Origin of the sequence: Actinosynnema sp. NPDC059335 (assembly GCF_042752395.1) — a bacterium.
GTDB lineage: Bacteria > Actinomycetota > Actinomycetes > Mycobacteriales > Pseudonocardiaceae > Actinosynnema.
In genome coordinates, this window is the sequence record NZ_JBHYXZ010000005.1 from 68,008 (window position 1) to 125,501 (window position 57,494).

Here is a 57,494-nt window from a genome sequence, read left to right on the forward strand (position 1 = left end):
CCCGGACGGACCCCCCCCCCCCCCACCAGACCCGCGGGCGGGCGACCTGGGGGGGTTTTGGGCCCCGCCCAGTCCGGGACCGGGGCGCGCCCCCGCTCCCCTGCTCCTGGCCGTAGTCGAACAGGGAGATCAGCACGAGCTGGTAGATCGGGTAGCCCATCAGCCCGACCAGCACCAGCAGGGCCGGGGCGAGGTAGGCGTACGCGATCCGCCCGTCGCCCTTGCGCGCGGTCATCACGAGCCGAAGGCGGCGTTCATCTGCTCGGCGGCGGCCGCGGCGGCCCGGTCGAGGTCCTCCCCGCCGGCCGCGACCTGCTGCACCAGCGTCGGCAGCACGGCCTGCGCGTCGATCTTGGCCCAGTTCGGGGTGACCGGCACGAACCGCGTGCCCGCCTCCAGGGTCGCGATGAACGGCTCCAGCACCGGGTTGGCCTTCGCCACCTCGGCCTGCACGTCGGCGAACGTCGGCAGGTTGCCCATGGCGTCGAACATCCTGCGCTGGTACTGCTTGCCGCCCAGCAGCCGCACGAAGTCCTCGGCCAGCGTCCTGCGCTCGGTGCCCTTCAGCACGCCGAGCAGGTTGCCGCCCGCGAACGCGGGGGCGATCTCGCCCGCCTTCCTGCCGGGCAGCGGCACGACCGCGTACTTGCCCGCGGCGGCGGAGGCGTCGACCGACTTGCGGTTGAAGTCGCCGCCGACGACCATCGCGGCCTTGCCGGCGCGGAACGCCTCGACGCTCGCGTCGCCGCCGTTGCCCGCGCACTGGGCGGGCGGGCAGATGTCGTCCGCGATCAGCTCGGTGTACTGGCGCAGGCCGGCCTTGGACTCGGGGCTGTCGATGGCCGCGACGTACCGGTCGCCGTCCTTGCGGGCGATGTCGCCGCCGTTGGCCCACACGAACGGCAGCGCGCCGTAGGTGTACTTGCCGCCGGCGGAGATGCCGAGCAGGTCGGGCTTCGCGGCGCGGATCCGCCGGGCGAGCGGCGCGATCTCGTCCAGCGTGGCCGGCGGCTGGAGGTTCAGCTCCCGGAAGACGTCGGTGCGGTAGTAGAGCGCGCGCACGCCGACGAACCACGGCACGCCGTAGACCTTCCCGTCCACCTTGCCGGTGTCCAGGACGGCGGGCAGCAGGTCCTTCGCGTCCGGCCAGTCGCCGAGGTCGAGTTCGGCGAACCCGCCGCCCGCGACGTAGCCGGCCAGGTCGGTGTTGCCGAACTCGGCGACGTCGGGCGCGCTGCTCGGGTCGCTGAAGGCGGCCTTGAACCGCTCGGCGCGGGTCTGCACCTGGATGTACTGCACGTCCACCGTGACGCCCTGGTGCGCCTGCTCGAACTCGGCGACCGCCTCCCGGACGACGGCCTCCTTCGGGCCCCGGTTGACCTCGTCGAACAGCCAGACCCGGAGCTGCCCGGTCTGCTCGTCGCCGCCGGCGGGCGCCGGGACGGACTGGACCGGGGCGCACCCGGCCAGCACGACGGCGCCCACGACCGCTGCTACTGCGAACCGCATCTCGCCCACCTTTCCGGTGTGTCGCACCCCAGCGCGTTGCGTCATCTGCAACGGCTATTTCACGGGAAGCAACGGCGATGCTAATGTCCGGATCGGCAAGCGGTCTAGACCAAGTTCGCCCAGGTCCGGACCGCGTCGGCGGACACCGGGGCGTCCCACCCGCCTGGCCGCACGGCGCTCCCGACGTGGAACCCGGTGACGCCCACGGCCTTCAGCGGGGCGACGTGCCCGGCCTTGAGCCCGCCGCCGACGAGCAGCCGGGCCGCGCCCTGCCGGGCGGCCAGCCGCTCCAGCACGCCGAACCCGTCCGCGACGCCCTTCGCGCTGCCCGCGGCGAGGACCGTGTCGCAGCCCAGCCGCGTGACCACACCCCACGCCGCCTCCGGGTCGGCCGAGTTGTCCAGCGCGCGGTGGAACGTCCACGCGCACCCGTCCAGCTCCGCGACCAGGGCCGCGCACGCCGCCTCGTCCACCCACCCGTCGGCGTCGAGGAAGCCCAGCACGAACTCCGACGCGCCCGCTTCACGCAGCGCCGCGGCGTCGCGCCGCAGGCGGTCCAGGTCGCCGGGCGCGAACCCGGGCGCGTCCCGGAGCATGACGCGGACCGGCAGGTCGGTCGCGGAGAGCACGTCGCGCAGCACGGCGACCGGCGGCGTCAGCCCGTCCGCGGCCATGTCGACGGTGAGTTCCAGCCGGTCCGCGCCACCGGCCTGCGCGGCCTCGGCGTCGGTGGCGTCCAGTGCGATGACCTCGAGCATGGTCTGGACCATAGTGCGCGGTGGGCCGGCCGGGCTGTTCCGTGAACTGTTAAGGCGCGCAGGTGTATCCACCGTAGAACTACTCACTCCTTATCTGATGACCGGTCCTCAACCCCGAATGAGGAGGCCGCATGAGCGCCACTCCGCCTGGCGTCGAAGAGCTGGACCCCGCACGGGCCGTCACCGACGAACTGGAGGAGCAGTTCGCCGGGGAGGGCCCCGCGGACGGGGTGGACCCGACCGAACAGCCGGACGACGACCTGCCGGTCGCGCCGACGGGGCACCACCAGACCCACGGCGTGCCCGCCGACGTGACCGCCACGCCGGTCGCCGGCGACTGAAGCCTCCGGGGGGAGGGGGTGGCGGTCGGTCGGCTTCGAGGGGTGTCGATCGGCGGCCACCGCGCTTGGGGGGAGGCGGTCCGCGGTGCGAGGGGGGCATCGCGGACCGCCGCCGCGCCGGTCACGGGACCGGTGTGTGACGATCAGCTCCGGCTGGGGGGACGCCGAGGAGGAGGTGACGACGTGGGAGAACTGCGCACGGCCGGTGAGCGCCCACCGTGGGAAGGGCTCGACGGGACGGACCGGCACGCGGCCTGCGTCGTCGCCGCGCGCGACGGCGACCGCAGGGCGCTGGACGTGCTGGTCGCCGACCTGACACCGCTGGTGTGGCACGTGGCGCGCGGGCACGGGCTGGACCGCAGCACCGCCGAGGACGTGGTGCAGACGGTCTGGCTCGCGCTGCTGCGGCACCTCGACCGCCTGGTCGAGCCGCGCGCCCTGGCCGGGTGGCTCGTCGTCGCGACGCGCCGCGAGGCCCAACGGACCTGGACACCGGCTCGCCGCGAGGCGGCGCTGAGCGACGAGCTGGCGGAACAACTGGAGAGCGAGTACGGCCTGCCCGAGGACGCCGCCCTGGTCGACGACCGCGACCACCGGCTGTGGCGGGCGTTCGGCCGACTGTCGCAGAGGTGCCAGGAACTCCTGCGACTCACCGTGCTGGCCGGCCGGGCGGAGTACCGCGCGGTCGCCGAGGCACTGTCCATGCCACGCGGCAGCATCGGCCCCACCCGGGGCCGGTGCCTGACCATGTTGCGCACACATCTCGACGCGGAAGGAGGATCGCGGTGAACGACATCGACCCGCGCGATGACCGCAGAGGCCAAGAGGACACCGCTGTCCTCACGGAACTGAACCGCCTGGTGTACGAGTTGGACGCGCCCCCACCGGGGCTCGTCGAACGGATCCAGTTCGCGGTGGCGCTGGAGAACCTGGACGTCGAGGTGGCCCGCTGGGAACGCGCGGGCTCGTTCGCGGGGGTGCGCGGGGGCAGCCCCGGCACGATCACCTTCACGGTGGACAACCTGACGTTGATGGTGAACTTCACCTCGACCGGCGCGCGGCACCGCATCGACGGCTGGCTCGTGCCCGCCGGCGAGCACACCGTCGAGGTACGGGTGGCCGAGCACGAGTCCAGCACCACCAAGGCCGACGACGGCGGCCGGTTCGTGCTGTCCGACGTGCCCGCCGGCACCACGCAGATCGTGGTGCACCTGGTCGACTCGCGGGGCGAGCCCGGCCGGACGGTCGTCACGCCGACGATCATGTTGTAGCGCCCGCCGCGGTGGGTCGACCGGCAGGGCGCTCACGGAGAGTGATCCGTTCGGCTCACGCAGAACCTCCACAAGACGGCTTCTCGGCCACGTTCCGTGTGCTGGCATTAAGGACGTGCCCGTGCCTCGTGCTGCCCCGTCGACCTCCCCGCGCTCGGCGGACGCCCTCGAAGCCGCCAGGGACCTGCACGGACGGGCCTACCGTGCGGCGTCGGCCGGGCGGCCCGCGGAAGCGGTGACCCTGCTGCGGCGCGGCCTGCGGGCACTGCCGGTGATGTCGTCGGACGTCGAAGTGACCACGGTCCGCATCCGGATCCTGATCACCCTCTCGTACGGCGAGGCCGAGACCGACTCGGTCGAGGACGGCCTGGCGCGGCTGCGGACGGCGGACGGGTTGATCGCGACGCTGCCCGAGGGGCGGGACGCGGTCGGCCTGCGGGCGATCGTGAAGGACCAGGAAGCGCTCATCCTGCACCGGGCGGGGCGGACCGCCGAGGCCCTCGCGCTGCACGACGAGTCGGTGCGCGAGCTGGAGGCCGGGTGGGCGGCCGGCGCGGTCGGCGCGACGACGCTGGCGACGGCCCTGATGAACCGCGGGTTGACCACCATCGCGTTCGGCCTGCCGGAGGCCGCGGAGCGCGACCTGGGGCGCACGATCGAGCTGGCCGAGGCCGACGACCTGCCGCTGTTGAAGGCGAAGGCGCTGGGGAACCTCGGCGACGTCGCGCACCTGACCGGTGACGTGCCCCGGTCGCTGGCGCACCACGAGCAGGCGGAGCGGATGTTCCGGGTGCTCGCGCCCGACCTGGTGGCGCGGACCCGGATCGACCGGGCGCGGGTGATGCTCGCCGCCGGGTTGGCGGACGAGGCGGCCGGGCACCTGGACGAGGCGCTGGTCGTGCTGCGGCGGCGGCGCGTGGGGCAGGACCTGGCGGAGGCCGAGCTGGCGCGTGCCGCGGCGGCGCTGCTGCAAGGCGACCCGGCGACCGCGCGTCAGCTGGCGGACCAGGCCCAACGCCGGTTCCGGCGGCGGGGCAGCCGGTCGTGGGCCGAGCTGGCGGCCCTGATGCGGCTGCGCGCCGACTTCGCCGCCACCGCCTCCCCCGACACCACCGCCTCCCCCGACACCGCCGCCACCCCCGACACCGCCTCCCCCGACGCGGAACCCGCCCCACCGCCCGCCGAACCCCCTCCCGCCGAGCCCTCACCCCCTCCTGTCCCGTCTCTGCCCGCTCCCGCGCGACCCGCGCCCCCGTCCGCCGAATCCCCCTTCGCTGCTGCCGAGCCCTCGTCCGCCTCGGCCGGATCCCCGTCCGGGGGAACATTCATCCCTCATCCGGGTATTTCGGCGGCCGCTCACCCCGGCGGTCCGGCGGCCACCCGGCTCGATGGCTCGGCGGTCTCCCGTCCCGGCGGCTCGGCGGTTCCCCGCGCGGATGGCGCGGCGGGCTTCCGTCCCGGCGGCTCGGCGGCTGCCCAACCCGATGGCTCGGCGGCTGCCCGCCCCGGCGGTCCGGCGCTCGCCGCGCGGCGGTCGCGCGGACCCGCCCGCGTCACACCGGCCCGCGCGACCCGGCTGGCCGACCGGCTGACCGCCGCCGGCCTGACCGACGAGGCGGCCGTGGCGCGCCTGCTCGCCGTGCGAACCGCGATCCGCCGGGGCGACCCGGCCACCGCCCGCGCGGTGCTCGACCGGGTGCCGGAGCCGGGTCCGATCACGCCGGTCGACCACCGGATGCTGCTGCGGCTGTGCCGGGCCGAGCTGGCGGTGGCCGTCGGCGAGCCGGGGCGCGCGTTGCGGGAGGCCGAGGAGGGGCTGGCCGAGCTGGGGCGCGTGCGCGACCGAATGGGCGGCCTCGACCTGCTGTGCGGCACCGCCGTGCACGGCCGTGAGCTGGGCGAACTGGCCGTCGGGCTGGTGCTGGAGCACGACGGCGACGCCGAGGCGACCTTCGACTGGCTGGAGCGGACGCGGGCGCAGGTCTACCGGTACGAGCCGCTGCCGGCCATCGACGACCCGGTGCTGGCGCGGCGGGTGGCGCAGTCGCGGTCGTTGTCGCGCGCCGTGCAACAGGCCCGGTTGGACGGCCGGCCGGTCGCCGAGCTGGAGGATCGGCTGGACGAGCTGCACCGCGAGGTGGCGCGACTGGGGTGGCACACGAGCGTGTGGGGCCGACCACGCCCCGTGGCCGGTGTGGCCGCCATCCGTGCCGCATTGGGTGACCGTGCCCTGGTGAGCTTCGTGACCCACCGCGACGTGCTGTCGGCCGTGGTCCTGGTGGCGGGCGGGGCGACGCTCGTACGGCTGGGTCGGGCCGCGGAGCTGTTCGAGGACGTCCGGCAACTGCACGCCGACGTGGACGTGCTCGCCCCCGACCACCTCCCGCCGGCGCTGGCGGGGGCCGTCGCGGCATCCGCCGCGCTGCGCGCCGAGCGGCTGGACGAAGCCCTGATGGGGCCGCTGGCCGGGCTGGTCGGCCGGCGCGAGCTGGTCGTCGTGCCGACCGGTGAGCTGTACGCGGTGCCGTGGCACGCGCTGCCGTCGCTGCGCGGCCGGCCGGTCGTCGTCGCGCCCTCGGCGACCGCGTGGCTGACCTCGGTGTCCACGCCGACGTCCGCGACCCGGGTCGTGCTGGTCGGCGGGCCGGGGCTGCCGGAGGTCGTCGGCGAGGTGAGCGACCTGCGCGCCACCTACCCCGATGCAGTGACACCCGAAGCAGTGAATGACGTCCTGGCGAGCCTGGACGGCGCGCGGCTCGCGCACCTGGCCGCGCACGGCGAGCACGTCACCGACAACGCCCTGTTCTCCCGGTTGGAACTCGTCGACGGTCCCCTGTTCGCCCACGAAACCGCCCGCCTCCGCACCGCGCCCGAGCAGGTCGTGCTGGCCGCGTGCTCGCTGGCGCTGAGCCACATCCGGCCCGGCGACGAGGCGCTGGGCTTCGCCGGCGCGCTGCTGGCGAGCGGGTCGCGCACCGTGGTGGCCGCGGTCAACAAGGTGGGCGACCGGGCCGCCGCGCACACCATGGCAACGTTCCACGCGGCCGTCGCCACCGGCAAACCACTACCCCACGCCCTGGCCGAAGCAACCGCCACCGACCCCCTCCGCCGCCCGTTCGTGTGCTTCGGCGGCTAACCCCACCCCATGCCCTTCCCCCGACCTGCCGCCCACCCCACCCGACCACCGCTCACCCCGCACTCACCCCATCTCCCGCCCGTCCCCGACCAGTCACCCACCCACGCGGTCCGCCGTTCCCCAGGGCTCGCTCGTCACGGGGTCTGCTCGTCACGGGGGCCGCGCGTCACGGGTCTGCTCGCCACGGGGCCGCGCGTCGCGGGTCCGCTCGCCACGGGGCCTGCTCGCCACGGGCGTCGGGCGTCACGGGCCTGCCAGGGCTCAAAACCCGCCGAGCAACGCCCCCGCGTGGCTCACCGCCACGGTGTGCGTGGCGAACCCCGACTCGGTCCCGACGTGCAGCAGGAAACCGGTGGGCTCGGCGAGGTACCCGGTCTGCCGGTCGGCGCGCAGCGTGAGCGACGTCTGCCGGTACGTGCTGGGCGAGACCGACACCTCCGTGCCCGCGAACGGCACGCTGATCGCCCGGTGCACGTGCCCGGCCAGGATCCGGGCCACGTTGCCGTGCCGGGCGAGCACGGCACCCAGCGCCGGCCCGTCCTCCAGCCGCATGCCGTCGAGGAGCGGGATCCCGACCGCCACGGGCGGGTGGTGCAGGCAGACGAACGCCGGCACCTCGGGCCGCTCCCCCAGCACGCCGTCGAGCCAGGCCAACTGCTCGTCACCGAGCCACCCGGCCGGCCCGTCCGGCCGCCACGAGTCCAGCGCGATCACCGTGAAGCCGGGGTGGGCGACCGCGTACCGCGCCGACGTCCCACCGCCGAGCAACGCCGTGCCGCCGAACACCTCCACCAACGCCCGCGGGTCGTCGTGGTTGCCGGTGGTCAGGTGCAGCGGCAGGGGGAAGTCGCCGATCAGGTCGCGCAGCTGCTCGTAGTCGGCGACCTGCCCGTGGTCCGCCAGGTCGCCCGTGATCACCACGCAGTCGGGCCGCGGGTCCAGCGCAAGCACGCGGCCCAGCGCCAGGCGCAGCGAAGCGGCCGGTTCGGCGGCCAGGGCATCGGTCCGCAGGTGCGGGTCGCTCAGGTGCGCGATGAGCACGTGGTCAACTCCAGTCCGGGGGGTCGGGCCTGCGGCATGCCCTGTCGGGCCGGCGGGTCGGCGGGTGGGAGGCGGCGGGTGTCGGGACGGCGGGGCGGCGAGTGTGGGATGGGCGTGGAGTGGGTGGCTGGGTAGCGGTCGACGGGTGGCGGGGCGGGTGGGCGGCTAGGTGGCGGGTGGTGGGAGGCGGGGATCGGGGGTGGATGGGCAGGCCGGGTGGTTCGGGGTTCGGTCTCGTTTTAACCGAGGTGCGGTAACGGTGTTTCCGTACACTTTCCGGCCGATCTCACCCGATCGTGTATCCGAGGCCGTGAGGGGCAGTGCGGGGAGGGCTACGGACCACCATTCCACCCCCGGCACGGCGAAGGGGGCCGGGGGGGGGGCGGGGGGGGCGCGCCCCCCGGGGAGGTACCGCGGCGGGGGCGGGGGGGGCGGCGCGGGGGGGGCGGCTTCCGACCCAACACCCCCCCCCGGGCCGGCCCCGGGCCCGGGTCGCCGGGGGCCAACCGGGCCCCTTCGAGACTTCGGCCGATCGGGACCGGGTCGGGTGACCCGAGGTCCGATCAGAAGTCCATGCCGCCGGCGTCCGGGACGGCCGGGGCGGCGCTGGCCTTCTCCGGCTTGTCGGCCACCACGGCCTCCGTGGTGAGGAACAGGGCGGCGATCGACGCGGCGTTCTGCAGCGCCGAGCGGGTGACCTTCGTCGGGTCCGGCACGCCGGCCGCCAGCAGGTCCTCGTACGCGCCGGTCGCGGCGTTGAGGCCGTGGCCCACGGGCAGGCCCTTGACCTTCTCCACCACGACGCCGCCCTCGAGGCCGGCGTTCACGGCGATCTGCTTCAACGGGGCCTCGACGGCGACCTTGACGATGTTCGCGCCGGTCGCCTCGTCGCCCTCCAGGTTCAGGCCCTGGAACGCGATCTCGGCGGCCTGGAGCAGCGCGACGCCACCACCGGCGACGATGCCCTCCTCGACGGCGGCCTTGGCGTTGCGCACCGCGTCCTCGATGCGGTGCTTGCGCTCCTTCAGCTCCACCTCGGTGGCGGCGCCGGCCTTGATCACCGCGACACCGCCGGCGAGCTTCGCCAGGCGCTCCTGCAGCTTCTCGCGGTCGTAGTCGGAGTCCGACTTCTCGATCTCGGCGCGGATCTGGTTGACGCGGCCCTGGATCTGCTCCGGGTCGCCCGCGCCCTCGACGACGGTGGTCTCGTCCTTGGTCACGACGACCTTGCGGGCCTTGCCCAGCAGCGACAGGTCGGCGTTCTCCAGCTTGAGGCCGACGTCCTCGGTGATGACCTGGCCGCCGGTGAGGATGGCGATGTCCTGGAGGATCGCCTTGCGGCGGTCGCCGAAGCCGGGCGCCTTGACGGCGACGGACTTGAACGTGCCGCGGATCTTGTTGACGACCAGGGTGGCCAGGGCCTCGCCCTCGACGTCCTCGGAGATGATCAGCAGCGGCTTGCCGCCCTGCATGACCTTCTCCAGCAGCGGGAGCAGGTCCTTGACCGACGAGATCTTCGAGCCGTAGAGCAGGATGTACGGGTCCTCGAGGACCGCTTCCTGGCGCTCGGGGTCGGTCACGAAGTAACCGGAGATGTAGCCCTTGTCGAAGCGCATGCCCTCGGTGAGCTCCAGCTCGAGCCCGAGCGCGTTGCTCTCCTCGACGGTGATGACGCCTTCCTTGCCGACCTTGTCCATGGCCTCGGCGATCAGCTCGCCGATGGTCGAGTCGCCCGCGGAGATGGACGCCGTGGCGGCGATCTGCTCCTTGGTCTCGACCTCCTTGGCGGTCTTCAGCAGCTGCTCGGTCACGGCCTCGACGGCCTTCTCGATGCCGCGCTTCAGGCCGAGCGGGTTGGCGCCCGCGGCCACGTTGCGCAGGCCCTCGCGGACCAGGGCCTGGGCCAGCACGGTGGCGGTCGTGGTGCCGTCACCCGCGACGTCGTCGGTCTTCTTCGCCACTTCCTTGACGAGCTCGGCCCCGATCTTCTCCCACGGGTCCTCGAGCTCGATCTCCTTGGCGATGGAGACGCCGTCGTTGGTGATGGTCGGCGCGCCCCACTTCTTCTCGAGCACGACGTTGCGGCCCTTGGGGCCGAGCGTCACCTTGACGGCGTCGGCGAGAGTGTTCATGCCACGCTCGAGACCGCGGCGGGCATCCTCGTCGAACGCGATCATCTTGGCCATTGCGGTGTGTTCCTCCGCCTGATTACGAATGGGGCCACTGCGGACGCGCGCCCGCAGCGGAACACGGTGCTTCGGCCAGGCTCGGTGCCCGCGACGGACGACCAGCCCCCTGGTGGGGACGGGCCTCACCGTCCCAGCCTGCGTGTTGGCACTCAGGTGGTCCGAGTGCCAACACCGTGTTTAGCACTCGACGGAGGAGAGTGCAAGAAGAGCAGGTCAGCGGGAGGTGCGCACGGGCACGCTGGTGGGCAGCGGTTTGTCGCTCGACGTGCCCCCGACCTCGATGGACTGGGTCGTGCCCTCGCTGCCGCCCTGGCGCGGAGGTTCATCCTTCGGCGTGAGGATCACCACGAGGATGACGATCAGCACGATCGCGACCGCGCCCGCGAGCACGGGCGCGAACCACGCGGGCCGGGACTTGGCGGTGCTCGTGAACGCGCTCGCGCCGACCTGCGCGGGCGGGCGCAGCCGGACCGGCTCCTGGAGGAACCCGGGCGGCTGCTGCTGCGGCGGCTGGTGCTGCTGCGGGTAGGGCGGCCGGTACTGCGCGCCCTGCGGCGGCACGGGCACGCCGCCGGTCTGCGGGCCGATCGGCACCGCGCCGGAGTCGGTGCGGCGCGGCGGCGGGGAGCCCTGGGGCGCGCCGGACAGGGCGGCCCGCGCGGCGGCGATCAGCTCGACGCACGAGCCGTACCGCTGGGCCGGGTCCTTGGCGGTGCCCTTGCGCAGCACGTCGTCGATGGCGGGCGGGAGCGCGACCATCGCGGTCAGCGAGGGGATCTCCGCGCCGAGGTGGCCCTGGATGACGTCCTGCACGCTGCCCTGGAACGGCGGCCGGCCGGACAGGCAGGCGAACACCATGCACGCCAGCGCGTACTGGTCGGTGCGGCCGTCGAGGGGTTCGCCGCGCAGGTGCTCGGGCGCGGCGTAGGTCGGCGAGCCGAGGAAGTCGCCGGTGCGGGTGCGGTGGCCGGTGGCGCCGCGCCGGGTGAGGCCGAAGTCGGCGAGGTAGACGTGCTCGCCCGCGGCTTCCTTGGTGGTGACGAGCACGTTGGCGGGTTTCACGTCGAGGTGGACGAGGCCCTTGCCGTGCAGCATGTCGAGCGCTTCGGCGACCTGGCCGAGCAGCGCGAGGGTGCGCGCGGGCGAGAGGGGGCCGTCCTTGATGTGGCTGGCGAGGTCCTGGCCGTCGACCAGCCGCATGGCGATGTAGAGCAGCCCGTCGACCTCGTCGAAGTCGTAGAGCGGCACGATGTTGGCGTGGTCGATCGCCGAGGTGTTGCGGGCCTCGTCGACGAACCGCTCGCGGAACTCGGCGTCCGCGGTGAGGTGCTCGCCGATGACCTTCAGGGCGACCTTGCGACCGAGCCTGACGTCCGTGGCCTTGTAGGTCACGCTCATGCCACCGCGGCCGAGCACCCCGTCGATCCGGTAGTGCCCCAGCCGTCGCCCGCTCAGGTCCTCCGACACGCGACGGAGCCTAACGTCCGCGCACCGGGCTTTGCGCGGGGTTCCCGGCAAACGGACCAGCGGGAGCGCCGAGCGGACGGGGAGCCCGCCGCGCGCGCCGGCCTGGGGGAGGCGGCCCGACCCGCCGCGGGGCGGGTCGGGCGGGAATCACGGCGCCTTCCGCACGTCCGACGCCTGGCTGCGGCCGTCGCGCCCCGCCTGGATCTCGAATTCCACGCGGTCGCCCTCGGCCAGCGTCCGGAAGCCTTCCATCTGGATCGCCGAGTAGTGCACGAACACATCCGGCCCGCCGTCCGCGGCGATGAATCCGTAGCCCTTCTCCGAGTTGAACCACTTGACCGTGCCGACAGCCAAGACGTCCTCCCTTTGAGAAATACCCTGAGCAAACCGCCACGCTAGAGGCAGGAGGGGGTTCGCCGATACCTCCTTATGGAGTCATGAGCGGACGCTGAATCCGTTGTCGCGCAACCAACTGACGAGTCCGCGCGGGCTGCGGGTCCGGGTGAGCACGAGTCCGGGTCCGGCGAAGTCGAGGACCAGCCCTTCGCCATTCCGCACGGATTGGGGCGCGTCGGGCGAAACGGCGCGCAGCCGGCACTGGACGGTGTCGGCGAACGCGACCACGTGGCCGCCGGCGACGGTGACCAGTTCGCCGGGGTCGAGGGTGACCACGTCGAGGGTGCCGTAGCAGCTCAGCACGACGGGGCCCGCGCCGAAGGCGTAGGTGAGGAACCCGTGGTCGCCGCCGTGCAGGGCGCGCACGGGCGGCGCGGTCGGGTCGAGGCGGGCGGTGGCGGCGCAGGCGAGCCAGCTGTCGCGGGCGACGCACCAGCCGGTGGCGCCCTCCAGTTCGAGGACGTGCAGGTCGCCGGGCAGGGCGGGGGCGACGTCCACCCAGCCGCCCTCGGGGCCCGCAGTGCACAGCGCGGCGTTGACGCCGGGCGCCTTGGTGCGCCCGTCGACGGTGACGCCGTAGCTGGTGGCGAGCACGGACGAGCGCTCGACCGCGACCGGCTCACCGGGCGCCAGGACGAGTCGGGCCACCCCGAAGGTCGGGGTGTGGCGGGTCCGGACCTGCAACGTGCCCCCTGTCGTGATCAGCCGGTTGGAGCAGTCTGCCACGGGCGCGGCAGGATGGGACGCGTGTCGAACGCGCTGACCCGAGTCGCTGATCACAAAGCCCGCGTGGCGGGGCTGGTCGGGGTGATGCCCGTGGTGCGGTCGCCGCTCGCGGACTGCCTGGGCCTGGTGCTGGCCGAGGACCTGGTGGCGACGGTGCCGTTGCCGCCGTTCGACAACTCGGCGATGGACGGTTACGCGGTGCGCGCGGCCGACGTGGCGGCGGCTCCGGTGGAGTTGCCGGTGGTGGAGGACATCCCGGCGGGGCGGGCGGCGTCGGGTCCGCTGGCGGCGGGGACGGCGCACCGGATCATGACGGGCGCGCCGGTGCCGGCGGGCGCGGACGCCGTGGTGCAGGTGGAGTGGACCGACGGCGGCACGTCGGTGGTGCGGGTGGACCGGCCGGTGGCGGTCGGCGCGAACGTGCGGCGGCGGGCGGACGACGTGGCCGTGGGCGCGACCGTGCTGCGGGCGGGCGCGGTGCTGGGTCCGGCGCAGTTGGGGTTGGCGGCGGCGTTGGGGTTCGGGTCGCTGCCGGTGCGGCGGCGTCCGAGGGTGCTGGTGCTGTCGACGGGGTCGGAGCTGGTGGGCCCGGGCGAGGAGTTGGCGCCGGGGCGGATCTACGAGTCGAACGGCGTGATGCTGGCCGCGGCGGTGCGGGAGGCGGGCGGCGAGGCGGAGCTGCTGCGGTTCGTGCCGGACGACGTGGAGCGGTTCCACGAGGCGATCGCGCCGCGGTTGGCGTCGGTGGACCTGCTGCTCACGTCGGGCGGGGTGAGCGCGGGGGCGTACGAGGTGGTGAAGGACGCGTTCACCGGGCGCGGGGTGGAGTTCACGAAGGTCGCGATGCAGCCGGGCGGGCCGCAGGGCGCGGGGCGCTACCGGGGGGTGGCGGTGGCGACGCTGCCGGGGAACCCGGTGAGCGCGCAGGTGTCGTTCGAGGTGTTCGTCCGGCCGGCGTTGCGGGCGGCGATGGGGTTCGCGGAGGTGGAGCGGCCGGCGGCGGTGGCGCGGTTGAGCGCGCCGGTGACGTCGCCGGCGGGGCGGACGCAGTTCCGGCGCGGCGCGTACGACCCGGAGTCGGGGCGCGTGGTGACGCCGGTCGGCGGGCCGGGGTCGCACCTGCTGTCGGCGTTGGCGGTGAGCAACTGCCTGATCGAGGTGCCGGAGGACGTGACGGAGCTGGCGGCGGGCGACGAGGTCGTGGTCCGCCTCCTGCACGGAGAGTGACGTCGGGCTGACCGTCGGCGTTGATCAACCGTGTGACCCGGCTTACACTCGGGGTGATCGGAGCGCCGGTCGGTCCGTGCGTTCGTCGGGGGACGCACGGGCGGGCCGGACGCGGGCCGGCGGAGCCGCGTAGCGTGTGGCGGGCCGGAAGCACTGCCCTGACACGGAAGAGCCATGACCGTCGATCGCGACAAGCACAGTGGTGCCGTCTCCCACTTCCTCCAGCTCGCCCGGGGGATCGTCCCCCCGATGCACCCCGCGGGCCGCCCGTTCGTGGCAGGCGCCGCCGTGGCGACACTGCTGCTGCGCCGCTACTCCAAGCGCGCCGGCGTCGTGGGCGCGCTGCTGACCGGGTGGGTCGCGTGGTTCTTCCGCGAACCCCGGCGCACCACGCCCACCCGGCCCGGCGTCGCGGTGGCGCCGGCCGACGGCACGGTGTCGCACGTGGTCGAGGCCGCGCCGCCCGCCGAGCTGGGGCTCGGGTCCGCGCCGATGACCCGGATCAGCGTGTTCCTGTCGGTGTTCGACGTGCACGTGCAGCGCGTGCCGGTGGCCGGTCTGGTGCGGCAGGTGTCGTACCGGCCGGGCAAGTTCCTGTCCGCCGACCTGGACAAGGCAAGCGAGGACAACGAGCGCAACACGGTGTGGTTGAGCACGCCGGCCGGGCACGACGTGGTGGTCGTGCAGATCGCGGGCCTGGTGGCGCGGCGGATCGTGTGCGAGGTCGCCGAGGGCGACAAGGTGGCGGTCGGGCAGACGTACGGGCTGATCCGGTTCGGGTCGCGGGTGGACCTGTACGTGCCGACCGGCAGCCGGGTGCTGGTGGAGGCGGGGCAGCGGACGATCGGCGGCGAGACCGTGCTGGCCGAGCTGCCGTCGGCCGGGTTCCCCGCGCCGGAGGGTTCGGTGGCCGGGTCGCTGCCGGCCGAGGGTTCGACGGGTTCCGGTTCGACGGGTTCCGGTTCGACGGGTTCCGGTTCGGCGGGTTCCGGTTCGGCGGGTTCCGGTTCGGCGGGTTCCGGTTCGGCGGCCGGTGGTTCGGCGGCCCATTCTCCCGCGGAGGGCTGAGCGGATGGCTCCCAGCGGGCCGGGGATCAGGCTGCTGCCGAACGCCATCACGGTCCTCGCGATGTGCGCGGGGTTGTCGGCCGTGCACTTCGCGATCACCGGGATGTACGGGGCGGCGATCGGCTCGATCGCCGCGGCGGCCGTGTTCGACGGGCTGGACGGGCGGATCGCCCGGCTGCTCGACGCGACCAGCAAGATGGGCGCGGAGCTGGACTCGTTGGCCGACGCGATCTCGTTCGGCGTCGCGCCCGCGTTGGTGATCTACGTGTGGAAGTTCGACTCCAGCCGTGAGGGCTGGGTCGTGGCGTTGATCTTCGCGGTGTGCATGGTGCTGCGGTTGGCGCGGTTCAACACGCTGCTGGAGGTCGAGCAGCCGGCGTTCACGAAGGAGTTCTTCGTCGGCGTGCCCGCGCCGGCCGGCGGGTTGTTGCTGCTGCTGCCGCTGATCCTGGACGAGCAGCTCGGCCGGTCCGGGTGGTGGTCCAGCCAGCCGGTCGTCGCCGTGTGGACGGTCGGGATCGCGTTGCTGCTGGTCAGCCGCATCCCGACGTTGTCGGTGAAGACCATCAAGGTGGCGCCGCGCTTCGTCGCGCCGTTGCTGGTGATGGTCGGCCTGCTGGCCGCGGCCGTGATCACGTTCCCGCTGGTGGCGCTGATCGCGGCGATGCTCGTGTACCTCGGGCACCTGCCGTACTCGGTGCGCCGGTACCGGTGGCTGGCGAAGCACCCGGAGGCGTGGTCGGTGCCGGCGGCGGACCGGCGGGCGATCAAGCGTGCGCACGGCGTGGCGGCACGGCGGTTGGGCCTGCGGCAGCCGCTCGGGGGTCGCGTCGCGGGTGCCGCGATGCGTGCCGTGCGGCGGCCGCGGCGGACGGTCGATCCGACGCAGGTGGCGGCGGAGACGAACGGGCAGGCGCGGCCGGGGAAGCGGCGGGGGTGGCGGCAGATCGGCTTGCGGAGGCATGATCGGCCGTAGGCCGGTATGGTGGGGTTGAGCTGCGGTTTTGGTGGTCGACGGCGTTCACGATCGGGTGAATCTCGACGCGGCCATCTTCCAAAACGCCGTTATTGACGGCCTCGAACGTCGGTTGAAACAACGAGGCCGGCAACCCCAACCGTCGCCTCGCCGGGCCGCCGCCGGGTCCCCGACCCCCGCTCCGGGGTCGACCCGCTAAGCCGCTCGCCACGTGCCGGTGAGTCGGGTGCGGCCCCGTCGGACGCATCCGCGAGGAACGCCGCCGGGCCGGGTGAGTCGGTGAGGTGAGCGCGAGCCGGTGCGTCCGTGCGAGTGGGTAGAGCCTGGCCCGGCGAGGTGGGGCTGGCGGAGTCCGGCTCGCGGCGTCGGGGGTGGGTGGACCGTCCCGCCTCGGCCGTCGGCCCCAACTACGCTCACCCCGTGATCACGCTGACCGCCCGCCTGTCCCCGTCGGCCCTGGACACCCGTCGCGGGGTGGTTCGGCTGCACCCCGAGGTGCTGGACGCGCTCGGGCTGCGGGCCTGGGACGCGGTGCGGCTCACCGGGGCCAGGGCGAGTGCCGCCCTCGCCGCCGCGACGGCCGGTGACGGGCCGCCCGGTGTCGTGCTGGTGGACGACGTGACGCTGTCGAACCTCGGCGTGGTGGAAGGCGCGGAGGTGGTGGTGGCTCCCGTGGACGTCGCGGCGGCGCGTTCGGTGACCGTGGCGGGGTCGCGGTTGGCCAGCACGTCGCTCACGCCGGAGACGTTGCGGATGGCGTTGACCGGGAAGGTGTTGACGGTCGGTGACGCGGTGTCCCTGCTGCCGCAGGACCTCGCGCCGCCGCCCGGTGCGGACGTGAGCGCCACGCGGCGGAAGTTGGCGAACGCCATCGGGATGACGTGGACCAACGAGCTGTTGACGATCACCGCGACGGAGCCGGCCGGGGTGCCGGTGGCGGTGCAGCCGTCGACGGTGGTCGGGTGGCGGGACGGGGCGCGCACCGGTGACGTGCCGGCGGTGTCGGGAGGCGCGGCGGGGGCGGGTCGCGGGTCGGGGGACGGCGGGGTGGGCGTCGGGGCGGGCGGGGCTGTGGGGCAGGCGTTGACGCAGGTGGGGGTGTCGTCGGGGGTTGGGGGTGCGGCGGCGGAGGTGGTTGAGGCGGCCGTGCCGGCGGTGCCGGTGGCGGACCTGGTCGGGCAGCAGGAGGCGGCGAAGCGGCTCGCCGAGTGGTTCGACCTGACGTTCAGCCACCCGGATTTGTTGGCGCGGTTGGGGGCGACGCCGCGCCTGGCGGCGCAGGTGAGCGGGCCCGAGGGGGTCGGCAAGGCGACGTTCGTGCGGGCCGTGGCGCAGGCGGCGGGGGCGACGGTGGTCGAGGTGGCGGCGCCGAGCATCGCCGTGTTGGAGGCGAACGCGGCGGCGCAGCGGGTGGTGGACGCGGTGGCGCGGGCGCAGGGGCAGGCGCCGGCGGTGTTGTTGGTGACCGACGTGGAGGCGTTGTTGCCGGCCGCGTCGCCGCCGCCGGTGGCGACGGTCGTGCTGGACGCGTTGCGCCGCCGGCCCGAGGGGGTGGCGCTGGTGGTCACGAGCGCGCACCCGGAGGCGGTGGACCCGCGGTTGCGGGTGCCGGAGCTCGTGGACCGGGAGTTGGTGTTGCCGTTGCCGGACGGCGCGGCGCGCACCGAGTTGCTGAGGGTGTTGTTGCGGGACGTGCCGGTGGAGTCCGATGTGGACCTCGGCGTGGTGGCGGACCGGACGCCGGGGTTCGTGGCGGCGGACCTGGTGGCGTTGCGGCGGGAGGCGGCGTTGCGGGCGGCGTTGCGGCAGCGGGACGCGGACGAGCCGCGGGTGGCGCAGGCGGACCTGGTGGGGGCGTTGGAGATCGTCCGTCCGATTTCGATGTCCACTTCGGACACGTTGCGGACGGGTGGGTTGACGTTGGCCGATGTCGGTGACATGGCCGAGGTGAAGCAGGCGTTGACGGAGTCGGCGTTGTGGCCGTTGCAGTACCCGGATTCGTTCGCGCGCCTCGGGGTGGCGCCGCCGCGCGGTCTGCTGCTGTACGGTCCGCCGGGGTGCGGCAAGACGTTCCTGGTGCGGGCGTTGGCGGGCACGGGGCGGTTGAACGTGCTGTCGGTGAAGGGCGCGGAGCTGATGGACAAGTTCGTCGGCGAGTCGGAGCGGGCGGTGCGGGAGTTGTTCCGGCGGGCGGCCGAGGCGGCGCCGGCGTTGGTGTTCCTGGACGAGGTGGACGCGTTGGCGCCGCGGCGCGGGCAGTCGTCGGATTCCGGGGTGTCGGACCGGGTGGTGGCGGCGTTGTTGACGGAGTTGGACGGGGTCGAGCCGTTGCGGGACGTGGTCGTGCTGGGGGCGACGAACCGGCCGGAGTTGGTGGATCCGGCGTTGTTGCGGCCGGGTCGGTTGGAGCGGTTGGTGTACGTTCCGCCGCCGGACGCGGAGGCGCGGGCGGAGATCCTGCGGGCGTCGGCGCGGAACACGCCGTTGGGGTCGGACGTGGACCTGGGTGCGTTGGCGGCCGAGTTGGACGGGTATTCGGCGGCGGACTGCGCGGCGTTGATCCGGGAGGCGGCGTTGACGGCGATGCGGGAGTCGTTGTCGGCGTCGGAGGTGACGGGCGCGCACCTGGCGTCGGCGCGGGAGCGGGTGCGGCCGTCGTTGGACCCGGCGCAGCTGGCGTCCCTGGCCGCTTACGCGGAGTCGCGGGAGCGGTGAGGCGTCGGGGCGGCGGTGGCCGGGCTGGGCGACGGCACGCCGGTCGGGGGCGGGAGGCCGGGTCGGGACGCCGGGTCAGGATGCCTTCTTGGCGGTCGGGCCCCGGTAGTCGTTGGTGACGATCACGATGATGCCGGGGTGCGCGGCCTGGATGCCGTCGAACCGGGGTTCCACGCGGGCGCCGAGGACGGTGGCGAGTTCGCGGGCGGAGGGTTCCTCGTCGGTGCCGGGGCGGAAGTAGACGGTGGTGGTGGGGATGGTGCCCTGGGAGTAGTTGCCCCTCTCGGCGACCTGCCACCCGGCTTGTTCGACGTCGGCCTGGGCGCGGGCGGCCAGGCCCTGGGTGGTGCTGTTGTTGTAGACGCGCACCGGCGGCTTGGGGACGGTGTCGACGGGCGGCGGGGGGACGTTCGCGGTGGTGCCGCCGGGGGCGGCGGTCGTGGTGGGGGCGGTCGTGGCCGGTGTGGTGTCCGACGGCGGGGTGGTCGGCGCGGGGGTGGTCTCCGAGGGGGCGGTCGGTGAGCCGTCCGGGGTGTCGGAGGTGGCCGAGGGCGGGGTGGTCTGGGCGGCGGGCGGGGTGTCGTCGGGGCCGCCGGTGACGAGGCTGACCAGGCCGATGACCAGGGCGATGACGGCCACGCCGAGCAGGGCGTAGCCCGCGGCGCGGGCCGGGTGGGCGGGGCCCGCCGGCTGTTCGGGGTTCGTCATCGGCGCTCGACGCCCAGCCTCTTGGCCGCGCGGGCGCGTTGCCTGCCGGAGCGGGACCGGCGCAGTCTCTTGATCAACATCGGATCGGCGGCCAACGCCTCTTCTTTCTCGATCAACGCGTTGAGCAGCTGGTAGTAGCGCGTCGCGGACATGTCGAACAGCTCCTTGACGGCCTGTTCCTTCGCACCCGCGTACTTCCACCACTGGCGTTCGAAGGCCAGGATCTCGCGTTCCCGGTCGTTCAAACCGTCGTCCGGCCCCTCCGCCGGCGCCAGTGCCTCTGCGGCGTCCATCTGGCTCCTCAGCCGTGTCCCGTGCGTGGGTGCCATTACATCACGTGATCTTGGTGTGGGTGGGCTCATCGGTCGGCGCGTCCGCCGTGGCGCGCCGTTAGGCTGCACGCCATGGCAGTTCACCCGATCCGGATCGCCGGAGATCCCGTCCTGCACCGCCCGACCCGTCCGGTCGAGGTGTTCGACGAGTCGTTGCGCACGTTGATCGAGGACATGCACGAGACGATGGCGGCGGCGCGGGGTGTGGGGCTCGCGGCGAACCAGATCGGGATCGACCTGCGGTTGTTCGTCTACGACTGCCCGGACGACGAGGGTGTGCGCCATCGCGGTGTGGTGGTGAACCCGACGTTGGAGACGTCGGAGGTGCCGTTGGGGATGCCGGACCCGGACGACGACTTCGAGGGGTGCCTGTCGGCGCCGGGCGAGTCGTACCCGACGGGGCGGGCGCCGTGGGCGAAGGTGACCGGGTTCGACGGGGACGGCAAGCCCGTGGAGGTGGAGGGCACCGGGTTCTTCGCGCGGTGCCTGCAGCACGAGACCGATCACCTGGACGGGGTCATCTACCTGGACCGGCTGGTGGGGCGGCACAAGCGGGCGGCGAAGAGGATGCTGCGCGCGAACGGGTGGGGTGTGCCGGGGTTGTCGTGGGACCCGGCGACGTCGGAGGACCCGTTCGCGGACGACGACGAGGACTAGGGCGACGACGAGGACCAGGGCGGGCCCGGCCTCGTCCCGCCCGCGGGCGCGCGGTGGGACGGGTCGCGCCGGTCGTGGGCGCGGTGCGGCGCGGGGTGGTCGGCGCGGGGCGGTCGTTCGGGGCGTCGCCAGGGCAGCTCGGGGTAGGACGCGAGTTCGCGGTGGGTGGGGCAGCGGGCCAGGTCGGTGTAGGCGCCGGCGAGCACGGCGGCCCGGATGCGGCGCATCTGGCCGGCCGTCGGCAGCTCTCCGACCAGCAGGAACGGCAGGAGGAGCCGCCAGGCGGCGACGGTGGCGGGGCGGCCGCGGTGGGGGGCGCGCAGGGCGGCCCGGGCGACGCGGAGGGCGTGTTCGGCGGCGGTGATCGCGGTCGGGTAGCCGGCGTGGTCCCACGACCAGCGGAGGGCGTCGGCCATGGCGCAGCGGACGCAGTCGGCGGGGCCGGTGGCGAGTTCCTCGCCGCACTGGGAGCAGGTGACGAGGGTCATCGCCCAGTCGGTGCAGGTCCAGGGGTGGCGGCCGACCTCGTCGGCGAGGACCAGCTCGGCGAGTTCGCGCTCGCCGGCGCCGCCTTCGGCGAGTTGTTCGGCGGCGAGCAGCTCCTGCCAGTCGAGCAGCCAGTACTGGTCGACCAGCTCGGCGCAGAAGCGGCAGGCGGGGTAGCCGCGGCCCGCCAGGTCGCCGCAGGACGGGCAGGGCGAGACGGCGGCGGGGCGGGCCACGCGCCGGGCGCCGGGCGGGAACGGCCGGTGATCAGCCACGCGGTGAAAGGTACGCGCAACCGGTGGTCTTCGGCATCCGCACCTTGGCATCGGCACCTGGCCGTGGCTATGGTCGGGCCGACTGCTCGAACGCAGTGCGAAAACTCAACACACGCGGGAGCTCGCGCCACAGCGGGCTGAGAGGGCGGCTGGGGTGTGAGGGCCCCGGCGCCGCCGACCGCCTGAACCTGACCGGGTAATGCCGGCGTAGGGAGGAATGTCGTGACGGCTCTTGACGACCGTTCGGTCAAGCCCAGTGTCACCACGGGACCGATCTCGGGTTCGCGCAAGGTCTACCGCGAGGTGGGCGACGGCGTGCGGGTCCCGTTCCGCAGGGTGGAGCTGACCAACGGCGAGCACGTCGACCTGTACGACACTTCCGGTCCGTATACCGACGAGAGCGCGACCATCGACGTCCACAGTGGACTTCCGAGGGTGCGTGCGGAGTGGATCGCGCGGCGGGAGCCGGTCGACGGGGCGGTGACCCAGCTGGCGTACGCGAAGGCGGGGGTCATCACGCCGGAGATGCGGTTCGTGGCGGCGCGCGAGAACCTGAGCCCGGAGTTCGTCCGGGACGAGGTGGCGATCGGTCGGGCGGTCATCCCGCTCAACCGGAACCACCCGGAGGCCGAGCCGATGATCATCGGGAAGAAGTTCCTGGTGAAGGTCAACGCGAACATCGGGAACTCGGCGGTGACCTCCTCGATCGAGGAGGAGGTGGAGAAGATGGTGTGGGCGTCGCGGTGGGGCGCCGACACGATCATGGATTTGTCGACGGGGAAGCGGATCCACGAGACCCGCGAGTGGATCATGCGGAACTCGCCGGTGCCGGTCGGGACGGTGCCGATCTACCAGGCGTTGGAGAAGGTGGACGGCGACCCGGCGAAGCTGTCGTGGGAGGTGTACCGGGACACCGTCGTCGAGCAGGCCGAGCAGGGCGTGGACTACATGACGGTGCACGCGGGGGTGCTGCTGCGGTACGTGCCGCTGACGGCCAGGCGGGTGACGGGCATCGTGTCGCGGGGCGGGTCGATCATGGCCGCGTGGTGCCTGGCGCACCACAAGGAGAGCTTCCTGTACACGCACTTCGAGGAGCTGTGCGACATCCTGCGGGCGTACGACGTCACGTTCTCGCTGGGTGACGGGCTGCGGCCGGGTTCGATCGCGGACGCGAACGACGAGGCGCAGTTCGCGGAGCTGCGGACGTTGGGCGAGCTGACGCACGTCGCGCGGGCGAAGGACGTGCAGGTGATGATCGAGGGGCCGGGTCACGTGCCGATGCACAAGATCGCGGAGAACGTGCGGCTGGAGGAGGAGTGGTGCGGGGAGGCTCCGTTCTACACCCTCGGGCCGCTGGCCACGGACATCGCGCCCGCGTACGACCACATCACCTCGGCGATCGGGGCGGCGCAGATCGGGTGGCTGGGCACGGCGATGCTGTGCTACGTCACCCCGAAGGAGCACCTGGGGCTGCCCAACCGGGACGACGTGAAGACGGGCGTGATCACGTACAAGATCGCGGCGCACTCGGCGGACCTGGCCAAGGGGCACCCGGGGGCGCAGGAGCGGGACGACGCGTTGTCGAAGGCCCGGTTCGAGTTCCGGTGGGAGGACCAGTTCAACCTGTCGCTGGACCCGGACACGGCGCGGTCGTTCCACGACGAGACGCTGCCCGCGGCGCCGGCGAAGACGGCGCACTTCTGCTCGATGTGCGGGCCGAAGTTCTGCTCGATGAAGATCACCCAGGACGTGCGGCGGTTCGCGGAGGAGCGCGGGCTGTCGACGGTGGAGGCGATCGAGGCGGGCATGGCGGAGAAGTCGCACGAGTTCACCGACCGGGGCGCCAAGGTGTACCTGCCGGTGGTGGACTGATGGGGGTGCGCTGATGGCGGTCGCGCCGCCGAAGGTGCTGACCATCGCCGGGTCGGACTCGGGCGGTGGCGCGGGCCTGCAGGCGGACCTGAGGACGTTGTTCGCGTGCGGGGTGCACGGGATGACGGCGGTGACGGCGGTGACCGTGCAGAACTCGCTGGGCGTCACCGGGTACACGGAGATCCCGCCGGACGTGGTGGCCGCGCAGATCGAGGCGGTGGCGACGGACATCGGGGTGGACGCGGCGAAGACCGGGATGCTGGCGTCGGCGGCGATCATCGAGGCGGTCGCGGCGGCGGTGGACCGGGTCGACGTCGGGCCGTTCGTGGTGGACCCGGTGGCCGCGTCGATGCACGGGCACCAGCTGCTGGCCGACGACGCGCTGGACGCGGTGCGGTCGCTGCTGTTCCCGCGGGCGACGCTGGTGACGCCGAACCTGGACGAGGTGCGGCTGCTGACCGGCATCGACGTGCGCAGCCGCGCCGACCAGCGCAAGGCGGCCGAGGCGCTGCACGCGATGGGCCCGCGGTGGGTGCTGGTCAAGGGCGGGCACCTGTGGGACGACCCGGAGTGCCTGGACGTGCTGTTCGACGGCGAGCGGTTCGTCGAGCTGCTCGGGCCGCGCTACGACGTGAAGGACACCCACGGCAGCGGGGACACGCTGGCGTCGGCGATCGCGTCGCAGCTCGCGCGGGGCGCGGACGTGCCGACGGCGGTGCGGTTCGGCAAGGACTTCGTGGTCCGGTCGGTGGCCGCCGCGTACCCGTTGGGCGGCGGGGTGGGCCCGGTGTCGCCGCTGTGGCGGCTGGAGGGGTGACGCCGGCGGGGCGGGGTGGTCGTCGCCGCCCCGCCCCGTCGCCGCCCCGCCCCGTCGCCGTTCGCGGCCCGGCGGCGGAGGGGGACCGCGTCGCCGTCGCCGGTTGTCGATCGTCGAAGGGTTCGGTGAGCACGTCCGATTCGTCACCCTGTGGTCGGGAATCCGAACACGGGTGGTCGAGGGGGCGGTCCAGTGGAGGTCGACGAACCGGTGGCCGGTGTGGGCCGCGGAGCCGGTCCGATCCGGGTGGCACCGCCCGGTGTGCGCAACACGGTGACGGGCCGGTTGGGCGGCGTGGTGCAGGCCGGTGTGGTGCACGGCGGTGTGCACCTGCACGCCGCGCCGGTACGGCCCGCGGCCGCGACGCCGCGGCAACTGCCGGCCGTGCCCGCGGCGTTCGTCGGTCGGGCGGCGGAGCTGGCCGCGTTGGACGACGCCGCGGGCACCGTGTCGGCGATCGCGGGCGTGGGCGGCATCGGCAAGACGTGCCTGGCGCTGGTGTGGGCGCACCGCAACCTCGACCGGTTCCCGGACGGTCAGCTGTTCGTCGACCTGAACGGGTTCAGCCCGGCGGGGCGGCCGACCGGGCCGGTGGACGCGGTGCGCGGGTTCCTCGGCGCCCTGGGCGTGGACCCCGGCGCGCTCCCGCCCGACCTGGACGCCCTGGCGGCGCTGTACCGGGGTCTGGTCGCGGGCAGGCGGATGCTGGTCGTGCTGGACAACGCGGCCACCGCCGAACAGGTCGTGCCGCTGCTGCCGGGCAGCCCGACGTGCACGGTGCTGGTCACGGGCCGGACCGTGCTGTCGTCGCTGATCGACCGGTGCGGCGCGCGGCACGTGCCGCTGGGTGTGCCGGGCCGGGAGGAGGCCCGTGACCTGTTGACCCGACGTTTGGGCGTGCCGCGGGTCGCGCCCGCCCCGGAGGCGACCGACGACCTGGTCGGGCTGTGCGGTCGCCACCCGCTGGCGCTGGCGATCATGGCCCGGCACGCCGCGGCGCGGCCGGCGGTTCCGCTGGCCGAGTTGGCGGTCGAGCTGCGGGAGCTGGGCCTGGAGATGCTCGACCACCACACCGACCCCGCCGCCAGCCTGCCCGCCGTGCTGTCCTGGTCCCTGCGGCACCTCACCGACCGCCAACGGGAGGCGTTCGCGCTGCTGGGGCTGGCTCCGGGGCCGGACGTGGACCTGCCCGCGGCCGCGTCCCTGACGGGCCTGCCCGCGCGGGAGGCGCGCGCGGTGCTGGGCGCGTTGGCGGAGGCGTCGCTGCTCGACCGGCAGGCGCACGGCCGCTACCGGATGCACGACCTGGTCCGCGCCTACGCCGCGACCACCGCCTGCGCCGACGTCCCCGAACCGGTGCGGCGGGCGGCGCTGGACCGGGTGGTGGACCACTACCGGCACACCGCCCACGCCGCCGACCACCTGCTGTACCCGTACCGGGAGCCGATCCGGGTCGACCCGCCCGCGCCCGGCTGCCAGGTCCGGTCGCTGCCGGACCGCGCCTCCGCGCTGGCCTGGCTGGACGCGCACCACCCGCACCTGCTGGCCGCCCAGCTGCTCTCCGCCGCCCGCCACCGCCACCAGGCCGTCTGGCACCTGGCGTGGGCGCTGCACACGTTCCACTGGCGCCGCGGGCACCGCGTCGACGAGTTGGCCGTGTACCGGGCCGCCGTCCACGCCGCCGACCACCTGCGCGACCCGGCCGCCCGCGCCCTCGCGCACCGGCGCCTCGGACGCGCCCACGCCGCCCTCGGGCGGCACGAGTCGGGTCTCGCGCACCTGCGCCACGCCCTGGCGCTGGCCGAGCACCACCACGACCTCGTCCAGCAGGCCGCGACCCACCACTACCTCGCGTGGGTGTGGGAGCTGCGCGGGGACGACCGGAGGGCCTTGGAGCACGCGTCCCGGGCGTTCGACCTCGACCGGGTCGCGGCCCACCCGGTGTGGCAGGCCCGCGCGCTCAACCAGATGGGCTGGTACCGCGCCCGGCTGGGCGACCACGCCGGCGGGCGCGTCCAGTGCGGGCAGGCCCTCGAGGTGTTCCGACGCCACCACGACCCCGACGGCGAGGCCGCCACCCACGACAGCCTCGGTTACATCGCCCACCGGACCGGGGACCACCACCGGGCCGTCCACCACTACCGGCGGGCCCTCGCGCTGTTCCGCGCCCTCGGCGACCCCGTCGAAGCCGCCGAAACCCTCAACCGCCTCGGCCACCCCCTCGCGGCCCTCGGGCAGCACCACCGGGCCCGCGCGGTCTGGCGGTACGCCGTGGAGCTGTACCGCCGCCTGGGCCGCGCGTCGGAGGCCGAACTCGTCCTGCGGCAGCTCCGCGGGCTCGACGCGTGTCGGGCGCCGGCGACGCGCTGAGCCACCCGCGAGGGGCTCGCGCGTCTTGTAGGGCATGAGCGCTTGGGGACGGGACGCGTACGTGGCCGAGCTGGTGCTGGGCCAACCCGAGGCGGTCGCGGCGTTGTTCGGCGGCTCGGTGCTGCTGGGCGCGGTCGGGCTGGTGGTGGCGCGGTGGCGGGGGTGGCCGGTGGCGCCGTCGGTGCTGGCCGGGTGCGGGTTGGCGCTCGCGCTGGCGGTGACCCTGGCGCGGCCGGGCGGGTCGCTGTCGATCGTCACGACCGACCCGGTCGGGGTGTGCGTGGCGAACGAGTTCTCGCTGGTCGGGTCGCTGGCGCGGCTGAACCTGGTGATGCTCGTGCCGTTCGCGTTCTTCGCCGCGCTGGCCACCCGGCGGCCGTTCACGGTGCTCGCGGTCGCGGCGGCGTTCAGCGGCGCGGTGGAGTTCGTGCAGGCCGTGACGGGGATCGGGGTGTGCGAGGCGCAGGACTTCCTCAACAACACGGTGGGCGCGTTGCTGGCGGTGCTGGTGGCGTGGCCGTTCACGGTCGCCGCGGGCGGTCCCGCGCGACGGCGGCTGACTGTCGGTGGTCGCCTGTAGGGTGCACCGCACGATCTCCGACGCGACCGCCGAAGCCGCCGCCGACCGCCCGCTGCCCGCCGTGCCCCGGCACGCCGACCTGGTGTTCCGGGCCGGGGTGAGGTGGGAGCTGCCCCGGCCGGGGGCCGTGGTCACCGAGGTGCGCGAGGCGGGCGCGGTGCGGCTGGGCAGCGGGCGGCTGGTCGTCGCCGACCCGGGGCACCTCGACTCCGAAGCCGAGCCGTTCACCGTCGGCGTCGAGCCCGGCGAGTACCCCGTGGAGGTGGCGCCGGCGCGGTTCGCGGACGACCCGGAGCACCTGCGGGTGGCGGCGGCGCGCCTGGTCGTCACGCGCGAGCCCGCGGTGTCGTGGGAGTTGGCGGTGGTGGCCGGGCAGGACGTGGCGGACCTGGGCGAGGACGAGTTCTACGGGTTCGGCGTGGACACCGGCACGGCGTGCTTCGTGGACGCCGACGCGGCCGCCGCGCTGGGCGCGTGGCTGGACGACAACCACGACACCGCCTACGACGGCGTGTTCGAGGCCCACGCGGCGCCGATGCGGGACCCGTCCACCGGACACGGGCTGGTCGCGTTCACCAGCGGGTGGGGTGACGGGTCGTACCCGACGTGGATCGGCCGCGCCGCGGACGGCGGGGTGACGTGCTTCGTGGTCGACACGTTCGTGCTGCACGGCGCCACGCCGCGGCCGTGACGGTTCACAGCCGCCGCAGGTAGCCCTCGTACGGGGCGCGCAGGTCGACCGTCTCGGGGTCCAGCAGCCACAGGGTGAGCGCGCCCTCGGGGAACGCGAGCAGTTCGGTCGCCCGGTCGGGGCCCAGGCGCTCGGCGAACGCGTGCCGCAGGGCGCGGTTGCGGGCCACGAACCGGGCGCGGACCTCGCCGTCGCCCGCGAGGTGCTCGGCCTGGAGGACGACGTGCGGCGTGGCCAGGCCGCGGTGCGCCATCGTGTGCTCGGCGTCGGACAGCAGCGCGGCCTTGAGCCCGTCGACGCCCCGGTCGGCGTGCTCGGACACGCGTGCGGCGGAACGGGCGTCGAACTCGTCCAGGACGGCTTTGAGCAGGGCGGCGACCCGGAGCTGTTCTTCGGCAGGCACCGCTGGGAGCCGGCCGGGGACGCCCCCGGCGTGACGCGGCCCCCTGTTCTTCATTCTGCCACCGGGAACCGACAATTCCGCCGCCCCGACGGCGCTCACCTCGTCGAACCCGGCGGCGCCACCCGGACAGGGACGCCCGATCCGCCGGGCGCAGTCGATGACCGTCGTGCCCGACGTCCCCCTCGAACACCGCGCGAGAGCCGCGGGTTCCACGGCCCGATCCGGGTGAGCGGGACGCAGATCGTGCACCCCCGTGCCGGACGGGGAACGGGGGCTGCGGCGGTCCTCCGCCCGCGACCCCGGCGGCCGGGTGGTCGTCGTGCTCGCGCGCCGCCGTCAGGCGGTCTCGCCGACCAGTTCCTCCAACGCCGGCAGGGCGTTCACCAGCGCGTCGCGGTGCTCCGGGGCCAGCTGCTCGATCCGCCTCTGCAACTCCCGCACCCGCGCCGACCGCACGCCCGACACCATCGTCACGCCCTCCGGCGTCGGCGTCGCCAGCCAGGCCCGCCCGTCCTGCGGGTCCGGCTCCCGCCGCACGTACCGCGCCTCCACCAGGGCCGCCACGATCCGCGACAGGGTGGGCGGCGCGACGCCCTCCTTCGCGGCCAGGTCGCCCAGCCGCATGGGGCCGCACCGCGCCAACGTGGCCAATGCCGACACCGCGCCCGGTCCGAGACCGGGCGAGCCGGTGCGCCGCAGCAACCGGGATAGCCTGCCGATCGCGAGGTACAGCCGGGCGGTGGCGTCCTCGACCTGGTCGGCCGTCACGGCACTCCTCCTCGGGCAGACGGACAGGATGAGCGTCCATCATGCCGTGCCGGGCAATCACCCCACCGCGGGACTCGACGCGTGCGCCCAGAACCGCTTCGGGATCCGCCCCGCCAACCGGGCCAGCCGACCGGCCTCCACGCCCGCCCGCATGGCCGCCGCCATCCGCTCGGGGTCCTGCGCCCGGGTCACGGCGGTCGCCAGCAGCACGGCCGAGCAGCCCAGCTCCATCGCCAGCGCCGCGTCCGACGCCGTGCCGACCCCCGCGTCCAGCACCACCGGCACGGACGCCCGCGCCACGATCAGCTCGATGTTGTGCGGGTTGCGGATGCCGAGCCCCGTCCCGATCGGCGAGCCCAGCGGCATCACGGCGGCGCACCCCACCTGCTCCAGCCGCAGCGCGAGCACCGGGTCGTCGGAGGTGTAGGGCAGCACCACGAACCCGTCGTCGACCAGCCTCTCGGCCGCGTCCAGCAGCTCCACCGGGTCGGGCAGCAGGGTCCGGTCGTCGGCCACGACCTCCAGCTTCACCCAGTTCGTCTCCAACGCCTCCCGCGCCAGCCGCGCGGTGAGCACGGCCTCGGCGGCGGTGCGGCAGCCGGCCGTGTTGGGCAGCGCCGCGATCCCCAGCCGGGCCAGCAGGTCCAGCACTCCCCCGCCGGACGCGTCCAGGCGGCGCATCGCGACCGTCGTCAGCTCCGTCCCGGACGCCACCAGGGCGCGTTCCAGCACCGACAGGTTCGCCGCGCCGCCGGTGCCCATGACGAGCCGCGACCCGAACTCGCGCCCGGCGATCACCAAGGGGTCGTCCACGTCAGCCTCCCTGCACGGCGGTCAGCACCTCGACCGCGGCCCCGTCGCGCACCGCCGTCGTCGCCCACGCCGCGCGCGGCACGACCTCGCCGTCCAGGGCGACCGCGACACCGCGCGGCGGGGCGTCGAGCAGCGCGAGCACGGTGGCGACGGTCGACCCGTCGGCCAGTTCCCGCTCCACACCGTTCACGTGCGCCTTCACCGACTGTTTCCTCCTTCGCGGAGCAGGGCGAGCACCCGCCGGGCGGTGACGGGCGCGAGGAGCAGGCCGTTGCGGTGGTGGCCGGTGGCGGCCACCACGCCCGGTTCCAGCAGGCGGATGACGGGCGCGTTGTCGGGGCTGCCCGCGCGGAACCCGGCGGCGGCCTCGACCAGCGCGTACTCGGCGATGCCCGGCCACACCACCTCGGCGTCGCGCAGCAGGTCCCGCACGCCGCCGACGGTCACGTCGCCGTCGAAACCGGCCTCGTACTGGGTCGCGCCGAGCACGAACCCGTCCTCGCGGGGCACGAGGTAGACGGGGCGGCCGGACACGTGGGCGCGGATCGTGTGCCGGGGCGGCGGCAACGCGCCGGGCCGCGCGGCCAGCCGCAGGATCTCGCCCTTCACCGGCCGGATCACCGTCCGCAGCGCCGGGTGCAGGTCGCGGCTCCACGCGCCGGCCGCGATCACCGTCACGTCGCGCTCCGCGCCCGGCTCGGCGGCGAACACGACACCGTTGGCGGCACAGGCTTCCCGCAGCGCGCGCAGCAGCGCCCGGTTGTCCACGGCGACGTCGCCCGGCACGGACAGTCCACTGCGGACCGGGCCGAGACCGGGCTCCAGCGCCCGCAGCTCGCGCCCCGTCAGCCGGGACACCGGCCGGCCCAGCCGGTCCAGGTGGGCGCGCAGCTGGTCCAGCACCTCGACGTCGGCCCCGTCCACCGCGACCGCCAGCGTCCCCGCCGGGCTCAGCGCGACGCCCAGCTCGCGGGCGAACTCCGGCCACAGCTCCAGCGACTCGACGCCGAGCGCGAGGACCTCCTCGTCGCCCGGCCACGCCTCGGTGATCGGCGCGAGCATCCCGCCCGCCACCCACGAGCCGCCGTGCGGGGAGGCGCGGTCGACCAGTTCGACGGTGTAGCCGGCGCGGGCCGCGTACCAGGCCGCGGACAGGCCGATGACGCCACCGCCGAGGACGGTCACTCGCATTGCCAAGGCACTCACGCTCCCTGCGCCGGCATGACCCGGATCAGGTTCGACGGTCGGAGCGGACCACGCTCCCTCTCAGCCCGGTCTGTTCCAGGCTCCCGTGCGGACCGCGTCCACCGTAGCGCACGCGGCGGCGCGGCGGTTACCGTGCCGCCGTGCCAGGACTCGACGGAACGCGGATCAGGCGGCGGCTCGCCGACGCACGGCTCTACCTCTGCACGCCCACGCGCCCCGACCTCGCCGAGTTCGCGGACGCCGCGCTCGCGGGCGGCGTGGACGTCGTGCAGCTGCGGGACAAGGGCATCGAGGCGAAGCAGGAGATCGCCGCGCTGGAGGTGCTCGCCGAGGCGTGCGCGCGGCACGGCGCGCTGCTCGCGGTCAACGACCGGGCGGACGTGGCGCTGGCCGTGGACGCCGACGTGCTGCACCTCGGGCAGGACGACCTGCCGGTGCCGCTCGCCCGCCGCGTCGTCGGCGACGACGTGGTGATCGGCCGGTCCACGCACGACGTCGCGCAGGCGCGGGCGGCGGCCGGGGAACCGGGCGTGGACTACTTCTGCACCGGGCCGTGCTGGCCGACGCCGACCAAGCCGGGCCGTCCCGCGCCGGGCCTGGACCTGGTGCGGGCCACGGCGGGCACGACCGACCGGCCGTGGTTCGCGATCGGCGGCATCGACCGGGACCGGCTGCCCGAGGTGCTGGCGGCGGGCGCGGAACGGGTCGTCGTCGTGCGCGCCGTCACCGAGGCCGAAGACCCCCGCGCCGCCGCGGAGTGGTTCGCGCGTCGGCTGGAGGGCGCGCGGTCGTCGGCGTGACCCCCGGGACGCGGAACGCCCCCGGACCGGGTGGTCCGGGGGCGTCGCCCGAGCGGTGCGCGGCCCGCAGGGGAAGGGACGGCCGCGCGGCGCCGCGACGTCAGCCGCGGGTCAGGCTGAGCCCGTAGGCGCTGAGGATCTCGTTGACGGGCTGGAAGTAGACGATGCCGCCGGAGGTGCAGTTGCCCGAACCGCCGGAGGTCACGCCCTGGGCCTGGCTGTAGTTCGAGCCGGCCACCCACGAACCGCCCGAGTCACCGGGCTCGGCGCAGGCGTTGGTGCGGGTCAGGCCCGACACCGAGCCCTGCGCGTAGTTCACCGTCTGGTTCTTGGCCTGGACGGTGCCGCAGCGCCAGCCGGTGGTGGAGCCGGAACGGCAGATCGCCGCGCCGACCGCCGCCTCGGACGAGCCGGTCACGGTGACGTTGGAGCCGTTGTAGCGGTTGACCCACGGGCGGGAGGTCCAGCTCGTGTTCGTCCGCACCCAGGCGTAGTCGTTGCCCGGGAAGGACGAGCCCGCGAAGGTGCCCTGCGAGACGCGGTTGAAGCCGGTCGTCGCGTTGCCCGTGCGGCCGCAGTGGCCCGCGGTCACGAACCCGCCGGCGACCGCGAAGCCCACCGAGCACCGGCCGCTGCCGATGTAGTAGGCGTCACCGCCGCGGGTGTCGTACAGCGGCGTCGGCGACTCGTCGACCTCGACCACCCGGACCGCCGGGCTGACCGACTTGGCCGCCGCCAGGAACGACTCCGCCGCCGCGTCGCGCTGGAAGCGGTTCACCTCGACCACGACCGAGTTGGTCTGGTCGTCGACCCGCCAGCCGGTGATCGACTTCGGCGCCGACATGCCGTCGAGCGCCGACTTCGCGCCGGTGAGCTGCCGGTGGGAGAAGGCGACGTACTTGGCGTCGGCGCCCGCGGCCTTCGCCGCGCCCGCCTTCGCCGGGTCCGCCACCGCGACGACCAGCTTGCCGGTCGCCTGGTTGATCCACGAACCCGCGTAGGCGGCGCCGACGGCGGCCTTCGCGGCCGCCTCGACCTCACCCGCGCGGGTGTCGCTCGCCAAACGGGCGGTGACCTGTTCGGCGGTCAGGCCGAGGTCGCGTTGCGCCGCTTGGAGCAACTCGGCGGGGTAGCTCTCCGTGTCGGCCGGGCTTGTGCCATTGGGCGCGGCGGGCGCCGCGAAGGCCGGTACGCTGAGAGCTGTAGCCGTGCTCGTGGCCAGCAGGACGGCCGTGGCAAGGCGGACCGCACTCGTGCGGTTCATTAGGCGTCTCCCTCATCTTCGGGTGCAGGGAACCCGAGAGCCTGGTTGCAGGGACCGCTCTCGGGGGCTCTAGGGGGACGGGTGGTGGGGCGGCGGCAGGGGTCGCCCCACCCCTTTTTCTCTCGCCCGGTTCGTCGCTCGTGCCTCCCGGACCGCGGTCGCACGCGGTGAGGCGCACGGCCGGGACGGCGCTCGCGTGTCCCGCATGCCACTCCTCCCCGGTCTCCGGTCGACCAGCACTCGCCCGTTCGAGCGACGTTATGACTCCGTTACCTATGACGGTTCGAGCCATCTGAGGGCGAAGTGTGTCACAGGACACGCCGATATGACTGCGCTGTGTAGCGTTTGACAGTTAACTCTCACTCAAGGTAGTGACTCGATCACCGATTCGGGCGGATTTGCCACATGTAAGCGATCCCGTCACGCAAGCCTCGTACGTGTGAATGCTGTTGAACCGGGCGGGTGACACAGGAGGAGTTCCGGTAGCGCGCCGTGTAGGCGGGACGCCGCCGCAGGGGTGAGGATCGACGCCATGGGACTCGTCACCATCTCCGACATCCAGGCCGCCGCCGACCGCGTCAAGGGCGCGGCGGTGCGCACACCGCTCCTGCGGTTCGACGACGGGTTGTGGCTCAAGCCGGAGAGCTTGCAACCGGTCGGCGCGTTCAAGATCCGGGGCGCGTACAACGCCCTCGCCCGGCTGCCCGAGGACGTGCGGGCGCGCGGCGTCGTCGCCTACTCCAGCGGCAACCACGCCCAGGCCGTCGCGTACGCGGCGAAGCTGTTCGGCGTGCGCGCGGCGATCGTCGTGCCGGACACCACGCCCCGGGTCAAGGTCGAGGCCACCCTGTCCCACGGCGCGGAGGTCGTGCAGGTGCCCATGGCGCAGCGGGAGGCGCGGGCCGCGGAGCTGGTGGCCGAGCGGGGCGCGACGCTGATCCCGCCGTTCGACCACCCCGACGTCATCGCCGGTCAGGGCACCATCGGGCTGGAGGTCGTGGCGGACCTGCCGGACGTGGCGACGGTGCTGGTGCCGGTCAGCGGCGGGGGCCTGATCTCCGGGGTGGCGACGGCGGTGAAGGCGCTGAGCCCGTCGACGCGGGTGATCGGCGTGGAGCCGGAGCTGGCGGGCGACGCGGCCGAGTCGCTGAGGGTCGGCACGCTGGTCCGGTGGTCGCCCGACGACCGGGCCCGGACGTCGGCCGACGGGTTGCGCGCCGAGCCGTCCGAGCTGACGTTCGCGCACATGAGGGCCTACGTGGACGACATCGTGACGGTGTCGGAGGAGCAGATCGGCGAGGCCGTCGGCCTGCTGGCCCGGCGGGCGCGGCTCGTGGTGGAGCCGAGCGGCGCGGTCACCGTCGCCGCCCACCTGGCGCGGCCGTCGGAGCGCGCGGTCGCCGTGCTGTCCGGCGGGAACGTCGACCCGGAGGTGTTCGCCGGGTACCTCTGAGGTCAGTCGCGCATGTGCGCGGGCGGGCCGTCGACCGGGCAGCTGTGGCACTCGTGGGCGTCCGGGGTCGCCCGGAGCACGCGGTTGTCCGTGCCGACGGCCAGCAGCCCGCCGACCACCGACGCGACCGCGCACACCAGCAGGGCCCGCTGCCAGCCCTCGGTGAGCGCGGCCGGGTCGGCGTACCGGTCCCCGGTCAGGCCCGCCACGGCCGGCAGCACGGCCACCGCGACCAGGCTGCCGGTGCGGGCGACCGCGTTGTTGACGCCCGAGGCGACCCCCGCGTACCGGTCCGGGGCGGCGGCCAGCACGGTCGCCGTCACCGGCGCGACCACCGCCGCCAGGCCGAAGCCGAACACGAGCAGGCCGGGCAGCACGCCGGTCCAGTAGCCGGCCCCGGGCTCGACCCGCCGCAGCAGCAGCATGCCGACGCCGATCAGCACCGGACCCGCGACCAGCTGGGCGCGCGGCCCGATGCGCTGGGCGAGGTCCCCGGACCGCGCCGACAGCGCCAGCATGATCAGCGTGATGGGCAGGCTCGCCAGGCCGGACGCGGTCGGCGAGTAGCCCAGCGACACCTGCAGTTGCAGCACCATCAGCACCATCACCCCGCCCAGCGCCGCGTAGACCAGGAAGGTCAGCGCGTTGGCCAGGACGAACGTGCGGTCGGCGAACAGCCGGGGCGGCACGAGCGGGTCGCGGCCGCGCCGTTGCGCCACCACGAACGCCACCAGCCCCGCGACCCCCAGCGCCCCGGCCGTGAGCACGAGCGCGTCCGCGCCGCGGACCGGCGCCTCGACCAGCGCGCCGGTGACGCCCGCGAGGCCCACCGCGCCGATCACGGACTCGCCGACGTTCGGGTGGCCGGTGAGGGACTCGTCGCGGGACTCGGGCACGTGCCGGCGGGCGAGCCACACGCAGACCGCCGCGACCGGCAGGTTGACCAGGAACGCGAGCCGCCACGACCACGCCTGCACCAGCAGCCCGCCGAGCAGCGGCCCGACGGCCGTGGCGACGCCGGACAGGCCGGACCACGCGCCGATCGCGCGGGACCGGTCGGCGCGGGCGAAGACCGACTGCAGGATGGCGAGCGAGCCGGGCGTGAGCAGCGCGCCGCCGATGCCCTGCAGGACGCGGGCGGCGACGAGCAGCTCGGTGGTCGGCGCGAGCCCGCAGAGCAGTGACGCGGCCCCGAACCAGAGGACGCCGAACGTGAAGACCCGGCGGCGGCCGTACCGGTCGCCCAGCGAGCCGGCCACGAGGATCAGCGAGGCCAGCGCCAGCAGGTAGCCGTCGAGGATCCACTGGAGCCCGGCGACCGACGCCCCCAGCTCCGCGCCGATCCGGGGCAGGGCGACGTTGACGATGGTGCTGTCCAGCATCGCCATGCCCGAGCCCAGGATGGTCGTCGCCAGCACGGCCCTGGCCCGTCCCGTGCCCCATACCACCGTCTCGGTCACCGACCCATTCTGCTCCCCGAGTTGTCCACAGGCCGGAGCGGACCACTCCCGCACCGTCGGCGCCGGCCGGCAGTATGAAGAACAGGGGTCCCCCCGGGCGGGGTACCCCTGAGGGAATTCGGGGCGCGGGGGAAACCGCACCGGGCACACCGCCGGCAGGCGCACCGGCGCTATTCCGCGCCGGGTGATTTCCGTGGCGCGGGTGAACGGGGATCCCGCTGCGCGGTGAGGGGTTTTCCGCGGTGCCCGTCGCGGCTCGCGTCCGCCGGCGAGGGGCAGGAACCGTGCAGGTGGGCGACGACCCGGGCCGCCCCGTCGGCGCGGACAGGCCCACGTCCTACGACGCCGGATCGCGGCTCGACAGCACGCGGGGATCGATTCTTCCGCGTTCCGCGAAGGACGCCGGGGACAAGGTTTCCACACCGTCGAAACGCGGCGTCGGATCACGCCCAACGCCCATTCCCGCGCCGCCCGTGTGATGAGGTCGGGACAAGTGGCGCCGGTCCCCGACACGACCGCCGCCCGGCCCGAACGCGGACCGGACGGCGGCGCGCGACTAGTCCGCCGGCCGGTTCAGCGTCGCCACGAACTTGTACCGGTCGCCCCGGTACACCGACCGCACCCACTCGACGGGGTTGCCCTCCGTGTCGAACGAGTGCCGCGACAGCAGCAGCATCGGCAGGCCGATGTCCGCGCCGAGCAACTCGGCCTCCTCCGGCGACGCGAGGGCCGTCTCGATGGTCTCCTCGGCGTGTCCCATCTCGACCCCGAACCGCTCCCGCAGCACCTGGTACAGCGACGCCCCCGGCGCGAGGTAGCGCCGCAGCCCGCGGAACCGGCCCAGCGCCAGGTGCGTGGTCTCGATCGCCATCGGCTCGCCGTCGGCCAGCCTCAGGCGGTGCAGGCGCAGCACCTTCGCGCCCGCCCGCACGCCGAGCAGCCGGGCCAGCTCCGCCTCCGCGGGCATCTCCGACGCCTCGATCAGCCGCGACGACGGCTGCCGCCCCTGGGCCTTCATGTCCTCTGTGTACGAGGAGAGCTGGAGCCGTTGCGCCACCTTGGGTTCCGCGGCGAACGTGCCCTTGCCCTGCACGCGCAGCAACCGGCCTTCCACGGTGAGTTCGGCAAGCGCTTGCCGCACCGTCGTGCGCGACACGTCGAACTCCGCCGCCAGCGACCGCTCCGTCGGGATCGGCGACCCCGGTGGCAGCGCGCGCAGGAGGTCGAGCAGGTGCCGCTTGAGTCCCCAGTACTTCGGCTCGCGCTGCGCGCGGGTCCTGGCGTCCACGCCAGTCGCAGGGCTCGTCTCGAGCATGCCTTCCTCCTCGCCCCTTGCCACCATCCGACAATGCCGGCGCTCCCGGACACAGGATGCCTTGTCCTCGTCGGATCGTGCGCCCGAACCCCCGACAAGACCCGGGAAATTGGTCCGATGACTTTGCAACGGTCCAGCAACGGCCTTGACATGCCCTGTGGTGAGGCACACTCTAGGCCGCATTGGTCTACACCACTTTGGCGTTCCGGTCGTCGCGATCGGGGCATGGGGAAAGGGCGCACAACGTGAAGGGCTGGAGAGGACTGGCCGTAGGTGCCGCCGCACTCGCGGTGGCCGTGGCCGGATGTGGCACCAAGGCCGACAGCGGCAGCGGCGACTCCGGTGAACCCAAGACGCTGACGGTCTGGTTGATGGACGGCTCGGCGCCGACCACCCTGACCGACGCGCTGCACAAGGAGTTCCAGGACTCGCACCCCGGCGTCACCGTCAAGTACGAGATCCAGAAGTGGAACGGCATCCAGGAGAAGCTGACCACCGCTCTGACCAGCAACAACCCGCCGGACGTCATCGAGCTGGGCAACACCCAGACGGCGAAGTTCGCGGCCGAGGAGACGCTGCTCGACCTGAGCGGCAAGGCGGGCGAGCTGAACGGCGACCAGTGGCTCGGCGGCCTCAAGGACTCGCTGACCTGGGACGGCAAGCAGTACGGCCTGCCGTTCTACGCCGCGAACCGCACGGTCATCTACCGGACCGACCTGTTCGAGGCCGCGGGCATCACCGCCGCGCCGAAGTCGCGTGACGAGTGGGTCTCGGCGATCGAGAAGCTGAAGGCCGCCAACGCGGCCGACCCGGACTTCCAGCCCCTCTACCTGCCCGGCCAGTCGTGGTACGTGCTGCTGTCGTTCATCTGGGACGAGGGCGGCGACGTCGCCAAGCCGCAGGGCTCCGCCTGGGCCGGCGCGCTCGACACCCCGGAGGCCAAGGCCGGCCTCGAGTTCTACAAGAAGCTGGTCGACGTCTCCGGCACCAAGGCGCCGAAGGACGCCGACGAGGCCACGCCGCAGCAGATGGAGGTCTTCGGCACCGGCAAGATCGGCATGATGATCGGCCTGCCGTGGGAGCTGGCGGGCGCCGTCAAGGCCAACCCGGACCTGAAGGACAAGACCGCGGCGTTCCCGATCCCGTCCAAGACCGCGGGCAAGACCGCCCCGGTGTTCCTCGGCGGCTCGAACCTCGCCATCCCGGCCGGCAGCAAGAACAGCGACCTGGCCACCGAGTACCTGAAGCTGCTCAGCTCGGCGAAGTACCAGGACATGCTGGCCGAGGGCGGCGCGGTGCCGGGCACCTCGACCGACACCTCGAAGCTCGCCACCACCCCGATCGGCAAGGCGCTGGCCGAGTCCGCCCCGAACGGCAAGGTCACCCCGACCACGCCGTCGTGGGCCGCGGTCGAGGCGGGCCAGAACCCGCTGAAGGACATGCTGACCGCGTACCTGACCGGCGCGAAGCCGCTCGACGCGGCCACGTCCGACGCCAACGCCGCGCTGTCGAAGACGCTGGGCGGATGACGATCGCATGACGGCCGTGCACACGACCGACGCCGCGGTGCCGACGAACTCCTCGTCGGCACCGCGGCGTGCCGCACCGGACGGCGCGCCGCGCCGTCGGGGCAGCGCCTTCGACCGGGTGCTGCCCTACCTGCTGCTGGCCCCCGCCGTGGTGGCCATCCTCTGGCTGATCGGTTGGCCCGTCCTGTCCGTGCTGGTCACCAGCTTCCGCGAGCTGAACCTGCGCGAGCTGACCCGCGGCGAGGTCGTGTGGGTCGGTCTGGACAACTACGCGGAGATCCTCGGCGACCCGGAGTTCTGGGTCATCGCGGTGCGCTCGGTGGTGTTCACCGCGCTCGTCGTGGTCGTGTCGGTCCTCGCGGGCCTGCTGATCGCGCTGCTGATGCGGCAGACCGGCACCGCCGTGCGGATCGTGCTGCAGGTCGCGATGCTGCTGGCGTGGGCGATGCCGCTGCTCGCGGCCACCACGGTCTACCAGTGGATCTTCGACCAGCAGTACGGCATCCTCAACAAGACCCTGGTCAAGCTGGGTTTCGACGGGTTCGCCGGCTACTCGTGGTTCTCGACCGGCACCTCGACGCTGGCGGTGATCGGGCTGCTGATCGTGTGGCAGGCCGTGCCGTTCCTGGCGTTCTCGCTCTACGCCGGGGCCATCGGGATCCCGAAGGACCAGTACGAGGCGGCGGGCATCGACGGGGCGTCGGCGTGGCAGACGTTCCGCGCGGTGACGTGGCCGGAGCTGCGGCCGCTGCTGCTGATGGTGACGTTCCTGTCGCTGCTGTGGGACTTCAAGGTGTTCACGCAGGTCTGGGCGATGCGCAAGGGCGGCCCGGACGGCGGCAGCACCACGCTGCCCGTCTACCAGTACCTGGAGGGCATCTCCAAGAGCCACTTCGGCGTGGCCGCCGCGGTGTCCGTGGTGATGGTGGCGCTGCTCGCGCTGCTGACCTTCCAGTACCTGCGCAGGCTCATCCGATCCCAGGAGGGCGAGCTGTGACCGCGAAAAAGGTCTCCGCCAACGTCGTCGCGCTGGTCGTGGCGCTGTTCTTCGCGTTCCCGACCTACTGGATGGTGTCCACGGCGCTCAAGCCGCGCAAGGACCTGCTGTCCACCGGCTACGACCTGATCCCGCTCTCCGTGACGGGCTCGAACTTCGCCACCGCGTGGACGAAGCCCGGGTTCCTCAACGCGCTGGGCAACAGCCTGCTGGTGTCGTTGAGCGCGGTGCTGGCGGCGGTGGTGATCGGCGTGCTGGCGGCGGTCGCGCTGGCCCGGATGCGGTTCCGCGGCCGCAAGGGCTTCGTGATGCTGCTGCTGATCGCGCAGATGGCGCCGTTCGAGGCGCTGCTGATCCCGATGTTCCTCATGATGCGCGACCTCGACCTGCTGGACCGGCTGCCCGCGCTGGCGCTGATCTACTTCGCGGTGACGCTGCCGTTCTGCGCGTGGACGCTGCGCGGGTTCGTCAACGGCATCCCGCTGGAGCTGGAGGAGGCGGCGATGGTGGACGGCTGCGGCCGGTGGGGCGCGTTCCGCCGCGTCACGCTGCCGCTGCTCGGGCCGGGCCTGGTGGCCACGTCGGTGTTCGCGTTCGTGACCGCGTGGAACGAGTTCCTGTTCGCGCTGTCGCTCGTCAAGGACCAGACCAAGGAGACCCTGCCGGTGTGGCTGTCGGGGTTCCAGACGCAGTTCGGCACCGACTGGGGTGGCGCGATGGCCGCGTCCGCGCTGTTCACCCTGCCGGTGCTGGTGTTCTTCCTGATCGTGCAGCGCAAGATGGTCACCGGTGTCACCGCCGGTGCGGTGAAGGGGTAGGGCCGCATGTCGTTGCACCGGCTCGCGTCGGGTGTGCTGTTGCCGGGGTTCCACGGGGCCACCGCGCCGGACTGGCTGCTGGACCGCGTCGCCGACGGGCTGGGCGGTGTCGTGCTGTTCGGGCGGAACGTGGTGGACGACGCCCAGGTCACCGCGTTGAGCGCGCAGTTGCGGGGTGTGCGCGCCGACGTCGTGATCGGCATCGACGAGGAGGGCGGCGACGTCACCCGGCTCGACGCCGGCCGCGGGTCGGAGGTGCCGGGCAACCACGCGCTGGGCGCGGCGGACGACGTCGGGCTCACGCGGGCGGTGGCGGCGTCGATGGCGGCGCGGCTGGCGGCGTGCGGGGTGAGCCTGAACCTCGCGCCGTCGGCCGACCTCGTGCTGACGCTGGAGGACCCGGTGATCGGCGTGCGGTCGTTCGGGTCGGACCCGGTGGCGGCGGGCGCGCACGTGGCGGCGTTCGTGGAGGGCATGCAGGCGGTGGGCGTGGCCGCGTGCGCCAAGCACTTCCCCGGCCACGGCGCGTCCACGGTGGACTCGCACGCGGCGTTGCCGGTGCTGCCGCGGACGGTGGCGGAGCTGGCCGAGGTGGAGTTCGAGCCGTTCCGGGCGGCCGTGCGGGCGGGGGTGCGGTCGGTCATGACCGGGCACCTGGTCGTGCCGGAGTGGGGCGACGAGCCCGCCACGCTCAACCCGCGGGCGGTGCGCGTGCTGCGGGAGGAGCTGGGGTTCACCGGGGCGGTCATCACCGACGGGCTGGACATGAAGGCCGTGGGCGGCGACCTCGCGGAGGGGTCCGTGCGGGCGTTGGCGGCCGGCGTGGACGCGTTGTGCCTGGGCGGCGAGCCGCTGGACGACGACGGGCTGCGGTGGCTGGTCGACCGGATCGTGGCCGCCGTGGAGTCGGGCGCGCTGCCGGTGGCGCGGCTGGAGGAGGCGGCCCGGCGGACCGCCGCGCTGGGCGCGCCGGCGGCGGCCGTGGACGCGCACGACGCGGAGCTGGGCCTGGTCGCGGCACGGCGGGCGCTGGAGGTGCGCGGCACACTGGCGTTGTCCGGGCCGCCGGTGGTGGTGGACCTCGCGGTGGAGCCGTCGATCGCGGTCGGCGACGTGCCGTGGGGCCTGGGGCCGTACCTGGCGGAGCTGGTGCCGGGCACCGAGGTGGTGGCGTCCACGCCGGCGACGTCGGCCGAGGAGATCGCCGCGCGGGCGGCGGGTCGTCCGGTCGTCGTGGTGACGCGTGAGGCACACCGCCACCCGTGGGCTCGCGGGCTGGTGTCCTCACTCGCTACTATTGGTCTAGACCTTGTGCACGTCGAGACCGGCGTGCCGGGCCCTGACCTGGGCGCCGACGCCCGCGTGGACACCCACGGCGGCGCCCGGGTGTGCCTGCGGGCCGCGGCCGAGCGCCTCGCCGCCGCCCTCCAGACCTGAACCGACAGGGGAACCCCGATGACCGACCACCAGCCCGGCAGGCACATGGCGGCCGAGATCGGCCAGCAGCCCGGCATCTTCGCCGACCTCCACGCGCGGCGGGACGCCATCGCGGCGGTCGCCTCGGTGATCGCCGAGCGGCGGCCGCGGTTCGTGCTGCTGGCGGCGCGCGGGTCCAGCGACCACGCGGCGCTGTACGCCAAGTACCTGACCGAGGTGCTGCTGGAGCTGCCCGCCGGGCTGGTGTCGCCGTCCACGACCACGCTGTACGGCGCGCAACCCGACCTGCGGGACGTGCTGCTGGTCGCGGTGTCGCAGTCGGGCGGGTCGCCGGACCTGCTGGAGGTCACCGAGTCGGCGCGGGCGCGGGGCGCGCTCACGGTGGCGGTGACCAACACGGCGTCGTCGCCGCTGAACGGGGCGGCGGAGCTGTCGGTGGACGTCGGCGCGGGCGTGGAGCGGGCGGTGGCGGCCACCAAGACGTACTCGGCCACGCTGCTGGCGCTGTACCTGCTGGTGGACGCGATCCGGGGCGGTGACGGGTCGGCCGCGGCGCGGCTGGGCGAGCTGGCCCAGTCGACGCTGGACGGGTCGGAGGAGGCCGTGGCGGAGGCCGTGCGGCGGTACCGGTTCGTGGACCGGGTGCTGACGACCGGGCGCGGCTACTCGCTGCCGACGGCGTTGGAGTCGGCGTTGAAGCTGGCCGAGACGTCCTACCTGGCGGCGCGGGCGTACAGCGGGGCGGACCTGCTGCACGGGCCCGTGGCGGCGGTGGACGCGGAGACCGCGGTGCTGGCCGTGACGAGCGCGGGCAAGGGCGGTGACGCGCTGCGCGACGTGCTGGACGTGGTGCACGGGCGGGGCGCGGACGTGCTCGCGGTGGGTTCGGCGGCGGGCGGGGTGCCCGCCGCGCTGCGGATCCCGGTCGCGGAGACCGCGGAGGAGGTCGCCCCGATCCTGGAGATCCTGCCGGTCCAGCGCCTGGCCCACGGCCTCGCGCTGGCCCGCGGCGGCGACCCCGACAGCCCGCGCGGCCTGAACAAGGTCACCAAAACCCGCTGACCCCCGCGTGTCCTACCTCCGGAACGCGAGTGTCCTACGTTCGGAACGCGAGTGTCCTACGTTCGGGACACCCGAGTTCAACGCTCGGAACATGCGAAAGGCCCGAGGGGGCGCACCCCTCGGGCCTTTTCGTCGGTGCGGCTACTGGCCCGCGGCGGCCAGGCCGACCGGGGCGTCCTGGTACGCGGCGTCGAACACGACCTCGCCGTCGACCCAGACCTTGCGCGGCCGCAGGTCGTCGTCCCACCAGACGAGATCGGCCACGGCCCCGACCTCCAACCGGCCCAACGTCGGCTCGCCGATCACGTCGGCCGGGACGATGGTCGCCGACGCCAGGGCGTCCGCCGGGTCCACGCCCACCGACACGATGTTGCGCACGGCCCGGTCCAGGGTCAGCGCGCTGCCCGCGATCGTGCCCTCCGGCGACCGGGGCACGCCGTCCTCGGTCAGCAGCACGTCCGCGCCGCCGAGCTGGTACCGGCCGGGCGGCATGCCGGCGGCCGCCACGGCGTCCGTGACCAGCGCGACCCGGTGGCCGGCGGCGTTGAACACGAGCCGGCAGACGTCCGGGCCGACGTGCGCCAGGTCCGCGATCAGGCCCAACGTGAACCGGTCGTCCACCAGCGCCACCCCGGGCACCCCCGGCTCGCGGTGCCCCAGCGGGCGCTGCGCGTTGAACAGGTGCGTCACCATGCGCGCGCCCGCCTCGGCGGCCGCACGGGTCTGCTCGCCCGTCGCGTCGCTGTGCCCGACCGCGACCAGCACGCCCGCCGCCGCCAGCCTGCGCACGGCCTCCATGCCGCCCGGCTGCTCGGGCGCGAGCGTCACCATGCGCAGCGCGCGGCGCAGCACCTCGTCGTCCAGCAGCACGTCGATCTCGGCCGGCCCCGGCGGCACCATCAGCGCCGGGTCGTGCACGCCCGCGCGTTTCGGCGACAGGAACGGCCCCTCCAGGTGCACGCCCAGCGGCTTGGCGCCCGCGCCCTCCGGCAGGGTCGCCGACGCCGCCAGCACGGCGTGCGCCTGCCGCACGGCGACCGGCACCGGCGCGGTGATCAAGGTCGGCAGGAACCGGGTCACCCCCGTTCGTGGGAGCGCTCTCGCGACCGCGGCCATGCCCTCGGGGTCCACCTCGGCGAAGTCGACGCCGACCGCCCCGTTGACCTGCACGTCCACCAGGCCCGGGGTGAGCAGGCCGTCGGTCAGCACCTCGGCGCCGTCGGGCGGTGAGCCCGCGACGACCTCCACGATCCGGCCTGCCCGCAACCTCAGGCTGACGGGACCGGTGATGGTCCGACCGAGCAGTGCTCGCGGAGCTGCGACAACCGTGTCCAAGGTCCCTCCTCAAATGGTCCAGACCATTATGGCCGGAAGTGGCGGACGCCGTCACGTGTGGTTATAAGATAACCGAATAGACTAGCGTTGGGTGAATGTTTCGCCGCACGGCGAGGGCTGCCGCGCGGCGTTCCGGCGTGGCCCATACTTGGCGTCAGACATCCGAGGTCTAGCTGACGAGTCGAGGACCGCCGTGGCAGTTACCGACGACGCGATCCTGCGCGTCAAGGAGATGATCGTCTCGGGCGAGCTGAAGCCGGGCGACCGGCTGCCGCGCGAGGCGGACCTCGCCGAGCGGCTCGGCCTGTCCCGGAACTCGCTGCGTGAGGCGGTCAAAGCGTTGTCGCTGGTCAGGGTGTTGGACGTGCGGCAGGGCGACGGGACCTACGTGTCCAGCCTGCGGGCCGACGACCTGCTCGGCGCGCTGTCGTTCGTGCTCGACCTGCACCGCGGCGAGGACTCCGTGCTGGAGGTCCTGCAGGTGCGGCGCATCCTCGAACCGGCCGCCGCGGCGATGGCGGCACAGCGCGTCGGGGCCGAGGAGGTGGCGGCGTTGCGGGCGCTGTGCGACGCGGCCGAGTCCGCCCGGTCGGTGGAGGAGCTGGTCGAGCACGACCTGGCGTTCCACCGCGCCATCGCCCAGGGGTCGGGCAACGCCTACCTCGCCCGGCTGCTCGACACCCTCGCCGGCCCGACCGTGCGGGTGCGCATCTGGCGTGGCATCACGCAGGGCGGCGCGGTGGACCGGACCGTCGCCGAGCACCGCGCCATCGTCGACGCCCTGGCCGCCCACCAGCCCGAACTCGCCCGCTCGTGGTCGACGGTGCACGTGGCCGGGGTCGAGCAGTGGCTCTCCGACCTGGCCTGACCGTTCCGAGCGTGGAATTCGGGTGTCCTGGACGTAGGACTCACGCGACGCGAACGTACGACTCACGCGTTCTGAACGTAGGACTCACGCGACGCGAACGTAGGACACGCGCGTTCTCAACGTAGGACACGCGGGGGTCAGGGGCGGGGGCGCAGGCGCAGGCCGTGCATGCCGCCGTCGACGGCCAGGACGGTGCCGGTGGTGGAGCCGGACAGCGGGCCCGCCAGGTAGGCGATCGCGCCCGCGACCTCGTCCGCCGAGACCAGCCGCCCGTGCGGCTGCCGCGCCTCCAGGGCGGCCCGCTCGGCGGCCGGGTCGGGGGCGGAGTCGAGCAGCCGGCCGATCCACGGGGTGTCCGCCGTGCCGGGCGCGACCGCGTTCACCCGGATGCCCTCGCGCACGTGGTCCGCGGCCATGGCCAGCGTCAACGCGTGCACCGCCCCCTTGCTCGCCGAGTACAGCGCCCGCTGCGGCAACCCCGCCCACGCCGCGATGGAACCCGTGTTCACGATCGCCGCCGACGGCGAGCGCCGCAGGTGCGGCAGCGCGGCACGGGCCACCCGCGCCATGCCGAGCACGTTCACGTCCAGCACCCGCCGCCACTCCTCGTCCGGGTTCGCGGTCACGTCGCCCTGCGCGCCGACGCCCGCGTTGTTCACCAGCACGTCGAGCCGGCCGAACCGCCCGACCACCTCGTCCACCGCGGCCCGCACCGACGCGTCGTCGGTCACGTCCGCCCGGATCCCGTGCACCGGCGGGTCGACCCGCGGCTCCAGGTCGAGCGCCACCGCGGTCGCGCCCCGCGCCGCCAGCAGCCGCGCCGTCGCCAGGCCGATGCCCGACGCGCCGCCCGTCACCACCGCGACCAGTCCCTCGAACTCGCCCACCGCTCCTCCTCCAGCTCGCGTCCACCCGGACCGTCGGTCCCGCCACGTCCCCGGCCGTCACCCGGCCGGAGGACCGTGAACCGGTTCGGGTCGCGGACCCGCCCGGCCACCGAGAAGATCATGTTCCGGCGGAGGCGGCCGTGGCGAGCGGCGGCACGGGTGACTCTCGCGGCCGGTCGGCGCCCCGGGTGCGCAGCGCTCCGCCGGCCCCCGTCCAGGGGTCCGATGATCCCCGTCCCCGAAGGGTCGCGATGAACCACCACCGCGCGGTGCGGGCCTCCGCCACCGCCGCCGCGCTGCTCGGCGCGCTCCTCGTCGGCAGCCCCGCGTCGGCCGACCCGCACGCCGAGCCGCTGCCGCCGAACCGCACGGACCACCGCACGGGCACGGGCTCGTCCGAACGGGTCGGCGCGGCCCTGGCGCGGGCCGAAGGTCCGATCACGGCGTTCGTCGAGCTGGCCACGATCCCGGCCGCCGAGGCGTACGGGGCGCAGAAGGCGCGCGGCGTGGGCGACCCCGTGGCGGCGGCCCGGTCGGCGCGGCTGCTCGCGGACGCGCAGGCGGACCGGGTGGTGCGGGCGTTGCTCGGCAGGGACGCGGGCGCGCGCCGCGTCGCGTCGACCCGCAACGCGGTGCCCGGCGTGGTGGTGACCGCCGACGCGGCGAGCCTGCGCGAGCTGGCCGCGCTGCCCGAGGTCAGGACCGTCCGGCCGACCGTGTCGAAGCACGTCGCCAACGCGGGCGCGGTCGGGCTGACGCGGGCCTCCCGGGTCTGGCAGGACACCGGCCGCCTCGGCGACGGGCTGCGCATCGGCATCGTGGACACCGGCGTCGACTACACGCACGCCGACTTCGGCGGCCCCGGCACCACCGCCGCCTACGAGGCCGTCGACCGCACCGCGCCGTGGACGCCGACCGCGAAGGTCGTCGGCGGCCACGACTTCGCGGGCGACGCCTACGACTCGGACCGGCCGGAGCACGCCGTGCCCGTGCCCGACCCGAACCCGATGGACTGCCACGGCCACGGCACGCACGTCGCCGGCACCGCCGCCGGGTACGGCGAGAACGCCGACGGCACCACGTTCGACGGCGACTACTCCGCGTTGACGCCCGAGGCGTTGACCGGCCTGGGGATCGGGCCCGGCGTCGCGCCGAAGGCGTCGCTGTACGCGTTGAAGGTGTTCGGCTGCACCGGCGCCACCGCGCTCGTCGGCCCCGCGCTGGACTGGGCGCTCGACCCGAACGGCGACGGCGACTTCGGCGACCGCCTCGACGTGGTCAACCTGTCGCTCGGCGGCGACTTCGGCGGCCAGGACGACCCGGACAGCCTGTTCGTGCGCAAGGTCGTGGAGCACGGCGTGGTCGTGGTCGCGTCCGCGGGCAACGGCGGGGACTTCTACGACGTCGGCGGGTCGCCCGCGAACACGCCCGAGGCGCTGGCCGTGGCCAACACGCGGGACGCGTTCTCGGTGCTCGACGGCGTCGAGGTCGGCGGCGAGGCCCGGCCCGGCCAGTACAGCCGCGACTACACCGGCTACCCGGCGCTGGACCTGGAGCGGCCGGTCGTGCCCGTGTCGGACCCGGCGAACCTCGACGGCTGCGCCCCGATCGCGGACGACCTCGCGGGCCGGTTCGTGTGGCTGGAGTGGGACGAGGACGACGCCACCCGCGCGTGCGGGTCGGCCGTGCGGACCGACAACGCCCAGGCGGCCGGCGCGGAGGGCGTGCTGCTCACCGCGACCGGCGGGACGTTCAAGGCGGCCATCGCGGGCAACGCGGGCATCCCGGTGTTCCAGTTCACCCGGGCCTCGACCGAGGCGGTGCGGCCCGCGCTGGCCGACGGCACGCTCCGGGTGCGGATGCTCGGCTCGCTGCGCTCGTCCGTGCCCACGATGACGCCGAACCTCGCCGACACGATGACGCCGACGTCGTCGCGCGGGTCGCGCGGCCGTTCGGCGGCCAAGCCGGACGTGGCCGCCCCCGGCGACACGATCGTGTCCGCGGACTTCGGCACCGGCACGGGGTCGCTGGGCATGGGCGGCACGTCGATGTCCGCGCCGCACGTGGCCGGCATCGCCGCGCTCGTGCGCGAGGCGCACCCGGAGTGGACGGTCGAGGAGGTCAAGGCGGCGATCATGAACACCGCGTCCGGCGAGGTGACCGACGGCGACGACCACACCACCGGCACGCCCGAAGCGCCCATGCGGGTCGGCGCGGGCCGGGTCGACGCGCTCGACGCGGTCGGCGTGGACCTGCTCGCGATGGTGGCCGACGACCCCGGCGTGGTGGGCGTGTCGTTCGGGCCGGTCGAGGCCGGGTCGCCGCTCACCGCGCGCAAGACGGTGAAGGTGGTCAACAAGTCGTCCCGGGTCCGGACCGCGGCGGTGCGCTACGAGGCGGCGACCACCGTGCCCGGCGCGGAGGTCGAGGTGTGGCCGCCGACGCTGGTCGTGCCGCCGGGCGGGACGCGCACGGTGGACGTGACGCTGACCGTCACGCCCGACCGGCTGCGGAAGGTGGCCGACCCGACGGTGGAGAAGCAGCATGCGGGCGTGGCGCGGCAGTTCCTGGCCGAGACGTCGGGACGGGTGCTGGTGCGGTCGGGCGACCTGGTCGTGCGGGTGCCGGTGTACGCCGCGCCGAAACCGGTCGCCGACGTGGAGGCGGTCGACCGGGGCGACGGCACGCTGGTGCTGGAGGGACGCGCGCTGGACCAGGGCGAGGGCGACGAGGCGTACCGGTCGCTGGTGAGCGCGGTCGAGCTGCACGGCTCCAGCCCCGAGCTGCCCGACTGCGCGGGCGACGTGCAGGCCGGGTGCGCCGTCACCGCGTCGGCCCGGGGTGGCGACCTGCGGCACGTCGGCGCGGCGGCGGCGGACGGGATGCTCGCGTTCGGCGTGGCGACCTGGCGGAACTGGGTGACGCTCGGCATCGCCACCAGCCCGGAGGTCCGGGTCGACACCGACCTCGACGGCGCGCACGACTACGTGGTGCAGGCGGTGAAGCCGACCTCGGGCGGCGTCGTGACGGCGGACGTGTGGCTCGCGCGGACCGTGCGGGTGGCCGACGGCGCGGTGGTGGACGAGCAGCCGCTGAACGGGCAGTACGGCGACGTCGACACGAACCTGATGGACAGCGACGTGGTCGTGCTGCCGGTGGCGTTGACGGCGTTGGGCATCGACCCGGCGGCGGGCTCCGCGCCCCTGGCGTACAGCGTCGTGACGACCGGGAACTACCCCGCGCCGGGGAACGCGGAGGAGGTCGTGGACCGGATCGACGGGCTGCCGGCGTTCGACCCGCTGCGGCCGGGGCTCGCGGTCGAGGGCCCGGTGTCGTTCGTGGCGCGGGAGGGGGCGGTGCTGCGGGTGCGGCGCGGCGACGGTGCGGCGGCGGGCAGCCTGCTCCTGCTGCACCACCACAACGCGTCGGGCGACCGGGTCCAGGTGCTCGCTCCGCGCTGATCGCCGGTCACCGAGAGCCAGGTCCGGCTCAACCCGGTTGGGTGTGCCGGACCCGGTGCGTGCTGGGCATACTCGGGCGAATGGGTTTCGTGGTTGGTCTGGACGCGGGCGGCACCAGCACCCGCGCGCTGGTGCTCGACCTGGACGGCAGCCGCCTGGGCGCGGGCGTGGCGGGCGGGGCGAACCCCAACTCGCACCCGCCGGAGGTGGCCGCGGCGCACGTGCGGCAGGCGTTGACGGCGGCGTTGGACGGGTTGGACCCGGCGAAGGTCGAGTCCGGGGTGCTGGGCATGGCGGGGTCGAGCAAGCTGACCGACCCGGCGGTGGCGGCGTTGTTCGAGGCGGCGTGGAGCGGCGCGGGGCTGCGGTGCCCGCTGCGGGTGATCACGGACTGCGAGGCGGCGTTCGCGACCGGGACGGCGTCGCCCGACGGCACTGTGCTGGTGGCCGGGACGGGGTCGATCGCGGCCCGGATCGAGCACCACGAGCTGGTGTCGACGGCGGGCGGGTACGGGTGGCTGCTCGGTGACGAGGGGTCGGCGTTCTGGCTGGGCCGGGAGGCGGTGCGGGCGACGCTGGCCGCGTTGGAGCGGGACGGGCTGGACGAGATGACGACCGCGGTGCTGGCGCGTGCCGCGATCCCGGACCTGCCGCGCCGTGAGCGGTGGCGTCGGCTGATCACCGTGGCGAACGAGGCGGCTCCGATCGCGTTGGCCGCGTACGCGCCGCTCGTGACGGCGCACGCGACCGCGCCGTCGGCCGAGCGGATCGTCATGTCGGCCGTGCGCGTGCTGGCGGACCTGGCGGAGGCCGCGCGGCCGGCCGACGACCACGCGCCCGTCGTGCTGATGGGCAGCCTGGTCCACGCCAACCCCCTGGGCACGCGGCTGCGTGCCGAACTGGCCGCCCGCACCCGTGCGCCGATCCACGTCGCCACCGAGGGCGCGGCCGGCGCCGGCTGGCTGGCCGCCGTGAAGATCCTGGGCGACCGCGCCCCCCGCCCCACCTAACCCCCGCGCGTGTCCTACACCGGGAACGCGCGTGTCCTACGTTCCGGTACCCCGAGTTGAACGCTCGGAACAGCGTCGGCTGCGGCGTTGCCCGGCGTCAGCCGTTCCGAATGGTCAACTCGGGTGTTCCCGACGTAGGACACGCGCGTTCCGGACGTAGGACACGCGCGGTTGGTCAGGGGGTTCGGGGGTGGCGGAGGCCCGGGTGGGTGGAGGGGAGGGTGCGGCGGAGGACCCACCAGCTCACGGCGACGCACGCGACCTGGAGCGGCCAGGTCAGGGCGGCGCGCATGATGCCCAGCAGGACGACCTCGCCGGCCAGCCACAGGGCGCCGAACACGAGGACGCGCAGCACGTACTGGCCCACCCACGGCCACGACGCGTAGCGGTACGCGCGCAGCAGGTCCGGGTCACGCCGCCAGCGGAACTTCTGGCCCGTGAGCAGGCCCACCACGACGCCCAGCAACGGCCAGCGGACCACGATGGACGCCGCCCACACCAGCGCGGACGCGGCGTTCAGGAAGATCTGCAGCAGGAAGAAGTCCTCGGCGCGGCCGGTCTGCAGGGCGATGTACGCGGCCAGCACGACCAGGGCCACCGACACCAGGAGCGCCCGCGGCCGACCGCCGCGCAGCACCCGCACCACGCCCGCCACCACGCCGGTGCCGACGGCCGCCGCCGCTCCCACGGCCACGGAGTGCCCGCCCAGCAGCCACCCCAGCACGAACGCCAACGGCGGCAGCGAAGCGTCCAGCGCACCGCCCCGCCCGCCCAGCAGGGCCCCCAGCGACTCCTGACGCGTGTCGGTCATGCCTCCAGGGTGCCTTAGGTCAACCTAACCCAGGTAACGGACCCGTCTCGGCCCATTGACGCCCGTGAGCCCCGTCACTACCGTCGCCACGAAATCGTCTGGAAAGTTAACAGACAGGAGTGCCGATGCGAGCCGGGAGCCCGAGGCTGCTGCGCGAGATCAACGACCGCGCCGCCATCGAGGCGCTGCTCCGCAACGGCCCGCTGACCAGGGCCGAGCTGGAGGGCCTGATCGGACTGTCCAAACCGGCGACCGCCCAGCTCCTGACCCGCCTGGAGGAGGAGGGCACGGTCCTGCGCGACGGTCTGCGCGGCGGCGGACGCGGTCCGCGGGCGCAGCTGTGGACCGTCAACGGCGCGCTGGCCCACGTCGCCGCGATCGACCTCACCCCCGACGCGGTCGACATCGCCATCGCCGACATCTCCGGCACCACCCTGACCGAGCACCGCGCGCCCATGCCGAGGACCGACGTGCTGGACGCATTCCACGGCGCGGTCACGAAGGCCGCCGCCCAGGCGGGCCTCACGCCCGACGCCCTGCACCACGTCGTCGTCGGCAGCCCCGGCGCGGTGGATCCGGCGACCGGCCGGCTCAACTACGCGCCCCACATGCCCGGCTGGGCGGACAAGAACATCCCCGAGGAGCTGGCCGCCCTCCTCGACACCTCCGTCACGGTCGAGAACGACGTCAACCTCGTGGCGCTGGAGGAGATGGTCGCCGGCCGGGCCGTCGGCGTGAAGGACTTCGTGCTGCTCTGGCCCGCGGACGCGGTGGGCGCGGCCGTCGTCGTCAACGGCGTGCTGCTGCGCGGCGCGACCGGCGGCGCGGGCGAGATCGACGCCATGCGGGTGCCCGACCACGCGCACGCCGACACGGGCACCGACCGCGCCGGCAGCCGGTACGGCGACCTGCTCGACAGCCCCGGCATCGCCCGCCTGGCCCGCGCGCACGGCGTGTCCGCGCGCACCGGGCAGGCCGCCGTGGAGAAGGCGCTCGGCGAGGGCCGCGCCGGCCGGGAGTTCCTGGTCGACCTGGCCCGCCGCATCGCGACCGGCGTGACCAACGTGGTCGCCGTGCTCGACCCCGAGCTGGTGCTGCTGTCCGGCGGGATCGCGCAGGCCGGCGGCACGGCGCTGGCCGACCTCGTCGCGGCCGAGCTGCGCCGCCTGGTGGTGCCCCGCACCCCCGTCCAACTCGCCCTGGTGACCGGGAAGCCGGTGCGCTCCGGCGCGCTGCACGCCGCGCTGTCGGTCGTCAGGGAGCAGGTGTTCGGTCTGCCCGCCGCCACGACCGAACCGTTCCGCGGCCCGCGTCGCCAGGACGCGACCGCATCGGGCACGTCGAGATGAAGGAGAGCACATGCGCCGGTTCCACCGCGCAGCGTTGCTGGTCGTGGCCGCGGCGGTGTCCCTCACCGCTTGCGCGGCGGGCTCCGGCCGGACCACCGGGCAGTCCGGGCCCGCGGCGGCCCCGGGCCGGGACGACGCGTTCACCCTGACCGTCTGGAGCAACTTCTCCGGCCGCGAGCAGGCCGAGGTCACCAAGGCCCTGGAGAGCTTCAAGGCGAAGTTCCCCAACGCCGAGATCAGGCACGAGGGCAGCCAGGACGACGACAAGATCACCGCGGGCATCCGCGGCGGCAACCCGCCGGACGTGGCCCTGTCGTTCACCACCGACAACATCGGCCAGTTCTGCTCCAGCGGCTCGTTCCAGGACCTCAAGCCCTACGTCGAGCGGGACGGGGTGGACCTCGGGCAGATCACCGACGCGGTGCGCTCCTACACCGAGCACAAGGGCGTCCGCTGCGCGATGCCGCTGCTCAGCGACGTGTACGGGCTGTACTACAACAAGGACATGCTCGCCGAGGCGGGCATCACCGAGCCGCCGCGCACCACGGCCGAGCTGCTGGACTTCGCCAAGCGCACCACCAAGCGCGCCCCGGACGGCTCGATCGAGGTCGCGGGCTTCCTGCCCAGCATGCCGTTCTACGCGAACAACCCGCAGATCTGGGCCCCGCACTTCGGCGCGAAGTGGGAGGCCGCGAACGGCAAGTCGGGGCTCGCGAGCCCCGAGTGGGCCGAGATGCTGCGGTTCCAGAAGGAGCTGGTGGACTTCTACGGCTACGACGCGCTGGAGCGGTTCCGCGCGGGGCTGGGCCAGCAGTACTCCACCGACCACGCGTTCCACCGGCGCAAGATCGCCATGATGATCGACGGCGAGTACCGCACCGCGTTCCTGCGGGACCAGGCGCCGGACGTGCGGTTCGGCACCGCGCCGTTCCCGACGAGCAAGCCGGAGCTGTACGGCGCGGGCTTCACCGCCGGGACGATCATGGGCATCCCGAAGGGCGCGAAGAACCCCGGCGCGGCGTGGGAGCTGATCAAGCACATGTCGTTCGACACGGGGACGATCGTCGCCCTCGCCAACGGCATCAAGAACATCCCCAGCACGAAGGCCGCGCTGGCCGACCCGCGCCTGGAGGTGGACGAGAACTTCAGGACGTTCATCGACCTGGCGACCTCGGGCAAGCTCCAGGGCAACCCGGTCACGCCCATCGGCGACGCGCACATCAAGGCGATCGGCGACTTCGCCACGTCCTGGCAGGCGGGCAAGGTGCCCGACCTGATGGCGGGGCTGGCCGAGGTCGACCGGCAGATCGACGACCAGATCGCGAAGAGCGGCAAGTAGGGATGACGGCCACGCTGGAGCGCGTGGACGCGGCGCGGACCGCCCCGGCCAGGGGGCGGTCCCGCGCCCGCGCCCGTCACCGCCTGACCGTGCTGGCGTTCCTGGCGCCCGCGGGCCTGGGGTTCGCCCTGTTCTTCGGCTACCCGCTGGTCGCCACGATCGGGTTCTCGTTCACCCGCTACGACCTGATCAACCCGCCGGAGTGGGTCGGCTGGGAGAACTACGCCTACATGTTCTCCGACAAGCTGTTCCGCACGGCCGTCTACAACACGCTGTGGTTCGTCGTGGTGCTGACCGCGGCCCGCGTGGCGTTCGCGCTGGGCGTGGCGTCGGTGATCGCCCGGCTGAGGTCGGGCGTCGGGTTGGTGCGCACCCTGTGCTACCTGCCCTCGCTGGCCCCGCCGGTGGCCGCCACGCTGGTGTTCTTCCTGGTCCTGCGGCCGAACGAAGGACCGCTGGACGCGTTCCTCGGCTGGTTCGGCGTCGAGGGGCCGCTGTGGTTCGCCGACCCGGCGTGGGCCAAGCCGGGGATCGCGGCGGTGGTGCTGTGGGTGTCCGGCGACCTGATGATCATCATCCTGGCGGCGGTCCTGGACGTGCCGCGGGAGCGCTACGAGGCGGCCGAGCTGGACGGCGCAGGCCCGCTGCGGCGGTGGTGGCACATCACGCTGCCGACGATCTCGCCGGTGCTGGTGTTCGGCGTGGTGAACTCGATCATCCTGGCGCTGCAGCTGTTCACGCAGGCCGTGGTGGCCGGGTCGGCGGCCAGCGGGTCGGCCGACGTGACCGGGTCGACCAAGGTGCTGGGCTACCCGGAGAACTCGACGCTGACGTTCCCGATGTGGCTCTACACGCAGGGCTTCCGGTACTTCGACATGGGCTACGCGGCGGCGATGGCGACGGTGCTGTTCGTGGTGTCGTTCGCGGCGACCGCGTTGCTGGTGCAGCGGATGCGCAAGGCCACGCACCAGGAGGAGTCGTGACGGCGACCGCGGCCGCGCGCCGGCCGGTCGACTGGCGCAGGGGCCTGGACTGGGTCGCGGTGCACAGCCTGGGGCTGGCTCTCGGGCTGATGTTCGCGCTGCCGGTGGTGTTCGTGTTCCTGACCGCGGTCATGTCGGACGACCAGGCGTTCACCGAGGACCTGTGGCCCCGCGAGTGGCACTGGGGGAACTTCGTCGAGGTGTTCGACAAGGCCCCGCTGCTGACCTACCTGGGCAACAGCCTGCTGTACTCGCTGCTGGCCACGGCCGGGATGCTGGTGTCGTCCATCCCGGCCGCGTACGCGTTGGCCAAGCTGCGGTGGCGCGGCCGGAACGTGGTGTTCCTGCTGGTGGTGGGCGCGATGATGCTGCCGCCGCAGGTGGTGGCCGTGCCGCTGTACGACACGTGGTCGAGCCTGGGGCTGACCGGGACGCTGTGGCCGCTGATCGTGCCGTACTTCCTGTTCGACGCGTTCAGCGTGTTCCTGCTGCGGCAGTTCATCCTCACCATTCCGCAGTCCTATGTGGACGCGGCCCGGGTGGACGGCTGCACGGAGTTCCAGGCGCTGCTGCGGGTCGTGGTGCCGATGGCGCGGCCGGGCATCGCGGCGACCGCGCTGTTCTGCTTCCTGTACACGTGGAACGACTACTTCGGACCGCTGCTCTACACCAGCGAGCGGCCGGACCGGTGGACGCTGTCGCTGGCGCTGTCCTCGTTCAAGGGCATGCACCACGTGCAGTGGAACCTGGCCATGGCCGTCACGTTGCTGATCATGCTCCCGGCGGTGGCGCTGTTCGCGTTCGCGCAGCGCTCCTTCGTCCGGGGCATCACGTTCACGGGGGTCAAGGGATGAAGCTCACCGTTGTCGGCGGCGGGTCGACGTACACGCCCGAGCTGGTCGACGGGATCGCGGGACGGCGGACCGACCTCGCCGTGGACGAGATCGCGCTGGTCGACCCGGACGCGGCGCGGCTGGAGGTCGTCGGCGCGTTCGCGCGCCGCCTGCTGGCGCACGCGGGCCACCCGGCCCGGGTGACGACCACCTCCGACCTGGACCGGGGCGTCGACGGGGCGGCCGCGGTGCTGGTGCAGCTCAGGGTGGGCGGCCAGGCGGCGCGGGCGTCGGACGAGACGTTCCCGCTCGCGTGCGACTGCGTCGGGCAGGAGACGACGGGCGCGGGCGGGCTGGCCAAGGCGCTGCGCACGGTGCCGGTCGTGCTGGACATCGCCCGGCGGGTGCGGGAGGTGGCGGGCGACGACACGTGGATCGTGAACTTCACCAACCCGGTGGGGATCGTGACCCGGGCGCTGCTGGCCGACGGGCACCGGGCGGTCGGCCTGTGCAACGTGGCGATCACGTTCCAGCGGTGGACGTCGGCGCTGCTCGGCGTGGAGCCGGAGTCGGTGCGGCTGGAGCACGTCGGGCTCAACCACCTGACGTGGGAGACGGGCGTGTTCGTCGACGGCGTGGACCGGCTGCCCGAGCTGCTGGACCGGCACGCCGACGCGCTGGCCGGGCACATCGGCCTGCCCGCGTCGCTGATGCGGCGGTTGGGGATGGTGCCGTCGTACTACCTGAAGTACTTCTACGAGCACGACGAGGTGGTGCGGCGGCAGAAGACCGAGCCGCCGCGGGCCGAGGTGGTGGCCGGGGTGGAGAAGGAGCTGCTGGACCTGTACGCCGACGTGGGCGTCGTGACGAAGCCGGCGCAGCTCGCGCAGCGCGGTGGCGCGTACTACTCGGAGGCGGCCGTGCAGCTGGTGCACGCGTTGACCGGGGGCGCGGGGGCGGAGCAGCACGTGGTGAACGTGCGCAACGGCGGCACGCTGCCGTTCCTGCCGGCGGACGCGGTGATCGAGGCGCCGGCGGTGGTGGACGGCGGCGGCGCGACACCGCTGCCCGTGCCGCCCGTGCCGGCGTCGGTGTCCGGGCTGATCGCGCACGTGACGGCGTACGAGCACCTGGCGTTGGAGGCTGCGGTGCGCGGCGGGCGCGACCGGGTGGCCGACGCGTTGCTCGCCCACCCGCTGGTCGGGCAGCACGCGGTCGCCGAACGGCTGGCCGACGAGCTGGTGGCGCGCAACGCGGACTTCCTGCCGTGGGCGAAGGGGACGGTGTGACGGACCGGGTGCTCGCCGTGGACGGCGGGAACAGCAAGACGGCCATGGCGCTGGTCGACGTGGACGGCCGGGTGCTCGCGCAGGTGCGCGGGCCCGGCGCGTCCGCGCAGAACGTGGGGCTGGCGCGGAGCCTGGAGGTGTTCGACGGGCTGGTGCGCGACCTCGCGCGGCGGGCCGGGCTGGCCGCCGACGAGCCGGTCGCCGCGCACACCGCCGCGTACCTGGCCGGCGCGGACCTGCCCCGGGAGGAGGACGACCTGCGCGCGGCCATCGAGGCGCGGGGGTGGTCGGCCACGACCGTCGTCGGCAACGACACGTTCGCGCTGCTCCGGGCGGGCACGTCCGACGGGATCGGGGTGGCCGTGGTGTGCGGCGCGGGGATCAACTGCGTGGCGG

50 protein-coding genes, 2 pseudogenes and 2 riboswitches (1 of these 54 running past the window's edge) are annotated in these 57,494 nt (G+C 74.0%); of the genes and pseudogenes, 30 read left to right on the forward strand and 22 right to left on the reverse strand.

The window, feature by feature from the left end; genetic code table 11:
- From ACFXGA_RS02745 to ACFXGA_RS02755, 3 genes and pseudogenes are all read right to left on the reverse strand, one after another.
- A pseudogene (locus tag ACFXGA_RS02745) lies at window positions 1-235 on the reverse strand (hypothetical protein); the annotation flags it as partial.
- Window positions 235-1,509 (reverse strand): extracellular solute-binding protein, encoded by a 1,275-nt coding sequence (locus ACFXGA_RS02750; protein ID WP_378083733.1) that lies wholly within the window; start codon window positions 1,507-1,509, stop codon window positions 235-237. The gene ACFXGA_RS02750 and the pseudogene ACFXGA_RS02745, both read right to left, overlap by 1 nt.
- A gap of 104 nt (window positions 1,510-1,613) precedes the next feature.
- Window positions 1,614-2,267 (reverse strand): copper homeostasis protein CutC, encoded by a 654-nt coding sequence (locus ACFXGA_RS02755; protein WP_378083734.1) that lies wholly within the window; start codon window positions 2,265-2,267, stop codon window positions 1,614-1,616.
- 131 nt (window positions 2,268-2,398) lie between these two features.
- Here ACFXGA_RS02755 and ACFXGA_RS02760 point away from each other — a divergent pair, with 131 nt between their 5' ends.
- The 4 genes from ACFXGA_RS02760 to ACFXGA_RS02775 all read left to right on the forward strand — a co-directional run bounded on the left by ACFXGA_RS02760 (window position 2,399) and on the right by ACFXGA_RS02775 (window position 7,015).
- Window positions 2,399-2,608, forward strand: coding sequence for a hypothetical protein (locus ACFXGA_RS02760; protein ID WP_378083737.1), 210 nt, complete (start codon window positions 2,399-2,401; stop codon window positions 2,606-2,608).
- A gap of 183 nt (window positions 2,609-2,791) precedes the next feature.
- Window positions 2,792-3,397: an RNA polymerase sigma factor gene (locus tag ACFXGA_RS02765; protein WP_378083740.1), complete on the forward strand. Its 606-nt coding sequence runs from the start codon at window positions 2,792-2,794 to the stop codon at window positions 3,395-3,397.
- Window positions 3,398-3,456: 59 nt separating this feature from the next.
- Window positions 3,457-3,879, forward strand: a complete 423-nt coding sequence (locus tag ACFXGA_RS02770; RefSeq protein ID WP_378083815.1) for a carboxypeptidase regulatory-like domain-containing protein — start codon at window positions 3,457-3,459, stop codon at window positions 3,877-3,879.
- 121 nt (window positions 3,880-4,000) lie between these two features.
- On the forward strand, window positions 4,001-7,015 hold the full coding sequence (locus tag ACFXGA_RS02775) for a CHAT domain-containing protein (RefSeq protein ID WP_378083741.1): 3,015 nt from the start codon (window positions 4,001-4,003) through the stop codon (window positions 7,013-7,015).
- A gap of 261 nt (window positions 7,016-7,276) precedes the next feature.
- Here ACFXGA_RS02775 and ACFXGA_RS02780 read toward each other — a convergent pair whose 3' ends face one another.
- The 5 genes from ACFXGA_RS02780 to ACFXGA_RS02800 form a co-directional block, all read right to left on the reverse strand.
- A complete protein-coding gene (locus ACFXGA_RS02780; RefSeq protein ID WP_378083744.1) occupies window positions 7,277-8,056 on the reverse strand; it encodes a phosphodiesterase in 780 nt (259 codons plus the stop codon).
- A 563-nt stretch (window positions 8,057-8,619) separates the two neighbouring features.
- A complete protein-coding gene (gene groL / locus ACFXGA_RS02785; protein ID WP_378083745.1) occupies window positions 8,620-10,242 on the reverse strand; it encodes a chaperonin GroEL in 1,623 nt (540 codons plus the stop codon).
- Window positions 10,243-10,458: 216 nt separating this feature from the next.
- Complete coding sequence (locus ACFXGA_RS02790) at window positions 10,459-11,712, reverse strand: serine/threonine-protein kinase (protein ID WP_378083747.1); 1,254 nt, start codon at window positions 11,710-11,712, stop codon at window positions 10,459-10,461.
- Window positions 11,713-11,859: 147 nt separating this feature from the next.
- Window positions 11,860-12,066, reverse strand: coding sequence for a cold-shock protein (locus ACFXGA_RS02795; protein ID WP_033443686.1), 207 nt, complete (start codon window positions 12,064-12,066; stop codon window positions 11,860-11,862).
- An 81-nt stretch (window positions 12,067-12,147) separates the two neighbouring features.
- The gene (locus ACFXGA_RS02800) at window positions 12,148-12,792 is read right to left on the reverse strand and encodes an AIM24 family protein (RefSeq protein ID WP_378083817.1); all 645 of its coding nucleotides are present in this window, start codon (window positions 12,790-12,792) and stop codon (window positions 12,148-12,150) included.
- Between the two features lie 54 nt (window positions 12,793-12,846).
- Between ACFXGA_RS02800 and glp the strand changes: the two genes are divergently transcribed.
- From glp to ACFXGA_RS02820, 4 genes and pseudogenes are all read left to right on the forward strand, one after another.
- Complete coding sequence (gene glp, locus ACFXGA_RS02805; RefSeq protein WP_378083748.1) at window positions 12,847-14,061, forward strand: gephyrin-like molybdotransferase Glp; 1,215 nt, start codon at window positions 12,847-12,849, stop codon at window positions 14,059-14,061.
- Window positions 14,062-14,235: 174 nt separating this feature from the next.
- A pseudogene (locus ACFXGA_RS02810) lies at window positions 14,236-14,943 on the forward strand (phosphatidylserine decarboxylase); the annotation flags it as partial.
- Window positions 14,944-15,133: 190 nt separating this feature from the next.
- Window positions 15,134-16,105, forward strand: coding sequence for a CDP-diacylglycerol--serine O-phosphatidyltransferase (pssA, locus tag ACFXGA_RS02815; RefSeq protein ID WP_378083750.1), 972 nt, complete (start codon window positions 15,134-15,136; stop codon window positions 16,103-16,105).
- A gap of 420 nt (window positions 16,106-16,525) precedes the next feature.
- Complete coding sequence (locus ACFXGA_RS02820) at window positions 16,526-18,820, forward strand: AAA family ATPase (protein ID WP_378083751.1); 2,295 nt, start codon at window positions 16,526-16,528, stop codon at window positions 18,818-18,820.
- A gap of 75 nt (window positions 18,821-18,895) precedes the next feature.
- Here the strand turns inward: ACFXGA_RS02820 and ACFXGA_RS02825 are convergent, their stop codons facing one another.
- Both ACFXGA_RS02825 and ACFXGA_RS02830 read right to left on the reverse strand, forming a co-directional pair.
- Window positions 18,896-19,528, reverse strand: coding sequence for a LytR C-terminal domain-containing protein (locus ACFXGA_RS02825; RefSeq protein ID WP_378083753.1), 633 nt, complete (start codon window positions 19,526-19,528; stop codon window positions 18,896-18,898).
- Window positions 19,525-19,821, reverse strand: a complete 297-nt coding sequence (locus ACFXGA_RS02830) for a DUF3263 domain-containing protein (protein ID WP_053715184.1) — start codon at window positions 19,819-19,821, stop codon at window positions 19,525-19,527. Before ACFXGA_RS02830 ends, ACFXGA_RS02825 begins: the two co-directional genes overlap by 4 nt.
- Before the next feature lie 111 nt (window positions 19,822-19,932).
- Between ACFXGA_RS02830 and ACFXGA_RS02835 the strand changes: the two genes are divergently transcribed.
- A complete protein-coding gene (locus ACFXGA_RS02835; RefSeq protein ID WP_378083755.1) occupies window positions 19,933-20,517 on the forward strand; it encodes a peptide deformylase in 585 nt (194 codons plus the stop codon).
- Here the strand turns inward: ACFXGA_RS02835 and ACFXGA_RS02840 are convergent.
- Window positions 20,514-21,278, reverse strand: coding sequence for a hypothetical protein (locus ACFXGA_RS02840; RefSeq protein WP_378083756.1), 765 nt, complete (start codon window positions 21,276-21,278; stop codon window positions 20,514-20,516). The two genes, ACFXGA_RS02835 and ACFXGA_RS02840, sit on opposite strands and share 4 nt — an antisense overlap.
- Before the next feature lie 104 nt (window positions 21,279-21,382).
- Window positions 21,383-21,510: riboswitch (TPP riboswitch) on the forward strand.
- Between ACFXGA_RS02840 and thiC the strand changes: the two genes are divergently transcribed.
- The 5 genes from thiC (at window position 21,501) to ACFXGA_RS02865 (ending at window position 27,608) form a co-directional block, all read left to right on the forward strand.
- Window positions 21,501-23,150, forward strand: coding sequence for a phosphomethylpyrimidine synthase ThiC (gene thiC / locus ACFXGA_RS02845; protein WP_378083757.1), 1,650 nt, complete (start codon window positions 21,501-21,503; stop codon window positions 23,148-23,150). Its footprint overlaps the riboswitch before it by 10 nt.
- Before the next feature lie 13 nt (window positions 23,151-23,163).
- Window positions 23,164-23,967, forward strand: a complete 804-nt coding sequence (gene thiD / locus ACFXGA_RS02850; protein WP_378083758.1) for a bifunctional hydroxymethylpyrimidine kinase/phosphomethylpyrimidine kinase — start codon at window positions 23,164-23,166, stop codon at window positions 23,965-23,967.
- 261 nt (window positions 23,968-24,228) lie between these two features.
- Entirely contained in the window at window positions 24,229-26,337 is a 2,109-nt protein-coding gene (locus tag ACFXGA_RS02855) for an ATP-binding protein (protein ID WP_378083760.1), read from the forward strand.
- A 34-nt stretch (window positions 26,338-26,371) separates the two neighbouring features.
- A complete protein-coding gene (locus ACFXGA_RS02860; protein ID WP_378083761.1) occupies window positions 26,372-26,917 on the forward strand; it encodes a VanZ family protein in 546 nt (181 codons plus the stop codon).
- Window position 26,918: 1 nt separating this feature from the next.
- Window positions 26,919-27,608: a DUF4241 domain-containing protein gene (locus ACFXGA_RS02865; RefSeq protein ID WP_378083763.1), complete on the forward strand. Its 690-nt coding sequence runs from the start codon at window positions 26,919-26,921 to the stop codon at window positions 27,606-27,608.
- Between the two features lie 4 nt (window positions 27,609-27,612).
- Here the strand turns inward: ACFXGA_RS02865 and ACFXGA_RS02870 are convergent, their stop codons facing one another.
- From ACFXGA_RS02870 to thiO, 5 genes are all read right to left on the reverse strand, one after another.
- Window positions 27,613-28,011, reverse strand: a complete 399-nt coding sequence (locus ACFXGA_RS02870) for a hypothetical protein (protein WP_378083765.1) — start codon at window positions 28,009-28,011, stop codon at window positions 27,613-27,615.
- Window positions 28,012-28,347: 336 nt separating this feature from the next.
- Window positions 28,348-28,779, reverse strand: coding sequence for a MarR family winged helix-turn-helix transcriptional regulator (locus tag ACFXGA_RS02875; protein WP_378083766.1), 432 nt, complete (start codon window positions 28,777-28,779; stop codon window positions 28,348-28,350).
- Window positions 28,780-28,836: 57 nt separating this feature from the next.
- Entirely contained in the window at window positions 28,837-29,592 is a 756-nt protein-coding gene (locus tag ACFXGA_RS02880) for a thiazole synthase (RefSeq protein WP_378083768.1), read from the reverse strand.
- Between the two features lies 1 nt (window position 29,593).
- Window positions 29,594-29,794, reverse strand: a complete 201-nt coding sequence (thiS, locus tag ACFXGA_RS02885) for a sulfur carrier protein ThiS (protein WP_378083770.1) — start codon at window positions 29,792-29,794, stop codon at window positions 29,594-29,596.
- Entirely contained in the window at window positions 29,791-30,798 is a 1,008-nt protein-coding gene (gene thiO / locus ACFXGA_RS02890) for a glycine oxidase ThiO (protein ID WP_378083772.1), read from the reverse strand. The genes thiS and thiO overlap by 4 nt, the downstream gene beginning before the upstream one ends.
- Window positions 30,784-30,895, reverse strand: a riboswitch (TPP riboswitch). Its footprint overlaps the gene before it by 15 nt.
- 43 nt (window positions 30,896-30,938) lie before the next feature.
- Here thiO and thiE point away from each other — a divergent pair.
- Entirely contained in the window at window positions 30,939-31,598 is a 660-nt protein-coding gene (gene thiE / locus ACFXGA_RS02895; protein WP_378083774.1) for a thiamine phosphate synthase, read from the forward strand.
- Window positions 31,599-31,698: 100 nt separating this feature from the next.
- Here thiE and ACFXGA_RS02900 read toward each other — a convergent pair whose 3' ends face one another.
- Window positions 31,699-32,862: a S1 family peptidase gene (locus ACFXGA_RS02900; RefSeq protein WP_378083776.1), complete on the reverse strand. Its 1,164-nt coding sequence runs from the start codon at window positions 32,860-32,862 to the stop codon at window positions 31,699-31,701.
- A gap of 532 nt (window positions 32,863-33,394) precedes the next feature.
- On the opposite strand from ACFXGA_RS02900, the gene ACFXGA_RS02905 reads away from it, so the two are divergent.
- Window positions 33,395-34,315, forward strand: a complete 921-nt coding sequence (locus tag ACFXGA_RS02905; protein ID WP_378083777.1) for a threonine/serine dehydratase — start codon at window positions 33,395-33,397, stop codon at window positions 34,313-34,315.
- Window positions 34,316-34,317: 2 nt separating this feature from the next.
- Here ACFXGA_RS02905 and ACFXGA_RS02910 read toward each other — a convergent pair whose 3' ends face one another.
- Together ACFXGA_RS02910 and ACFXGA_RS02915 are read right to left on the reverse strand one after the other, a co-directional pair.
- Entirely contained in the window at window positions 34,318-35,775 is a 1,458-nt protein-coding gene (locus tag ACFXGA_RS02910; RefSeq protein WP_378083779.1) for an MFS transporter, read from the reverse strand.
- Window positions 35,776-36,331: 556 nt separating this feature from the next.
- Window positions 36,332-37,090, reverse strand: coding sequence for a GntR family transcriptional regulator (locus ACFXGA_RS02915; protein WP_073887006.1), 759 nt, complete (start codon window positions 37,088-37,090; stop codon window positions 36,332-36,334).
- A gap of 245 nt (window positions 37,091-37,335) precedes the next feature.
- On the opposite strand from ACFXGA_RS02915, the gene ACFXGA_RS02920 reads away from it, so the two are divergent.
- Genes ACFXGA_RS02920 through ACFXGA_RS02940 form a run of 5 tightly spaced genes read left to right on the forward strand, consistent with a single transcriptional unit; the run spans window position 37,336 to window position 42,933 of the window.
- Window positions 37,336-38,619 (forward strand): sugar ABC transporter substrate-binding protein, encoded by a 1,284-nt coding sequence (locus ACFXGA_RS02920; protein WP_378083780.1) that lies wholly within the window; start codon window positions 37,336-37,338, stop codon window positions 38,617-38,619.
- Between the two features lie 7 nt (window positions 38,620-38,626).
- Complete coding sequence (locus ACFXGA_RS02925) at window positions 38,627-39,616, forward strand: carbohydrate ABC transporter permease (RefSeq protein WP_378083783.1); 990 nt, start codon at window positions 38,627-38,629, stop codon at window positions 39,614-39,616.
- Complete coding sequence (locus ACFXGA_RS02930; RefSeq protein ID WP_378083786.1) at window positions 39,613-40,434, forward strand: carbohydrate ABC transporter permease; 822 nt, start codon at window positions 39,613-39,615, stop codon at window positions 40,432-40,434. Before ACFXGA_RS02925 ends, ACFXGA_RS02930 begins: the two co-directional genes overlap by 4 nt.
- A gap of 6 nt (window positions 40,435-40,440) precedes the next feature.
- On the forward strand, window positions 40,441-41,871 hold the full coding sequence (locus ACFXGA_RS02935) for a glycoside hydrolase family 3 protein (RefSeq protein ID WP_378083788.1): 1,431 nt from the start codon (window positions 40,441-40,443) through the stop codon (window positions 41,869-41,871).
- An 18-nt stretch (window positions 41,872-41,889) separates the two neighbouring features.
- Entirely contained in the window at window positions 41,890-42,933 is a 1,044-nt protein-coding gene (locus ACFXGA_RS02940; protein WP_378083789.1) for an SIS domain-containing protein, read from the forward strand.
- 141 nt (window positions 42,934-43,074) lie between these two features.
- Here the strand turns inward: ACFXGA_RS02940 and nagA are convergent, their stop codons facing one another.
- Complete coding sequence (gene nagA, locus ACFXGA_RS02945) at window positions 43,075-44,268, reverse strand: N-acetylglucosamine-6-phosphate deacetylase (RefSeq protein ID WP_378083791.1); 1,194 nt, start codon at window positions 44,266-44,268, stop codon at window positions 43,075-43,077.
- A gap of 193 nt (window positions 44,269-44,461) precedes the next feature.
- On the opposite strand from nagA, the gene ACFXGA_RS02950 reads away from it, so the two are divergent.
- Window positions 44,462-45,136 carry a FadR/GntR family transcriptional regulator gene (locus ACFXGA_RS02950; protein WP_378083793.1) on the forward strand — a complete coding sequence of 225 codons (675 nt, stop codon included), beginning with the start codon at window positions 44,462-44,464 and terminating at the stop codon, window positions 45,134-45,136.
- Window positions 45,137-45,273: 137 nt separating this feature from the next.
- Here the strand turns inward: ACFXGA_RS02950 and ACFXGA_RS02955 are convergent, their stop codons facing one another.
- Window positions 45,274-46,023 carry an SDR family NAD(P)-dependent oxidoreductase gene (locus tag ACFXGA_RS02955; RefSeq protein ID WP_378083794.1) on the reverse strand — a complete coding sequence of 250 codons (750 nt, stop codon included), beginning with the start codon at window positions 46,021-46,023 and terminating at the stop codon, window positions 45,274-45,276.
- Between the two features lie 251 nt (window positions 46,024-46,274).
- Between ACFXGA_RS02955 and ACFXGA_RS02960 the strand changes: the two genes are divergently transcribed.
- Window positions 46,275-49,484: a S8 family serine peptidase gene (locus tag ACFXGA_RS02960; RefSeq protein ID WP_378083796.1), complete on the forward strand. Its 3,210-nt coding sequence runs from the start codon at window positions 46,275-46,277 to the stop codon at window positions 49,482-49,484.
- Window positions 49,485-49,564: 80 nt separating this feature from the next.
- On the forward strand, window positions 49,565-50,494 hold the full coding sequence (locus ACFXGA_RS02965; protein WP_378083799.1) for an N-acetylglucosamine kinase: 930 nt from the start codon (window positions 49,565-49,567) through the stop codon (window positions 50,492-50,494).
- A 175-nt stretch (window positions 50,495-50,669) separates the two neighbouring features.
- On the opposite strand, the gene ACFXGA_RS02970 is transcribed toward ACFXGA_RS02965, so the two are convergent.
- Window positions 50,670-51,305 (reverse strand): DUF3159 domain-containing protein, encoded by a 636-nt coding sequence (locus ACFXGA_RS02970; RefSeq protein WP_378083800.1) that lies wholly within the window; start codon window positions 51,303-51,305, stop codon window positions 50,670-50,672.
- 125 nt (window positions 51,306-51,430) lie between these two features.
- Here ACFXGA_RS02970 and ACFXGA_RS02975 point away from each other — a divergent pair, with 125 nt between their 5' ends.
- The 6 genes in view from ACFXGA_RS02975 to ACFXGA_RS03000 are tightly spaced (at most 10 nt apart) and all read left to right on the forward strand, a layout consistent with a single transcriptional unit that may run on beyond the window.
- Complete coding sequence (locus tag ACFXGA_RS02975; protein ID WP_378083801.1) at window positions 51,431-52,654, forward strand: ROK family transcriptional regulator; 1,224 nt, start codon at window positions 51,431-51,433, stop codon at window positions 52,652-52,654.
- Between the two features lie 10 nt (window positions 52,655-52,664).
- Complete coding sequence (locus tag ACFXGA_RS02980; protein ID WP_378083802.1) at window positions 52,665-53,993, forward strand: ABC transporter substrate-binding protein; 1,329 nt, start codon at window positions 52,665-52,667, stop codon at window positions 53,991-53,993.
- Between the two features lie 2 nt (window positions 53,994-53,995).
- Window positions 53,996-54,976 (forward strand): carbohydrate ABC transporter permease, encoded by a 981-nt coding sequence (locus ACFXGA_RS02985; RefSeq protein WP_378083805.1) that lies wholly within the window; start codon window positions 53,996-53,998, stop codon window positions 54,974-54,976.
- Window positions 54,973-55,830, forward strand: coding sequence for a carbohydrate ABC transporter permease (locus ACFXGA_RS02990; RefSeq protein ID WP_378083807.1), 858 nt, complete (start codon window positions 54,973-54,975; stop codon window positions 55,828-55,830). The genes ACFXGA_RS02985 and ACFXGA_RS02990 overlap by 4 nt, the downstream gene beginning before the upstream one ends.
- Complete coding sequence (locus tag ACFXGA_RS02995) at window positions 55,827-57,098, forward strand: 6-phospho-beta-glucosidase (RefSeq protein WP_378083808.1); 1,272 nt, start codon at window positions 55,827-55,829, stop codon at window positions 57,096-57,098. The genes ACFXGA_RS02990 and ACFXGA_RS02995 overlap by 4 nt, the downstream gene beginning before the upstream one ends.
- On the forward strand, window positions 57,095-57,494 hold the start of the coding sequence (locus tag ACFXGA_RS03000) for an N-acetylglucosamine kinase (RefSeq protein ID WP_378083809.1). The gene runs 584 nt beyond the window's last position; only the first 400 of its 984 coding nucleotides appear in the window; its start codon is at window positions 57,095-57,097; its stop codon lies beyond the right edge, outside the window. The genes ACFXGA_RS02995 and ACFXGA_RS03000 overlap by 4 nt, the downstream gene beginning before the upstream one ends.

Coding starts and splice junctions, on each gene's coding strand:
- thiD (WP_378083758.1), top strand. CDS start 23,164: ATGGCGGTCGCGCCGCCGAAGGTGCTGACCATCGCCGGGTCGGACTCG.
- ACFXGA_RS02750 (WP_378083733.1), bottom strand. CDS start 1,509: ATGCGGTTCGCAGTAGCAGCGGTCGTGGGCGCCGTCGTGCTGGCCGGG.
- glp (WP_378083748.1), top strand. CDS start 12,847: ATGGGACGCGTGTCGAACGCGCTGACCCGAGTCGCTGATCACAAAGCC.
- ACFXGA_RS02985 (WP_378083805.1), top strand. CDS start 53,996: ATGACGGCCACGCTGGAGCGCGTGGACGCGGCGCGGACCGCCCCGGCC.
- ACFXGA_RS02860 (WP_378083761.1), top strand. CDS start 26,372: ATGAGCGCTTGGGGACGGGACGCGTACGTGGCCGAGCTGGTGCTGGGC.
- ACFXGA_RS02755 (WP_378083734.1), bottom strand. CDS start 2,267: ATGCTCGAGGTCATCGCACTGGACGCCACCGACGCCGAGGCCGCGCAG.
- groL (WP_378083745.1), bottom strand. CDS start 10,242: ATGGCCAAGATGATCGCGTTCGACGAGGATGCCCGCCGCGGTCTCGAG.
- ACFXGA_RS02925 (WP_378083783.1), top strand. CDS start 38,627: ATGACGGCCGTGCACACGACCGACGCCGCGGTGCCGACGAACTCCTCG.
- ACFXGA_RS02915 (WP_073887006.1), bottom strand. CDS start 37,090: ATGCTCGAGACGAGCCCTGCGACTGGCGTGGACGCCAGGACCCGCGCG.
- ACFXGA_RS02970 (WP_378083800.1), bottom strand. CDS start 51,305: ATGACCGACACGCGTCAGGAGTCGCTGGGGGCCCTGCTGGGCGGGCGG.
- ACFXGA_RS02980 (WP_378083802.1), top strand. CDS start 52,665: ATGCGCCGGTTCCACCGCGCAGCGTTGCTGGTCGTGGCCGCGGCGGTG.
- pssA (WP_378083750.1), top strand. CDS start 15,134: ATGGCTCCCAGCGGGCCGGGGATCAGGCTGCTGCCGAACGCCATCACG.
- ACFXGA_RS02960 (WP_378083796.1), top strand. CDS start 46,275: ATGAACCACCACCGCGCGGTGCGGGCCTCCGCCACCGCCGCCGCGCTG.
- ACFXGA_RS02965 (WP_378083799.1), top strand. CDS start 49,565: ATGGGTTTCGTGGTTGGTCTGGACGCGGGCGGCACCAGCACCCGCGCG.
- ACFXGA_RS02760 (WP_378083737.1), top strand. CDS start 2,399: ATGAGCGCCACTCCGCCTGGCGTCGAAGAGCTGGACCCCGCACGGGCC.
- ACFXGA_RS02830 (WP_053715184.1), bottom strand. CDS start 19,821: ATGGACGCCGCAGAGGCACTGGCGCCGGCGGAGGGGCCGGACGACGGT.
- ACFXGA_RS02935 (WP_378083788.1), top strand. CDS start 40,441: ATGTCGTTGCACCGGCTCGCGTCGGGTGTGCTGTTGCCGGGGTTCCAC.
- ACFXGA_RS02995 (WP_378083808.1), top strand. CDS start 55,827: ATGAAGCTCACCGTTGTCGGCGGCGGGTCGACGTACACGCCCGAGCTG.
- ACFXGA_RS02835 (WP_378083755.1), top strand. CDS start 19,933: ATGGCAGTTCACCCGATCCGGATCGCCGGAGATCCCGTCCTGCACCGC.
- ACFXGA_RS02940 (WP_378083789.1), top strand. CDS start 41,890: ATGACCGACCACCAGCCCGGCAGGCACATGGCGGCCGAGATCGGCCAG.
- ACFXGA_RS02905 (WP_378083777.1), top strand. CDS start 33,395: ATGGGACTCGTCACCATCTCCGACATCCAGGCCGCCGCCGACCGCGTC.
- ACFXGA_RS02900 (WP_378083776.1), bottom strand. CDS start 32,862: ATGAACCGCACGAGTGCGGTCCGCCTTGCCACGGCCGTCCTGCTGGCC.
- ACFXGA_RS02975 (WP_378083801.1), top strand. CDS start 51,431: ATGCGAGCCGGGAGCCCGAGGCTGCTGCGCGAGATCAACGACCGCGCC.
- ACFXGA_RS02825 (WP_378083753.1), bottom strand. CDS start 19,528: ATGACGAACCCCGAACAGCCGGCGGGCCCCGCCCACCCGGCCCGCGCC.